The 57,671-nt window shown below is 42.3% G+C and carries 55 protein-coding genes and 1 pseudogene (2 of these 56 running past the window's edge); 15 read left to right on the top strand and 41 right to left on the bottom strand.

Annotation, left to right across the window (positions count from 1 at the left end; genetic code table 11):
* The 10 genes from BM210_RS17685 to BM210_RS34870 all read right to left on the bottom strand — a co-directional run.
* On the bottom strand, positions 1-562 hold the 5' portion of the coding sequence (locus BM210_RS17685) for a C-terminal binding protein (RefSeq protein ID WP_091170772.1). Its footprint begins 416 nt before the window's first position; the window shows 562 of its 978 coding nt (coding positions 1-562); its start codon is at positions 560-562; its stop codon lies beyond the left edge, outside the window.
* 38 nt (positions 563-600) lie between these two features.
* Positions 601-1,662 (bottom strand): DUF6786 family protein, encoded by a 1,062-nt coding sequence (locus tag BM210_RS17680; RefSeq protein ID WP_091170770.1) that lies wholly within the window; start codon positions 1,660-1,662, stop codon positions 601-603.
* Between the two features lie 24 nt (positions 1,663-1,686).
* The gene (locus tag BM210_RS17675) at positions 1,687-2,466 is read right to left on the bottom strand and encodes an MBL fold metallo-hydrolase (protein WP_177237872.1); all 780 of its coding nucleotides are present in this window, start codon (positions 2,464-2,466) and stop codon (positions 1,687-1,689) included.
* A gap of 25 nt (positions 2,467-2,491) precedes the next feature.
* Entirely contained in the window at positions 2,492-3,256 is a 765-nt protein-coding gene (locus BM210_RS17670) for an SDR family NAD(P)-dependent oxidoreductase (RefSeq protein WP_091170766.1), read from the bottom strand.
* Positions 3,257-3,361: 105 nt separating this feature from the next.
* Positions 3,362-4,051: a GntR family transcriptional regulator gene (locus BM210_RS17665; RefSeq protein WP_091170763.1), complete on the bottom strand. Its 690-nt coding sequence runs from the start codon at positions 4,049-4,051 to the stop codon at positions 3,362-3,364.
* A 125-nt stretch (positions 4,052-4,176) separates the two neighbouring features.
* Positions 4,177-8,373, bottom strand: a complete 4,197-nt coding sequence (locus tag BM210_RS17660) for a hypothetical protein (RefSeq protein ID WP_091170762.1) — start codon at positions 8,371-8,373, stop codon at positions 4,177-4,179.
* Between the two features lie 63 nt (positions 8,374-8,436).
* Entirely contained in the window at positions 8,437-9,435 is a 999-nt protein-coding gene (locus BM210_RS17655; protein WP_091170759.1) for an ABC transporter permease, read from the bottom strand.
* A 27-nt stretch (positions 9,436-9,462) separates the two neighbouring features.
* Complete coding sequence (locus BM210_RS17650; protein ID WP_177237871.1) at positions 9,463-10,998, bottom strand: sugar ABC transporter ATP-binding protein; 1,536 nt, start codon at positions 10,996-10,998, stop codon at positions 9,463-9,465.
* Positions 10,999-11,070: 72 nt separating this feature from the next.
* Entirely contained in the window at positions 11,071-12,069 is a 999-nt protein-coding gene (locus BM210_RS17645) for a sugar ABC transporter substrate-binding protein (RefSeq protein WP_091170754.1), read from the bottom strand.
* Between the two features lie 723 nt (positions 12,070-12,792).
* Positions 12,793-13,062 carry a hypothetical protein gene (locus BM210_RS34870; RefSeq protein ID WP_177237870.1) on the bottom strand — a complete coding sequence of 90 codons (270 nt, stop codon included), beginning with the start codon at positions 13,060-13,062 and terminating at the stop codon, positions 12,793-12,795.
* A 366-nt stretch (positions 13,063-13,428) separates the two neighbouring features.
* Between BM210_RS34870 and BM210_RS17635 the strand changes: the two genes are divergently transcribed.
* Positions 13,429-13,905: a DUF4362 domain-containing protein gene (locus BM210_RS17635; RefSeq protein WP_091170752.1), complete on the top strand. Its 477-nt coding sequence runs from the start codon at positions 13,429-13,431 to the stop codon at positions 13,903-13,905.
* A 58-nt stretch (positions 13,906-13,963) separates the two neighbouring features.
* Here the strand turns inward: BM210_RS17635 and BM210_RS17630 are convergent, their stop codons facing one another.
* The 4 genes from BM210_RS17630 to BM210_RS17615 all read right to left on the bottom strand — a co-directional run bounded on the left by BM210_RS17630 (position 13,964) and on the right by BM210_RS17615 (position 17,589).
* Positions 13,964-14,785 (bottom strand): ABC transporter permease, encoded by an 822-nt coding sequence (locus tag BM210_RS17630; RefSeq protein WP_091170751.1) that lies wholly within the window; start codon positions 14,783-14,785, stop codon positions 13,964-13,966.
* A gap of 4 nt (positions 14,786-14,789) precedes the next feature.
* Positions 14,790-15,602, bottom strand: a complete 813-nt coding sequence (locus tag BM210_RS17625; RefSeq protein ID WP_091170748.1) for an ABC transporter permease — start codon at positions 15,600-15,602, stop codon at positions 14,790-14,792.
* Positions 15,599-16,651: an ABC transporter ATP-binding protein gene (locus BM210_RS17620; RefSeq protein ID WP_091170745.1), complete on the bottom strand. Its 1,053-nt coding sequence runs from the start codon at positions 16,649-16,651 to the stop codon at positions 15,599-15,601. Before BM210_RS17620 ends, BM210_RS17625 begins: the two co-directional genes overlap by 4 nt.
* A gap of 89 nt (positions 16,652-16,740) precedes the next feature.
* Positions 16,741-17,589: a P-loop NTPase family protein gene (locus tag BM210_RS17615; protein ID WP_091170744.1), complete on the bottom strand. Its 849-nt coding sequence runs from the start codon at positions 17,587-17,589 to the stop codon at positions 16,741-16,743.
* Between the two features lie 152 nt (positions 17,590-17,741).
* Between BM210_RS17615 and BM210_RS17610 the strand changes: the two genes are divergently transcribed.
* Both BM210_RS17610 and BM210_RS17605 read left to right on the top strand, forming a co-directional pair.
* Positions 17,742-18,116 (top strand): BlaI/MecI/CopY family transcriptional regulator, encoded by a 375-nt coding sequence (locus BM210_RS17610; RefSeq protein ID WP_091170741.1) that lies wholly within the window; start codon positions 17,742-17,744, stop codon positions 18,114-18,116.
* 35 nt (positions 18,117-18,151) lie between these two features.
* The gene (locus tag BM210_RS17605) at positions 18,152-19,921 is read left to right on the top strand and encodes a M56 family metallopeptidase (protein WP_091170739.1); all 1,770 of its coding nucleotides are present in this window, start codon (positions 18,152-18,154) and stop codon (positions 19,919-19,921) included.
* A 186-nt stretch (positions 19,922-20,107) separates the two neighbouring features.
* On the opposite strand, the gene BM210_RS17600 is transcribed toward BM210_RS17605, so the two are convergent.
* From BM210_RS17600 to BM210_RS17580, 5 genes are all read right to left on the bottom strand, one after another.
* Positions 20,108-20,590 (bottom strand): pentapeptide repeat-containing protein, encoded by a 483-nt coding sequence (locus BM210_RS17600; protein ID WP_091170737.1) that lies wholly within the window; start codon positions 20,588-20,590, stop codon positions 20,108-20,110.
* 254 nt (positions 20,591-20,844) lie between these two features.
* Complete coding sequence (locus tag BM210_RS17595) at positions 20,845-21,318, bottom strand: NUDIX hydrolase (protein WP_091170735.1); 474 nt, start codon at positions 21,316-21,318, stop codon at positions 20,845-20,847.
* 214 nt (positions 21,319-21,532) lie between these two features.
* Positions 21,533-22,060 carry a histidine phosphatase family protein gene (locus BM210_RS17590; protein ID WP_091170732.1) on the bottom strand — a complete coding sequence of 176 codons (528 nt, stop codon included), beginning with the start codon at positions 22,058-22,060 and terminating at the stop codon, positions 21,533-21,535.
* Between the two features lie 34 nt (positions 22,061-22,094).
* Positions 22,095-22,589 (bottom strand): NUDIX hydrolase, encoded by a 495-nt coding sequence (locus tag BM210_RS17585; protein ID WP_091170730.1) that lies wholly within the window; start codon positions 22,587-22,589, stop codon positions 22,095-22,097.
* Positions 22,590-22,741: 152 nt separating this feature from the next.
* Positions 22,742-23,617 (bottom strand): DMT family transporter, encoded by an 876-nt coding sequence (locus BM210_RS17580; RefSeq protein ID WP_091170728.1) that lies wholly within the window; start codon positions 23,615-23,617, stop codon positions 22,742-22,744.
* Positions 23,618-23,908: 291 nt separating this feature from the next.
* Between BM210_RS17580 and BM210_RS17575 the strand changes: the two genes are divergently transcribed.
* From BM210_RS17575 to BM210_RS17565, 3 genes are read left to right on the top strand one after another with little or no spacing between them, the layout of a single operon-like run.
* Positions 23,909-24,934 carry a sugar phosphate isomerase/epimerase family protein gene (locus tag BM210_RS17575; RefSeq protein ID WP_177237869.1) on the top strand — a complete coding sequence of 342 codons (1,026 nt, stop codon included), beginning with the start codon at positions 23,909-23,911 and terminating at the stop codon, positions 24,932-24,934.
* A gap of 54 nt (positions 24,935-24,988) precedes the next feature.
* The gene (locus tag BM210_RS17570) at positions 24,989-25,870 is read left to right on the top strand and encodes a TolB family protein (protein ID WP_091170724.1); all 882 of its coding nucleotides are present in this window, start codon (positions 24,989-24,991) and stop codon (positions 25,868-25,870) included.
* A gap of 22 nt (positions 25,871-25,892) precedes the next feature.
* On the top strand, positions 25,893-26,675 hold the full coding sequence (locus BM210_RS17565; RefSeq protein ID WP_091170721.1) for a TIM barrel protein: 783 nt from the start codon (positions 25,893-25,895) through the stop codon (positions 26,673-26,675).
* 143 nt (positions 26,676-26,818) lie between these two features.
* On the opposite strand, the gene BM210_RS17560 is transcribed toward BM210_RS17565, so the two are convergent.
* The 14 genes from BM210_RS17560 to BM210_RS17495 form a co-directional block, all read right to left on the bottom strand.
* The gene (locus BM210_RS17560) at positions 26,819-27,427 is read right to left on the bottom strand and encodes a transglutaminase-like domain-containing protein (protein ID WP_091170719.1); all 609 of its coding nucleotides are present in this window, start codon (positions 27,425-27,427) and stop codon (positions 26,819-26,821) included.
* Positions 27,428-27,520: 93 nt separating this feature from the next.
* Positions 27,521-28,135 carry a YdcF family protein gene (locus BM210_RS17555; protein ID WP_091170717.1) on the bottom strand — a complete coding sequence of 205 codons (615 nt, stop codon included), beginning with the start codon at positions 28,133-28,135 and terminating at the stop codon, positions 27,521-27,523.
* 49 nt (positions 28,136-28,184) lie between these two features.
* Positions 28,185-29,201 carry a phosphotransferase enzyme family protein gene (locus BM210_RS17550; protein WP_091170714.1) on the bottom strand — a complete coding sequence of 339 codons (1,017 nt, stop codon included), beginning with the start codon at positions 29,199-29,201 and terminating at the stop codon, positions 28,185-28,187.
* Between the two features lie 76 nt (positions 29,202-29,277).
* The gene (locus BM210_RS17545) at positions 29,278-29,484 is read right to left on the bottom strand and encodes a hypothetical protein (protein WP_091170711.1); all 207 of its coding nucleotides are present in this window, start codon (positions 29,482-29,484) and stop codon (positions 29,278-29,280) included.
* A 15-nt stretch (positions 29,485-29,499) separates the two neighbouring features.
* Complete coding sequence (locus tag BM210_RS17540) at positions 29,500-30,393, bottom strand: amidohydrolase family protein (protein WP_091170709.1); 894 nt, start codon at positions 30,391-30,393, stop codon at positions 29,500-29,502.
* A 66-nt stretch (positions 30,394-30,459) separates the two neighbouring features.
* Positions 30,460-30,951, bottom strand: coding sequence for a GNAT family N-acetyltransferase (locus tag BM210_RS17535; protein ID WP_091170708.1), 492 nt, complete (start codon positions 30,949-30,951; stop codon positions 30,460-30,462).
* Positions 30,952-31,359: 408 nt separating this feature from the next.
* Positions 31,360-33,630 (bottom strand): helix-turn-helix domain-containing protein, encoded by a 2,271-nt coding sequence (locus BM210_RS17530; protein WP_091170705.1) that lies wholly within the window; start codon positions 33,628-33,630, stop codon positions 31,360-31,362.
* Positions 33,631-33,662: 32 nt separating this feature from the next.
* Positions 33,663-34,709 carry an oligogalacturonate lyase family protein gene (locus BM210_RS17525; protein WP_091170703.1) on the bottom strand — a complete coding sequence of 349 codons (1,047 nt, stop codon included), beginning with the start codon at positions 34,707-34,709 and terminating at the stop codon, positions 33,663-33,665.
* A 17-nt stretch (positions 34,710-34,726) separates the two neighbouring features.
* Positions 34,727-35,704, bottom strand: coding sequence for a Gfo/Idh/MocA family protein (locus tag BM210_RS17520; RefSeq protein ID WP_091170700.1), 978 nt, complete (start codon positions 35,702-35,704; stop codon positions 34,727-34,729).
* Positions 35,701-36,741 (bottom strand): Gfo/Idh/MocA family protein, encoded by a 1,041-nt coding sequence (locus BM210_RS17515; protein WP_091170699.1) that lies wholly within the window; start codon positions 36,739-36,741, stop codon positions 35,701-35,703. The genes BM210_RS17520 and BM210_RS17515 overlap by 4 nt, the downstream gene beginning before the upstream one ends.
* Before the next feature lie 32 nt (positions 36,742-36,773).
* Positions 36,774-37,850 (bottom strand): oligogalacturonate lyase family protein, encoded by a 1,077-nt coding sequence (locus BM210_RS17510; protein WP_091170697.1) that lies wholly within the window; start codon positions 37,848-37,850, stop codon positions 36,774-36,776.
* A 34-nt stretch (positions 37,851-37,884) separates the two neighbouring features.
* On the bottom strand, positions 37,885-39,426 hold the full coding sequence (locus tag BM210_RS17505) for an extracellular solute-binding protein (protein WP_091170695.1): 1,542 nt from the start codon (positions 39,424-39,426) through the stop codon (positions 37,885-37,887).
* A 20-nt stretch (positions 39,427-39,446) separates the two neighbouring features.
* A complete protein-coding gene (locus BM210_RS17500; RefSeq protein ID WP_091170693.1) occupies positions 39,447-40,322 on the bottom strand; it encodes a carbohydrate ABC transporter permease in 876 nt (291 codons plus the stop codon).
* 36 nt (positions 40,323-40,358) lie between these two features.
* Positions 40,359-41,216, bottom strand: a complete 858-nt coding sequence (locus BM210_RS17495; protein ID WP_091171064.1) for an ABC transporter permease — start codon at positions 41,214-41,216, stop codon at positions 40,359-40,361.
* Between the two features lie 315 nt (positions 41,217-41,531).
* Here BM210_RS17495 and msrA point away from each other — a divergent pair, with 315 nt between their 5' ends.
* The 4 genes from msrA (at position 41,532) to BM210_RS17475 (ending at position 45,379) form a co-directional block, all read left to right on the top strand.
* A complete protein-coding gene (msrA, locus tag BM210_RS17490) occupies positions 41,532-42,047 on the top strand; it encodes a peptide-methionine (S)-S-oxide reductase MsrA (protein ID WP_091171061.1) in 516 nt (171 codons plus the stop codon).
* Positions 42,048-42,146: 99 nt separating this feature from the next.
* The gene (locus BM210_RS17485; protein WP_371263493.1) at positions 42,147-42,767 is read left to right on the top strand and encodes a TetR/AcrR family transcriptional regulator; all 621 of its coding nucleotides are present in this window, start codon (positions 42,147-42,149) and stop codon (positions 42,765-42,767) included.
* A 104-nt stretch (positions 42,768-42,871) separates the two neighbouring features.
* A complete protein-coding gene (locus BM210_RS17480; protein WP_256223757.1) occupies positions 42,872-44,260 on the top strand; it encodes a DHA2 family efflux MFS transporter permease subunit in 1,389 nt (462 codons plus the stop codon).
* Between the two features lie 336 nt (positions 44,261-44,596).
* Complete coding sequence (locus BM210_RS17475) at positions 44,597-45,379, top strand: class I SAM-dependent methyltransferase (protein ID WP_091170688.1); 783 nt, start codon at positions 44,597-44,599, stop codon at positions 45,377-45,379.
* Between the two features lie 212 nt (positions 45,380-45,591).
* On the opposite strand, the gene BM210_RS17470 is transcribed toward BM210_RS17475, so the two are convergent.
* The 3 genes and pseudogenes from BM210_RS17470 to BM210_RS36290 form a co-directional block, all read right to left on the bottom strand.
* Positions 45,592-46,263, bottom strand: a complete 672-nt coding sequence (locus BM210_RS17470) for a tetratricopeptide repeat protein (protein ID WP_091170686.1) — start codon at positions 46,261-46,263, stop codon at positions 45,592-45,594.
* Between the two features lie 159 nt (positions 46,264-46,422).
* Positions 46,423-47,754 (bottom strand): annotated as a pseudogene (locus tag BM210_RS17465) (MFS transporter); the annotation flags it as partial.
* Positions 47,755-47,766: 12 nt separating this feature from the next.
* Positions 47,767-47,940, bottom strand: coding sequence for a hypothetical protein (locus BM210_RS36290; RefSeq protein ID WP_371263492.1), 174 nt, complete (start codon positions 47,938-47,940; stop codon positions 47,767-47,769).
* A 279-nt stretch (positions 47,941-48,219) separates the two neighbouring features.
* Here BM210_RS36290 and BM210_RS17460 point away from each other — a divergent pair, with 279 nt between their 5' ends.
* On the top strand, positions 48,220-48,690 hold the full coding sequence (locus BM210_RS17460; RefSeq protein ID WP_371263491.1) for a GlcG/HbpS family heme-binding protein: 471 nt from the start codon (positions 48,220-48,222) through the stop codon (positions 48,688-48,690).
* A 61-nt stretch (positions 48,691-48,751) separates the two neighbouring features.
* Here BM210_RS17460 and BM210_RS17455 read toward each other — a convergent pair whose 3' ends face one another.
* The 5 genes from BM210_RS17455 to BM210_RS17435 form a co-directional block, all read right to left on the bottom strand.
* On the bottom strand, positions 48,752-49,711 hold the full coding sequence (locus BM210_RS17455; protein WP_177237867.1) for a phosphotransferase family protein: 960 nt from the start codon (positions 49,709-49,711) through the stop codon (positions 48,752-48,754).
* A gap of 211 nt (positions 49,712-49,922) precedes the next feature.
* Entirely contained in the window at positions 49,923-50,693 is a 771-nt protein-coding gene (locus BM210_RS17450; RefSeq protein ID WP_091170679.1) for a P-loop NTPase family protein, read from the bottom strand.
* A gap of 151 nt (positions 50,694-50,844) precedes the next feature.
* Positions 50,845-51,552, bottom strand: a complete 708-nt coding sequence (locus BM210_RS17445) for a histidine phosphatase family protein (protein ID WP_256223709.1) — start codon at positions 51,550-51,552, stop codon at positions 50,845-50,847.
* On the bottom strand, positions 51,524-52,687 hold the full coding sequence (locus BM210_RS17440) for an iron-containing alcohol dehydrogenase (RefSeq protein WP_091170677.1): 1,164 nt from the start codon (positions 52,685-52,687) through the stop codon (positions 51,524-51,526). The genes BM210_RS17445 and BM210_RS17440 overlap by 29 nt, the downstream gene beginning before the upstream one ends.
* Positions 52,688-52,827: 140 nt before the next feature.
* The gene (locus tag BM210_RS17435) at positions 52,828-53,328 is read right to left on the bottom strand and encodes an NUDIX domain-containing protein (protein WP_091170675.1); all 501 of its coding nucleotides are present in this window, start codon (positions 53,326-53,328) and stop codon (positions 52,828-52,830) included.
* A gap of 378 nt (positions 53,329-53,706) precedes the next feature.
* Here BM210_RS17435 and rarD point away from each other — a divergent pair, with 378 nt between their 5' ends.
* From rarD to BM210_RS17410, 4 genes are all read left to right on the top strand, one after another.
* On the top strand, positions 53,707-54,600 hold the full coding sequence (gene rarD / locus BM210_RS17430; protein ID WP_091170672.1) for an EamA family transporter RarD: 894 nt from the start codon (positions 53,707-53,709) through the stop codon (positions 54,598-54,600).
* 1,002 nt (positions 54,601-55,602) lie between these two features.
* Entirely contained in the window at positions 55,603-55,923 is a 321-nt protein-coding gene (locus tag BM210_RS17420) for a hypothetical protein (protein WP_143101063.1), read from the top strand.
* Between the two features lie 130 nt (positions 55,924-56,053).
* Positions 56,054-56,707, top strand: coding sequence for a sugar O-acetyltransferase (locus BM210_RS17415; RefSeq protein WP_091170665.1), 654 nt, complete (start codon positions 56,054-56,056; stop codon positions 56,705-56,707).
* 74 nt (positions 56,708-56,781) lie between these two features.
* Positions 56,782-57,671, top strand: partial view of an MFS transporter gene (locus BM210_RS17410; RefSeq protein ID WP_256223708.1) — the 5' portion only. 313 nt of this gene lie beyond the right edge of the window; 890 of the gene's 1,203 nt are visible here — the first part of the coding sequence; it begins with the start codon at positions 56,782-56,784; its stop codon lies beyond the right edge, outside the window.

Below are 57,671 nucleotides of genomic sequence, written 5' to 3'. Positions count from 1 at the left end.
TGAATTCTGTAGACAAGTTAGGATCATAGGCTTTCATATGCACATTAAATGTTTGTAATTTTCTCGCAACCGCTTGAGCAATACGACCAAAACCGACATAACCAATCGTTTGACCAGCGATTCTTCTCATCTGTCCAAGCTCCCTGTAGGAATCCCAATGTCCCCTTCTTACCCGTTCATTGCTTAGAGAAATACGGCGCCAACAGTCAAACATCAGTGCAATCGTATGGTCAGAAACTTCCTCAATGCAATAATCGGGAACGTAAGTGACTACTATTCCTTTTTTGATGGCGGCTGAGATATCAATATTGTCAATTCCGATTCCACATCGGGCCATGATTTGACAGCGCTTCATGCTGTGAATCACACGTTCTGTCATTTTTGGTGAATATACGATCACTGCGTCTACATCTCTGCAAGCATTTATTAATTCATCTTCTTCGATCCCGTAGGGCACTTCTAAGATTTCAGCTCCTAATGCTTCTAATGTCGTTTGGTCAGCTTCCGATATTGGAAAACGATCCGCATCTGTGAGCAGGACTTGGTAACGTTGTTTCGACATGTTGTCAACTCCTTTCTCTTTAATTGGGTAATGTGTAACTACTTATTTGTCAGTAGGTCCAATAACGATTGTTGAATTCGCAGCATATCTTCAAGCTTTCCTGAGTAACACCATACTTGATTGTTATCCTGCAGTGTCTTATTTCCTGAGCTCGTGTCCAGCATAGGCGTATGATATTCCAGCTCTCCGAACTGACCTAAATCCCCACTATCGTTATAGCACTGAACACAATGTCCTTTATCGGATAAAGCATGAGCGGGAACATCCCCATATTCGGCTGAAGCATCTACGTCAAACTGGCGGATGAACAAATAATGCTTGCCATCCTTACCCTTTCTTATGTAGCCTGCTCTTCCGGTTACGTCATTCACTTTGATGGATATTTTATGCTGGGATTGCGCATCCAGCTTAAACCGTACTTCGCCCGGCAGAACAGACAGATGTGATGGACCTGTTGGCTGAAAAAAATCATGAACAACGGCTTTTCCCCTTGTAGGAACCACAATCTCACCACCAGCCGGAAGCTGAACGAGATTCCAAAGCGATAATGAAACGGACTCGTCATTCAGAATAGTTAATGTGTTTTCCATCGAATAACCTAAGTAAGCGTACGAAATAGGCGTATGAAATTTCTGAATGGATTTTAACGGATCTGGAATAAGGCAAATCCTTTTTTTCAAATCCAGCGTAAGCTGTTTCTGAGCTCGATAAGCGTCTACAACCAAATTTTGCTGTAAGGTTAAGCAACCTTTTTCTTTACTATCAAGCGTATAGTGTCCTGGATCTATGCTTGGTTGAACCCGATAGCTTTCCCAAAAGGAGGATGTATCGGCAACATTAAATTCCACCTCAGGACTGATCCAGGTTCTGTCCCCACCGATGTTCCAATCGATACCGCTTACATATTGACCATAAGCAAGGTCCGTATCGCTTAATTGAGGGTGTACCCAAATGACATTCTCTGAATGCTCCTCGCTGTAAACGCCAATGACTCTCCCGCCTCTTTCCAGTACGATCAAATGACCGCCACCATCAGCTTCAAGTATTTGGCTGGTCAAACCAAGTTGATTAAGGGACTGAATTAGCTGGGCAGATTTCATGATAAGCCTCCATGGATGGACATATTAAACAATGAGAACTTCCCCACATTGAAATAATAAAACCTGCGTATCTGGAACGGTCTGACCCACTTCTTCCATAAAAGCGGTGATATCACCTCCGGAATTTCCCGGAAGCATCCAAAAATGTGACGGTGTTACGGCCCTTGGCTGTAAAATACGTACTGCCTGTGCGGCATCAACATGATCCATATTTCCGTACTTCCCATTAATAGGAACTATTAAGAAATCAATGTCATACTGCTCCTGAAGCTTTACATATTGTGCTTCATTTAAACAAGTATCTCCTGTATGGAAAATGACCTTGTCATGAATTTTCAACATAATTCCTACCGCATCAGGTGCCAGATCACCATGATCCGCAAAGGTCCCTGTTATTGCGATAGAGCCAATTTCGTAATGCGAACCATCTGTCAAAGGGAAACAGCGTTCAGAGGGAATGCCCAGCTCAAGCAATGAAGTTATCGTCGTAGGTGTGGTATAAAAAGGAAGGGTTGTAGCTTGCAGCTTCTGAATGGTATGGGGGTCGAAGTGGTCCTCGTGGTGATGAGTCATAAGATAGCCGCTTAAGCCTAATTCATCTAATTCTTCCGAAGTTATAGGAGAAGGCATAAGTCTTTTAAAAAGGATACCCAGCTGATGCTCACAATAATCTGATAAGTAGGGGTCCACAATGAGATAAGTTGCAGGGTATATCTTCAACAGATATCCGGACTGCCCGAGCCAGGCAACAGCCATTTGTCCCTCAGCCAAAACGGTATCTCTTATCTTCGCGAATAATGGCATACATCCCGCTCCTTTTTCAACTCGCTTATAATGGTAAAAAAAACTTCGTACTTGATCCTCCATCCACCGTGATGACTTGCCCTGTAACAAAATCTGCCTGATCGGAGGCTAAAAACACAACCATGGGAGCAATATCCTCGGGTTGACCGATTCTCCCAAGAGGAATCAAACTGCCGATGTGCTCCCTGTCAAACCAAGTCTCATGATGGAATTTTTCCACTTCCGTTGCACCAGGAGCGACAGCGTTCACTGTAATCTGATGCTTTGCCAAATCCAAGGCTAGCTGCCGAGTCATGGCATTTATTCCGCCTTTTGTCGAAGCGTAGGCACTATAATGGGGCATCGTCAAGTTTCCGTGAACGGAGCTAATATTAATAATTTTGCCTTTTCCTAACTTGATCATTTCCCGGGCACAGGCTTGCGCGCAAAAAAAGCTGCCTTTCATGTTCGTATCCACAACCCGATCATAGAAATCTTCCGTCACCTTCATGAAATCCTCGGTTGGATCGATCGCAGCATTATTAACAAGGATGTCAATTCGGCCAAACGCCATTAGCGTCTGATCTACCATTCTTTGAATATCTGATAGCTGTGATATGTCTGCTTTACAGACAATGGCTTCGTTTCCCTCGCTTTGTATCTGATGAACAAGCTCATTAGCTCCTTGCTCGCTGTTTGCATAATTCACAACGACCTTTGCTCCTGCTTGTGACAATTGATGCGCAATACACTTCCCTATTCCCCTGCCTGCTCCTGTAACGATAGCCACTTTTCCCATAAGCGGTTTCATGAGTCCATCCCCTTTTGTTGTCATTATCTGAAGTTTGTTAACACTATTGGATATAAAAAAGGCAATCCCTTCTATAGATCAGTTGGAATTGCCTCTCGCGGTACGTTAAGATTGGGATTCTATTCGCTGGCTTAGTCGTTCAATGATTAAGGTTTTGGCTACCATGATGTGGTCTTGGATCTCCTCCAGGCAGCTGGGATTCCGTTGAATAATAATATCGGACAGCTCCTTATGTTTCTTATAATAATCAAAAAAGGATTGATAAGAAGTGTTCGCAATAATTAACACGGTGTACAGAACATTAGCCATATTGTTCCATGCATGGAGCATCGATTGGTTTTCCGCCATCATCATAATACTTCGATGAAATAAGATATCCATCATAGAGATCGTTTGGGTGAAATCTTCTATGGTTTTGCTATTGTTGATTTCTCTAATTTGATCAATGACATCCAACAATGGACGGTAATTCACCATAGGATTTTGCAGGATCAGCTCGAGTGCTCTGTACTCCATCATCAGACGAAAATCAAACATATCCTCCGCGTTTTTCGTCGTAAACCCCACTACAACTGTTCCGCCATTAGACAATGATTTGACGAGACCTTCTTGTTCCAAGACTTGCAGTGCGGTTCGAATTGGACCACGGCTCACCCCAAGATCCAATGACAATTGTGTCTCTACAATCCGTGTTTCAGGCGGTATGGTGCCTATGATAATATCCATTCTTAATTTATTTAGGATGTCTTTTGTAAATAGCGTTCGTTCAAATGGCCCTACTGATTTATTATGCATATTTGATCCCCCAGATTGTAAACTACCTATGTTTATTATAGATGGGGCCCTTCAATACTGTCAACATTTATTATTATATGTTAACAATATCGAGAGGTTAGAAACAATTTTACAAAATTGAATGATTAGCGTACTTGGAAGCTGTCAACAAAGACTGTTGTTCCTGTTGAATCTACATTTTTCGTTCCTGTTGCTACGATTTTTATCGTATGGCTGCCAGCTGTAGGCCAGCTTCTTTGGAACATGGGCACCTGCCACTGATCATTCCCGCGCCATCCGTACGTATCTACTCGGGTAAAGAAGACATTGTCGATATAGACGTCCGCTTCTCCACAACTCGCGCAGGTGCGTCCATTCCATACAATTTGACTTCCTGTAAAAGAGAATTGCGCAGAGTCGTTCGCTGTCGTACTGCTTTTGATATCTCCTCCGGAAGCATGGCTGTCCGTTGTAGTCGACCAAGTGCCGCTAAATGCGATTGCACTGCTGGTATTTTCAGTTCCTGTCGGGACTGCGGTAGTGACTTGGAAGCCATCAATATTCACTTTGTCATCTGATGACTTGGTGTTCTTCGAGCTCAGCTTAGTCACACGAATCGTATGATTGCCTGAGCTGGCGAAAGACTTCCTATAGATAGGTACATTAAATACATAATCAGGTGCAAACAGATCAATTGTTGTATCTATGACACCATCGATCGATACAGACGCCTTACCTTCATCAGGACCCAACATCGCATACCATGTCACTTGACTGCCGCCGGTGAATGCATATTCAGCATAGAATTGCGCGGCAGCTTGTTGATATTGGATAGTTGGATTCCACGCAGTGGAGTCATACGTATAATCACCGTTGTTATTCACTTCAAAACGAATCTTGTCTCCGGTTACCACACTTATGCCGCTTACATTGGCGTCTACCCCTACAGAATCGGTTGCTGCGATGGTTGTTCCGCCCGTACCACCCCAGATCACACTGCCATTCTTGGTGATTTTAACTTTAACACCGTTGCCGCCTCCTGTATCCGCTTTGGCGACATGGCTCGAAATATCAATTACGCCTGATTGTGGTGCTGTCCATGTACGAGCTGTATCATTGGATGGTCCCGGATGCAGATTACTTGGCCATACAAAACCACCCGTTGTATCATGCCATTCCGGTTGTCCCTGGAAGCCGCTTGCCGCATAGGCAGCTATGTTCTGCCAATTCCCGCTGACATAATCTTGATAGCTCCAACCGTTTGCACCCTGCGTATTGCTGAAACCCGTACTCGCAGTAAACGATACTTGAGCTACTTGATATTGGATGATCGGGTCCCAAGTGGTGGAGTCATTTTGCCAATCTCCATTGTTATTAATTTCAAAGCGGATCTTATCCCCAGCCGTAACGCTTAAGCTGTTTACATTTGCATCGACACCGGTCGTATCGCTGCCTGAGAGGATCGTACCGCTTGCTCCTCCCCATATTACACTGCCATTTTTCGTGATTTTAATTTTAACACCGTTGCCTGCCGAATCGGCTTTGGATGCATGGCTCGAAATGTATATGGTTCCCGTGGTAGGTGCTGTCCAAGTGCGAGCAGTATCGTTTGAGGGACCAGGGTGAATTCTTGTTGGCCACACATAGCCTCCTGCAGCATCGTGCCATTCCATCTGACCCTGATATCCGCTTGCGGTATAGGTGCCTATGTTTTGCCAGTTTCCACCTACATAGTCTTGATAACTCCATGCATTACTTCCTTGCGTGCTGCTAAACCCAAGGCAGGCCGTGTTACAAGAGCTCGCTTTAGATAGCGTACCTGCGTATGAATCCAGAATTCCTGTTTGATGGGTCCAGTTTCCTGAATAGGTAATGCCTGCAGAATTATCATCTACTACAGTATAACCAGAGCCGGAACCCGTAATCGTAGTGAGAGACGATGCATTCCCCAAACCATCCACGGCTTTTACGCTGTAAGTAGCTGTAGGTGTCGCACCCGCTTGATGATCAAAATAATAGGTTCCTTTACTTACCTTCGAAATACTAACGTTATTTCGGAATATCTCATAATAACTCACCCAGTTATTATCCGTACTCGCATTCCATTTGAGCTCCACGCCCGGGATATTCATATTCACGCCTAACTGAACGGTCAATGATCCGGGAGCTGTCGGGGCTATTGTATCCGTTCCACGTTCAGGAATATTGGGCAAATTCAGATAAATAACTTCACCCGCCGCAATCGTTGGCAATGTGATTCCATTCGTCATAAGATCAGTTCCCGTTCGCGATGCGGACCCTGAGGCTAACTGGTATCGGACATCATAGGTAGTACCGCCAGTCAAACCTTTAGGAAAAACAGTGACCGAAGAGCCATTCCCTCCTCCTTTATAGAAGAGAACTCCTTTACTGCCATCATTACTTAAACGTTCAAACCAATTCGTATCTGTATCGGTACCATGAGGATGATATTGTTTAACCCATCGCCCTGCTACTCCTTGGCTTTTCAGATAATGATATTTATCGACCAATTTGCGCATGCACTCCATTTTGTTGGGATCGGTCGTATCGCCTGTGAAGTCAGGATTAAACATGAGCAGCGTGTTATAATTATTGCTGCAATTATCAGGACTCCACTGGTCGGGTATCCCGCTTAATTTATCAACTGGAAACAGCATGGATGCCGCGTATTGTTCAGGAGCACCCCCATAATCTGTAAAAGAGAAGGAAGAAGCCATCCGCAAAAATTCATAGCCGATATCGTTCCCGCCACTGTTCACACCTTGAATAGCTGAGCCTGTTTTTTGATCCAAGAAATACTTCTGAACTCTGCGAAAGGCTTGATCTTGCGCAAGAGCTTTAGCCCCTTGACCATCACTTGTGGTGGTGATGAAGCAGGCATCGTTACGCCATTGATAATCTCCCCATTTAGTTGCGTTACCGACCAACAGGTTTTTCATCCATGATTCTGCAGCCGGTATGGATAAATCAATGATTCGATCCGAATAGGCACATGCGCCAGGAGCGCCGTTGGTAAACCAACTGGAACCAGGACTTGTCGTTACCAAACTAGAGCTTGAGCTTGCTTGGTACGGATAATAATAAATAAGCTGCCTCATTCCATACTTCGCCAAATAGTCCCCGCTGATTTTAAAATCAGGTCCGTTCCAATCGCCAGCCGTTTGCCACCAGCCATTATCCCTATGATATGTATCTGCCCCGATATAGCGCATATGATCCGAGACGCCCAATATTTTCTCAAAAGTGCCTGGTTGGTCGTAAACATTGCCGGGCCACGAGCTGCCAGCGAACCAATTACCCAGCATACGAATCGCACCAAAATAAGGATCTCGGGTATAATCCCATAAATAACGATATTGCCAATCCAAAAGACGATTCGTCATATCATCCAAATCAGTCTTATAGACACCCGTAAAGGCCTGTGGACTCGTCATTATCTCATTAGGCGCTAATAGACTGGTATAATTGTCAATGCTGAGTGATAAGCTGACTTTCCCTCCGCTTTGGGTACCCGTATGTGCATTCCAACGTCCGAAATAGTCAAATCCCATATACACGCCATCATTGTTGCTGCGATTCCAAATACTAAACCAGGGGATATAGACAGAGGAGGTTTCTGTATAGCTGTCTTGTGTACAAGAACCTACGGAATCATAAGGGCAGTCGAACTGATCTGTTGAATCAAACACCCGATTATATGTAGAAGTAAGGGCACTCGTTTTAAGCAGCCATGAATTCCCTGTAGTCCTTGCTCCATTCATATAACGAAGATCTAAATTAGAGATGTCATTCGACATGATCTGCTGCTCCAAAAAGGATGGTTTGGAGAGTGTATGACTCCCCGTATCTGTATTCGTATATTCAACTGATTCTCGAATAATGGAATCGGAAGGGTAAATCAAGTAGTGCTTGGTCACTTTGATTTGTGATCGGGTTAACGTAACATCAACTTGCAAAAAGGTTGCTCCTCCTACCGTAACCGTTGAAGATGCACCCGCGCTGCAGCTCCAGCCTCCCGATGAGCCTGTGTATGTAGAAGAATCCCACGTAAAACGAAATTCGCTGGAAGCTTGAGCGCCTTGGATGTACTCTCTTACAGGTGAAGTCAGCTTGTTCTTGAAGCTGGTTAACTGGTAGTTCCCACCAGAAAAGGTCACAACCTTTTCGATCCCATTGGTCCCCATCGTCCATGAACAAACATTTGCACCTTGAGTCGCATAAGCATCTCCACTCGTAGTGGCATGAACCGTAGAGCTTGTCAGTAATCCTGTACACACGAAGACGAGGAAGAAAATAAACATCGGCAATCTTTTTCCGGTCATAATAGCACCTCACCTCTCCATAATGGTTACGGCAAATGAAAGCGTCAATTCTCTAAAGGCGCACTAAGAGGACAATTTCTTCTTTCTATTCATCATATCTATGAGTACGGCTATAATCATAACCGCTCCTATAGCAACGGTTTGCCAATGTGTACTCAGTCCAAGGAACACGAGTCCATTATTTAATGTAACTAGAATCAATACGCCGATCAGTGTGCCCATCATCGATCCAGAACCGCCGAGCAAGCTTATACCGCCAACGGCCACAGAAGCAATAACGAGCAGTTCCCACCCCGATCCAATTGTAGGAGCACCTGTTAACAATTCGAAAGATAACAGTATCCCTGCCAAACCTGCAAATAGCGAGGAAAACACAAACGATAGAACTCTGATCTTGGTCACCCGAATACCTGCTAGCTTGGCTACTTCCTTATTATCGCCTGTAGCATATAAATTCCTGCCGTAAATCGTTTTTTTCAAAATGAAGTGAAAGAGCACGATTAATACAATAAAACTAAGAAAAGCCCAAGAAGTCCCCAATGGCGAAATCGCGCTCATGCTTTTAATAGAATCCGGCAGCGGATAAATGGGATATCCATTCGTGATGATCATCGTGAGTCCTTTGGCCATATACATCATGCCAATCGTTGTAATAAATGAAGGGAGTGAGAACTTGACAACAATAAAACCATTAATGAGGCCAACGACCGCACATATAATTAAACTGGCTACAGATCCACTCACCGGATCTAGACCGTGCGTCATGAACCAGGTCGCAATAATTGCACCCAAGCCTGCAACAGATCCAACGGAGACATCAATTTCACCAGTCAAAATGACAAGGGTTTGGCCGATTGCAACAATACCAATAAAAGCAGAGGATCGGAGGATGGAAGCTACGTTATTTATTGAAAAGAATGATGGCTCCAATAGTCCGATAAATAAAACCAGCACAACAAAAGGGATGAAAACACCCATCTCCGAATTTCTCATCACTAATTTGTTCATTCTTTTCAAGTAACCTTGTCTTATTGCAAGCTGGCTTAGCTCTTTTTCTTGCATGATTTCAGTTCACTCCTTTTTCCTACTTCAAAAGTGAGCAGATCTTGTTGCCGCTAGCATGACTCTTTCTTCCGTTGCATCCTTTTTATCAATTTCATCCATAACCTGTCCATTGGCTAGCACGATACAGCGATCTGACATCGCCAACAGCTCGGGAAGATCCGACGATACGAGGATAATCGATAATCCCTGCTCAACAAGATCATTGATGATCTGATAAATTTCATTTTTTGCTCCTACATCAATCCCTTTGGTTGGTTCATCGAGTAATAAAATACGGGGATTTCGATTCAAGGATCTGCCAATAATCACTTTTTGCTGATTGCCCCCGCTTAATGTACTGACGAGAGTTTCAATACTGGCGGCTTTTACATTCATCATTTTAAAATAAGATTGGGCTTCCCGCTTTTCAGAGCTGTCCGATATCAAAGACCATTTGGAAACACTAGCCAAATTATTAATGGTTAAATTGTTGCGAATTGGCGACAAAAATAACAAGCCATCCTTTTTACGATCCTCAGTTACAAGGGCAAATCCCAATCGCATGGCATCATTTTCATTCCGAATTTGAACCTGCGCTCCATTTAACCATATTTCACCTTTTGTATAAGCATTTCGCCCAAATAAAGTATTGAGTATTTCCGACCTGCCTGATCCCGTTAATCCGGCTATGCCAAGCACTTCTCCCTCTCTTAGCGAAAAGCTGATCTGTTCGATCGTGTTTTTATTTTTAAACTTGGGGTCGGATACCGTTAAATCCCTGACTTTGAGAATCTCCCCTTTAATCGCAGCCGCTCTCTGGGGATAAAGATTTTTGATTTCTCGGCCTGACATATCCTTGATGATCAATTCTTCATTAAAGTCTTCCTTGGGATACGTATTAATCGTCTTACCGTCTCTCAAAATCACGACACGGTCGCAAACATTCATAATTTCCTGCATCTTATGGGTCACAAAAATAATGCTTGTTCCCTTTTCTTTCAAAGTGTTTACGATTTGTACTAGATTTGTTACTTCATCTAAGGTCAAAGAAGTGGTAGGCTCATCCAGAATAAGCACTTTTGGCTTCAAAGCTAAAGCTCTGGCGATCATAAGCAGTTGTTTACTTCCAATACTTAACAATCTAACCTTCATCTCAGGTTCAAACAAAAAATTATATTGCTGCAATAACTGCGTCGCTTTCTGATTGATATCCTTGAAGCTCACGAACCATCCAAATTTGGCGTTGCTTTTCATGTTGCCCACAAAAATATTTTCTGCCACACTTAGGCTTTCGAGTACGTTCGTTTCTTGAGGAACAAACCCAATGCCTTTTATCTGGGCATCATAGGGCGAGGATAGCTTAACTGGCTCACCTTCGATATGAATTTGCCCTTCAAAAGTTGCATGTGGATATAAACCATTCAATATTTTCAGCAGGGTTGATTTCCCAGCTCCATTGCCACCTATTAAGCCTAATACTTCCCCCTTGCGAACTTGAAGGTTCACTTCGCTTAATACCGTTACGTCCATAAACTTTTTGGTGATCTGCTTGGCTTCAAGTACAATATCCTTGTCTATCATTAGGCTCTTCACCTCTAAAATGGTATGGGCTTCATACGAGCCAGCCCATACCATTGATTTGTGTTTTAAGACTTATTTTTTAAAAAATGCCTTCACTTTTGTAATAATGTCTAAATACTTATCAATACCATCCTTTGTAACAATGGGAGCTTCAAGGGGCGTAAAATAAGGAACTTTTTCGCCTCTTAATAATTTATCCAGAATCTCAACACTACGCTGTGCTTCTTCAAACAGCGGCTGCGCTACAATGGCATAAATTTTCCCGCTTTTGACAAGATCGATATTTTGCTCCGTATAGTCCATACCAATACAGATGAGGTCAGCTTTATTCGCTTGATCTTTGGCGCTTGCCCACGTTGCCGGCCCTCCGCCTGTTGTAGAGAATGCTCCTACAAGATCTTTGTTCGATTGAATAATGCCAACAGCTTTACTTATGGCAATCGCTGCATCAAAACCTTCTTCAGCAGGTGGAAGAACCTTAATATTCGGATAATTATCGGTCATGGCCTTTTTAAAGCCTTCCGCCGCTTGATTCTCAGTGGTATTGAAGCTGCCTTGTGTGATGGCAACTGTGCCCTTTTTACCTACCTTTTCAGCAATGGCTTTAGCCGCTTCTTGCCCGTATTTGAAAGGATCCGCACTTAGATTGGCATTAAGGCCAGGTGCATCGCCCTCTTTGATCGGAAAGTGAGGAACAACCGTCTTGACTTTGGCGTCGGATGCTTTCTTAATAAATGGGTAGTACGAAGGATCGAATGCCCATACGAGCATTCCTTTTACGCCTTTGGAAAGTCCCGCTTCTCCAATTTGAATGGACGATGAGGCCGCAGCGTCATCACTGGCCAAAATTTCAGCAGGATAACCTAATTCTTTGGCTTTTTCCAAAAATCCCATTTGTACAATGTTATGTACAGGGTGTCCTTTTAAGATCATGATGATGGCTAATGGATTTTTTTGAGGATCAAACTTGCCATCACTTGCTCCAGTTGTCGTTGCACTTGACCCGCATCCAATTAACGTAAGCAGTGATATGACTAGCATGACAACCAAAAGCAATTTTGTTTTTTTCATTTCGTTTCCTCCCACTATTTTTTCTTAAGACACCCTAGCCTGTAATTGCCAATACGTTAAAGCGCTTACATTATCCACGAGAAATTGCAAGCTATTTCTAACTCGATTCACCTTGCATCCTATTTGTTATATCAACCCCTTCCTCTTCCAGCATTTTCATTTGTTTGTTGATATCATCATAAAGTATTTCTCGAATTATTGTCAACAACATATTTTAAATGTTAACAATATTCAAGTTTTGAAATCATTATCAGTCATATTTGATCACCCGGCTAAGTAACTATTCCCTATATAAGGGGAACTAAACATCATGACAGCAAAGAGGCGCTGCGAAAGCAGAATCCTCTTCCAATCGCTGTTGCAGCCAGATTCTTTCGATTCTTAACCCCATAGGGGTAAGAATCCGTCTGCAAAGGCGAACACTTCGTTTCTCCAGAAGGGTCCGCTTTCTCCGCTCGGGCTGTGTATTTCTTTTGTTCATCTCATATCGAAGGATCGCATGGCTTTCTGTTTTAAGAATTGTTCATATGACTGCCAGCTAATCAAAAAAGACGAAAGCATATAAAAGGACGAATCTTTTCTTCCCTTTGTTAGCATAAAAAAACCACCCATGTCGGTGGTTATAAAAATATGGTAATAACTATAGCTGTAATGCCTTGCTCCGACGGGAGTCGGTAGAGGGCCGTCATCACAAACACTGACAATGCGAAGAATAATGATATTTTATTCCATATTTTTTAATAGATAAATCGATAGCTCATCACCTTCCTTTTCTCCCAACAATACAGCGTATCGTTTACGAAGGTTATTCCAGCACTCATTGATCGTCTCATCCATCGTTTCACCAACAGGTTCCTCTTTAGCAGGTAGCCAATTACCCACGAACAGCATACTATACATCAAACCAACATTAGAGGTGAGTATAGTGAGTAGTAAAAAGGCCACAAAGAAAAACACGCCTTTATCTTCGGTAGATAAATATAAATTTAACATGAAGGTAGTTACCTCTGATGTCTGCAGTCGATGTAAAAAATGCGAGCGTGGTCGTCGTTACTTGGAGGAGATGTCCCAGCCTGGTGCGATCGGCAAAGGAGTTCCGTGTATCTTAACAAGAGGAAGAGCCTACCTATAAATGAAGCTAGTACTTCATTAGGAGGACTTGGATTTGGGCTGGGAAGCTATTGCAGTCCCATTCCATTGAAAAAGCAGGAGGTCACTATGGTCTCCCTCCGTGTCCTCCTGCCTCTTGCTTATGTTGTTGCTTAATCGGTTCCATAAAGATTCGTATTGTTTAAGTGTTAATGACATATTGAAACATTTTTAAGGTTTCAAACGTTATGGTTATTACGAGGTGGGTCAATGAAAAAATACATGTTATTCTTAGTGTTAGCATCATTATTATTGTCTGCTTGCAATCATTCTAATGGTCAAGAAGGTCATGGTATTGAGTCCGATTTCCCAAAGGTCACCAAACCATATCGTTCTGAAAAAGCAATCCAAAATGGTGATGTAGTAAACGTCCACGGTACATATACAAATTTGGATAAGTGGCATCAATTTATTGAGAGCGTTAAAGCGAATCAAACCGGAAACATTCGGATTACTCAATACACCATTGAAGGAGATCCTATCTTCTATGAATTAACGTATAATGGAAAATTGATCAAATACACATTCGATAACTCAATGGATGCATTTGGTTCAGATTTAAGAAGACCAAGTACGACCTGCAAAGGATTAGAAAAAAAGAAGAGGGAACAAGATCTAGAAGGTTATGTGTTAACTGGATGCGACAGTAAGCAAACCGCTCAAACGTTTTGGTTTGTTGATAAATAGTAAGTATGATTAACTATATAAACAGGATAGGCTCCTCCAACTAGAGGAGCTTTTTTCCTTAACCCGCAACACTTGAATAACGTCTTAATCCCCTGGACCACAGTAGATAAGCAAGTGTCATCACTACAACGGCTGAAGCAGGCACTCCCCAAGCCGCCCACTCATATTGCTGAGAACGAAGCAGATATGCCGCAGGGAAAAAGCTGCCGAGCGCATACGGAATCACATAAGTTAATAATATCCGCAGCACTGGATGAAAGATTTCAAGTGGGTAACGCGTAAAATCATACAACCAGTTGATAGGATAAATAAGCGACCGGATCTCAAGAACCCAAAAGGTCAATACACTGATCGTCAACAATACAGCGAATTGAATAATGGCACTGCTGAACAGAGCAATAACAGTATATAGTAGCGACCATACCGTCCAATCCATCTCCAATCGGGTTGCTGAATATATCATGATAGCAAATCCCGTTAGCAGCTGTCCGACTCCGTTTAGTTCCATAGAATTTCCTATCGATTGAAAAAGTGCCCCTACAGGACGGACCATCATCACATCCATCTGCCCGCTGCGTATTACCCAGGTCAACGAAAATGGAGCATTAAACAAGGCTTGATTCAATGCTTTGGCAGTCACCGCAAGCCCGAAAATAAAAACCATCTCATAAAAGCTCCAGTCTGCCAGCTTAGGGATGCGTTGAAAAATAACCGTTAAAAATAAAAGCGTGCTTCCTTGAGCCACAATTCCCGCAATAACCGCTATAATCGTGTCAGCCCGATATTCAATCAAGGTTTTAAAATAGACCTTTAAATAATGGCCGTATAAGCCAATCAAGTACAAAAATTGCTGAATCATATTCCGTTTTGGTGCTAACACAGTTTCACCCCCCGTTAATGGTTAGTCGTTTGGCTGCTTTCATCCAAAGAAGCCTACTGATGATTATCATTACTGCGGCCCACACTAGTTGTTCCAGCAACGATTCAATCATAGTCCAACCTGACAAACGACCTGTGTAAATGGACAGCGGAATATAAGCCATAGCTTGAAAAGGCAAACATTCCAGTACAGTCCGCATCGCGGCTGGGAAGAACTCAAAGGGAATCAGGGTACCCGCAAAAATATCAACAAGAGCTCTCTTAGCTATCTGAATCCCGAATGTATTCGTCGTTAAGAACGAAATCATCATCACAATCGAGTTCAAGCTGAAGGCTACCAGAAAGCCAATAACCAAACTAACCATGAAACCAAGCAAAGCGTAAAGGTCCGGTGGTGGCGAAATGCCCAGAATACAGATCAGCAGCAGCATGGCTGGTATGTTTACCCATAACATCTCTACTGCGAAGAATCCGGCGGCTTCCATAAATCTCTGCACTTGAAAATCAACCGGACGGATCAAATCAAGCGCAATATCTCCTGATCTTACCCTCCTCGCAACCTCATAGGTAGGTGCACGTTCTGCCGGAGACCATCTGGCAAAGTTGATCGCCTGCCCGATCATTACATAAGTAATAAGCTGCTGCCATGGCAGCACAGCTTCTACTGAATATTGATAGATAGCCTTCCATAACATAAAATATAAAACACTGAACATCAACGTTGAAACCAAAGTCATAATAAAGTCGAATCTAAATTGCATGCGTTGGCGAACGGCAATCCTCGACATCCCTACTATACGCTGTACAGAATGCATCATCCAATAGCCGCCCCCTCAGCCACCAGTTCGTATTGTTTCTTGGGATTGTCGTCCAACCCTTCGCGGTAAATTCTGCTGATAAGCACATCTACGCTTTCATCTTGCATCGTCAAATCACGTGGATTGGCCTTGTCCAACAGTAGCTTTAACAGCTCGGAAGTATCAGTCAAGTTCTGATCATATGTAATCCGTACCACTAACTCGTCAACATGAACAGCAACGTCTTGCTTATTTGCAAACACCATAGCCGCAGCTGCAGCCGCATACGGTTCATGGAATACGGCTCTGATTTGACGTTCTGTCGCAAAGTTATCCTTGATATATTGAAGACTGCCGTCATAAATAAGCTTGCCTTTATCAATAATCATCGTCCTCTGACAGATTCTTTCTATATCATTCATGTCATGGGTTGTTAAAAGTAACGTGACTCCCTTCTCCTTGTTGATCTTTTCTATAAAAGCCCGAATTCGTTCCTTTGCAACCACATCCAGCCCGATAGTAGGTTCATCGAGAAACAGAATGTCAGGATCATGCAGCAGTGCAGCCAGAATTTCACAACGCATTCGTTGTCCCAATGACAGCGTTCTCACAGGACGCTCCAGTAAATGCTTGACTTCCAATATCTCGGTAAACTCATCTAAATTCCGGCGGTACCTCTCCCATGAAATACTATACATATACCTCAGCAGGTCGTAAGAGTCTTTAACAGGCAAGTCAAACAGTAGTTGGCTTCGCTGGCCAAAAACAACTCCGATTTGATAGCTGCTCATTTTGCGGTTTTTGTGCGGCTGCATACCCGCTACCAGAATACTGCCGCCGCTTGGCTCCAGAATACCTGTCAGCATCTTAATAGTAGTGGATTTCCCTGCACCATTAGGTCCCAAATAGGCAACACTCTCTCCTTTTTCAATCGAGAAGCTGATTCCTTCTACAGCAACAACCTCTCGCTTTTCAGGACTTATTAGACTGGTCAACATTCCAAACCGGCCTTTCCTCCTGACAGTCGTTTCGAATACTTTTCTTACCTGATTCACTTCAATCAATGACATGGCTCTTATCCCCTCACTGGTGCAAAATTCGTCTAATTATAGCAGATATTTATCAAATTGTGGAAAATTTATTTATTTTTTTGTAAATATTAACGGACATAATGAGACCTCATAATATGGATTAACTCAGACCTGCACCGGTCTAAGCCATATGAAGAGTTATTAATCTTTACCTTATCCAGCTCTAACAAATCGAGTATTTCATTTTCTAATTTTGCCCTTGCTTGAAGTACCTGTAATGTTCCATCTATTCCTATATAACCATGTTCTTTACCATAACCTTGGCTAGTGTAATAATTTACAAACCCGTCTGACCATTCTTTGGGTCTTTCCTTGACTGCTTTATTAAACGAAAATTCAAGATCATCTTGCTCTATATAAATTAATAGTGGATTCAGGCATGCTATGATTTTTGCTAAACTCGTTACATAATGTTTTATTTTTTCTTTCGGCGAGTCATATTTTATCATACCTACAGTTACAGGATTTTGTATAAAACAGCATTCAAAGATATAAACCTTTTGGTTATTTAGAGCACTTTCAGTAAATCTCCCCCATTTATCTACAACTAAATTCATATTTTGATTCAGAGGCAATTCATAGATATCATTTTTGTAAATTGTATTTGATAATACATCTGGTAATTTCAATCCTATTTCATTTTCAATTACTCGATATGGCAAAAAATAATCATTGCCTTGTGTAGTTACTCCAACATTTAATATATCTCTAAATTCTTCAGTTAAGGATAGCAATTCATCAAATTCACTTTTTGAAAAATATGCAACTCCGTCATAATCTGCAGGATGATTTAAATCGCCTTCCTTGAATAGTTGAGCTTCAATGTTCATTTCTGTAAGAATTTCAAGGATAAGCTGAGCTGCCGTCGATTTCCCAGATCCAGGCAATCCTTCAACAATAATAAGTTGTGTATTCATATAAAGTAATCCCCTATCCAATCTAGAAACTATGATTCTACTAATAACAAATTTCCAATTTCATTTAAGTGGGCATTGACATGCTTGACATATTTGTATTTAAATGTAATGATGAATTATCAACTACAACTGTAGTTTTAAGGAGGATAGAAATGAGCAATATCCCTCGCATTTCCGATTCAGAATGGGAAATAATGCGGATCATATGGACAAAATCCCCTTGCACCGCTAATGATGTTATTGAATTATTAAACGATAATACAAATTGGAAGCCAAACACAGTCAAAACTTTTATTAGTCGACTTGTCAAGAAAAATGTAGTTAGTTTCAAAGAGGATGGCCGATCTTATTATTACTATCCGTTAGTCAGCGAGCAAGAATGTTTAAAGGCTGAGAGCCAGTCCTTTTTGAAGAGAATCTATGGTGGGGCTTTAAAGCCAATGTTAGTTAACTTTATAAGAGAAGATGAAACGTTATCTCCTGAGGATATTGCAGAACTTAAAAGGCTTCTTAACGACAAACAATAAATATTATAAAATCTCGCAAGAAAGGAAAGGTGAATGTGACAGGAATAGCCATATTGCTACTTGTTTTTTTCAATTGGGTGTTATCTACATCCGTAATGGCTGCCGTATTTGTAGGGCTAATCATGTTGGTAAAAGTGATTTTGAAAGATAGACTAAAACCGAGATGGCATTATATGCTTTGGATTTTGCTCATCTTAAGAATTATTTTACCTTGGACGCCGGAAAGTTCTTTCAGTGTGTATAATCTTTTTACACTTAATAACAAACAGGAGTCTACCCCTGCCCCTCATAATATAAATATTATTACACCTGTTAAAGATCATACTTTGGAAGAAATGATCCCAGATAAAGGTGATACGTATCTAGACATTTATCCAACCATGGAGATGAATTCTACGGATCAGCGATTAAATAGTCATGTTTCTACAGTCACCCTATGGTTATTCTTGCTTTGGCTTGTGGGTATTGTATTTTTTAGTACTCAAACGTTTCTTATAAATCGAAGATTTGAGCTAAATATGCGGAATGAATCAGCTACCATCGATCCGAACATTTTAAGTATTTATAACAAGTGCAGAGATACACTCTCTATCAGAGTATCGATCCCAATCATTTTGTCAGACAAAGTCTCAAGTCCTACTTTATGGGGATGCTTACGCCCTCAAATCATAATCCCCAGATCTACTGGTCATATCCTTACTTCTGATGAATTACGCTACATTCTATTACACGAATTAATACATCTAAAACGAAAAGACATAGTAATCAACTGGATCATGCATGCTCTCCTCATTCTCCATTGGTTTAACCCTATTCTTTGGTTCGCTTATTTCCGAATGCGTGAAGACCAAGAGATAGCTTGTGATACGTTGGTACTTAATAGTATAGAGGCCAATGAATCTAAAGAATATGCTATGACAATTATTAAGCTAATGGAAAGTGTTGCACAACGTCTTCAATCCCCAGGCATAGCCATTATTTCAGGCAACAAAAAACAGCTTAAGCGGAGGATCAATATGATCAAACACTTTAAGAAAAGCACACACAAATGGTCCGTACTTGGACTGACAGTTCTTATATTATTTAGTGTTGCAGCCTTGACCCATGCAAAAGGACATCCCCAGCTTCCGGAAGGTTCGACATCTATCAGTCAAGAAAGTACTATACAACTGATGCATAATTCCTTGGACCCTATTACAACCGTGAGAGGGAAACTCATTGATTCAACAAGCTCAGACAAAGAAATTGTAGAGTTTCAAGTCCGTGAAGGCATCCATCCTGTAAGCTATTTAAACGTTGGAAACCATGAAACTATTTATACTAACGGTTATTTAATTCATAAAATTAATGGAGAATACAGTAAAATGACTTATATTGGACCTCCACCTCTAACTCCTAATGAGAAAAAGCTTCCAAAAGTAGAGCAGACGCCGAGACGCGACCCAGCAAATTCAGGAATCGCTGAGACCATCATAGCTCCAGAGCAAAATGCAATGGCGTATCTCGAGGATCACACCCTTTGGTCAGTCAAAGGTGAGGATTTCCTGTTAGGAAGACCTGTTATTATAATTAGTGGAGATTTGTCACATGATTTCAAAAGCAAATACGATGCAAAAAAGTTTACCATGTGGGTTGATAAGGAAACTGGGATGCTGCTAAAAAAAGAAGAATACGATAACAAAGGGAAAATGACAGCTAGTATTAACGTATTGGAAATTGAAATAAACCCAACATTGGATGAAACTTTATTTTATATCACAAGCACAGACTTTGCGGAACTATATAAGAAAAATACAAATAATTAGATCAGTTGCAGTTGCCAGAACTTACAGCTTACTATCCTATGAATGATAAAGTCGCGTAATCCTCGTTATTTGGACATAAACTTTACCAATATCGGGTGATTTGCGACTTTAGGTGGGCACTTGAGATGGAACGATCCACCTTATAGTACAACTAAAACTAATGAACCCTACGAACCAGGAAGCCCTTTATTTGTCCTTACCCACTCTTCTGATTAAATCTTCAATTAGTATTCCATTGATCTTAAGTCCATCAATATTACAATCACTTATGTCCATATTTGATAAATTGCAATTTTTTAACTGGCCGTTGCTCAAATCACTATTATGGAAGCTGATTGCCTTGTAATCTCCGTCTGGATTATAGTTACCATCACCTTCCTTAGGAAGAACAACATTACGAAATTCAGTACCAAATAGATGAACATGCTCAATTAAAGCATGACTAAAATTAGCATTTTTGATTTCCATTCCAGTTAGATTCGCATCAGAAATTCTAAACTCAGCCATGTTTACATCATTCAAAACCATTTTGCTCATGTTTGCGTTTTTAATTTGCGTCTTAGCTAAGTTAACGTTGTCAAACAGCAGCTCCTCTGCTTTAACTTTCTGAAACCGTGACCCAGAAATATCCGACATTTCCAAATCCAATTTCTCTACTTTTATTTCCATCTTCACTAGCTCCCTTATATTTTTATTATATTCATAGTTTGGATATCCCCTTGAGGTTCCTTTTTAACAACTTCAAGATTTGCAATAAGATACCTTATTATAGAACACATGTTCCTTATTGTAAATATTTAACTTTTAACTTCTTTCAGTTTATATTTTTGCATTCACGAACCCTTCATCCGTTACGCTCTTGAAAATCGATCATAGAATCGGCAAGTGCTTTCTTAAATGTCCATCCCATGAAATGGAAATACTTAATTATTGTGTAACCTAGTTAATAAGTTATAAGTGGGATTTACTTCCCATGTTTCATACGGAATAAAACACTTTGCTCTCATGGCATCGAGTGTACGAGATTTTTGCTGTGGACGGGTTATGTATTGGTCTATATTTGATTCGTTTAACTCAAGAAATTTAGCTTCCTGAATTTCTTCTGGTTGGATTTTTATTTGACCACTAACGTACTCTGCTTTAAAAACTATTGATAAAACATGTTTTGTTGCATTAAAATATACACCTGTTATCCCGAGAGGACGAATTACAATCCCGGTCTCTTCTAGATATTCCCTACAAACTGCCTCGTCCAATGGTTCCCCTACTTCAACATTTCCCCCTGGCATCTCCCATGTATCCGAACGCCAATGTGTCCTAAGAAGTAAGATCTCACCTTTGTCGTTTTTAACCAAAGCAGAAACAGCAATTAATTGTTTTGGTTGTTCATTTTCCATATCTATAACACCTCCCGATTTTGGATATATGGAAATTACTAGCAGCAGGATAGTCGTATGGCTTGCTTTAGCAATCAAGATAGTTCCACAACTTCAGATAGGCGTAGTCGAGAGGCTTGGATGCAAACTTTTCTAGCAGTAAAAAAATCTCTGGGGATTTATATTACTTACCTTTAGTTCAATACAACGTCCATGCGGCCACGGCACCTGCTCATTAAATGAAATTGTACACTTTATATTCACCGTTGTCTGAGGAGTATTTTAATATATTTCCATCTTCAGGTATGCCTTCAAAATAAGCGCCGATGCATCCGGTTGTACATCTGTGTCCCGATAATAAAATATTTACTTCCTTTACGCCATATTCAACTTCAAGTTCATGCATAAATTTAAAAACTCTATTGATGTAGCTATTGATTTCTTCAACGCCTTTATAAACACTTGAATCAGGAACTCCTCCAACCATTTTCACTTCGCCCTTTTTTAATCTGTCCGCTTCACCTAAATCAAAAACATCAAGTCTTGTATCAATGATTGCTTTTATACCCGTTGCGGTCTCTGCGGTTTGTATAGCTCTTTCTTGAGGGGAGGAATATACGTAATCAAATTTTATATTTTCAAGTTTATCTCTTAAACGCTCTGCTTGCTTTATTCCGTGTTCATTTAATGGCAGCCCCAGTCTTCCTTGAAGTCTTCCTTCCTTGTTCAAGTCGGTTTGCCCGTGCCTAATCACATAAATCATTGACGTATCCTCCCCATTATGATAAAGATTTGCTTCATAACGTGACCCAATCATCCAATCGTTGGGCTTCAAGCAATAATTGTTCCGTGTTTAACCATTCTATTGCTTGAACAACAAGCGGTGAGGAATTATCTGGAGTGATATCATTCATTGGCACCCATAATGCCCCTAAAGAATCTTGTCCTTCAAATTTTTCTGGATTGGTGGCCAGTTGCCCAGCCAAGTACTGAACCAAATAAAATACAGCTACATGATGAATATGCGAAGTCCCTCTTTTGGGTAATTCATATGGAATTAAATAATCACAAACTCCGATATTCTTTGTAATGTAAACATTGATTCCTGCCTCCTCCATACACTCCCTTTTTACTGCCTCTGTTAATGATTCATTCGCTTCAACAGTACCTCCAGGAAGATCATACCGCCCCCTATACGGACCCGTCCCTTTTTGGATAACTAATAGCTTCTCTTCGTATACGCAAATGCCGTATGCACCTAAATGCCGATGCCATTTTTCATTTTCATTCAACACCAACACCCCATTTCCATGTATTCAGCCATTAGGTAAATTCTATATGGAATACTATGTTATTTAATTGTATATATCGATAACCATTGAGGAAAAGCAGCCAAGGGATTCAATATTGTTTTACTACATCCTTAACAGATATGGCTACCCTATTATTCAGAAGTTAGTTTATTTATGTTGACATTTTTAGAAGACGACCTATTCACTAGAAAGATACCCGTGCAAACTAATACTGCGCCTACAGCCATTTCTTTGTGCAAAGGCTCGTCCAGACATAGATACCCGAACAATACGCCAAAAAACGGAGCAAGGAACAGGAACGCACTCGTTTTAGTGGAGTCACCTTTAGATAATAAGTAAAACCACAAGGCAAACTGAGCAATTGATCCAAATAATGCTAAATAGGCTAAGGAAGATATGGAAATATAATTAAAAGTAAACCTCAGATCCTCCATGAAAAGGCTTGCCAACGTGAGTAAGAAGCCGCCAAATAACATTTGATACGCAGTTACTACCCAAACACTACATGTAAGATTGAATTTTTTAATTAGTAATGTCGCGATAGCCCAACATAGTCCACCTATTAAACCAATAATGGTTCCATTATTCCACTGGGCAAATCCTAAAATGATCATACCTGAACAACCTAAGATTACGCCTAACCATTGAATCATTGTATATCTTATCCCAATAAATATTGTGCTGAGGATAACGACAAATAAGGGATTCATAAAAGTTAGAATAGAAGATTCACCCGCAGTGATTGTTTTTAGACTAACAAAGATGCATCCCATAACCCCAACAGTTTGAAACAATCCGATCAGAATAATTTTTATCCAGTCCATTAACAGATGAGGGTGACTATATTTCCTAACAAAAATAGCCATTAAAACCCCAGCCGCCAAAAATCTAAGCCCTGCTAAAAGAATAGGCGAAATGTGAGCTAAACCTATTTTGCCCACCACAAAAGATGAACCCATCAATGCTGTCGTAATAATTAGCAAAAAAGCAAAGTAAAAACGATTCAACGAATTAACCTCCAAATTCAAAATTCTAATATATGTTAAATCATACTATATGAAGTGATAAATTCAATGATTTTGTTATACTTCTCGTAGAAGTTGTATGAAGAACTGCCGCGTATCAGTAAAGAAAAACCGTAAATGTGGTCTATGCTAGATGATGAGTTGTAAAGAGAAAATATTCCTCAGTTGAATCATACTATTGAATTAGAAATCAAAAGATTGATTCAGTCTTCGTTACCAAAATGGAGTATACTAGCATTGTTATTATGGGAAAACATGGAGAGGAGCAATAACATGAGTCCGATGCAAGCCAAAGAAGATTCGTTCGCCCAAGTTTATGAACAAATTCCTACTAGCCATTATCTGGTTGACACCCGCAAAGGTTCTTATTACACAGGAGATTATGAGATCGGTCTTAACTTTTATAGCTTAAGTCATAATTTGAATTCGTGGTTGAATGACAGCACAGAAGGTGCACCTCCCATCGACACAATGAAGGCTATCCGATTCGCCAAAGAAGCTGGCTTTGATTCTGTGGATATTACTGCTTATTATATTCCAGGGTATGACAATTTCACAATGCCGACCAAATCGGACGAAGAAATTTTTGAATATGCTAGAAATATTAAAAAGCTTTGTGAAGAACTGGGGATTGCCATCAGTGGAACTGGAGTTAAAAACGATTTTGCCGACCCAAGTGAAGAAAGACGTGCTTTGGATGTAAAACGTGTCAAGTATTGGATTGATGTTGCGGTCGCCATGGGGGCACCTGTCATTCGCGTGTTTACGGGTGAAATTTCGAAAGATATTTTAAGCTCAAATTGGGAGACGATTGCTAAAGAAAGAATCGTACCCGCATTAAGAGAATGTGCCGAGTATGGCGATGTAAAAGGTGTCAAGATCGGTATGCAAAATCATGGGGATATGACTTCTACAGCAGACCAAGTAATCCGCATTCTTCAGTGGGTGGATCATCCCAATATTGGAGTGGTGAATGATACAGGCTGCTACAAAAGTTTCGGTGATCGTACCGGCATTGGCTATAGCTGGTATGATGATATCGAAGCTGTACTCCCTTATACAGTAAACTTCCAGGTTAAGAGAAAACCAACCTCCCCGGATACGAATATCCAGGTAGATCTTGAAGAGCTTTTTACCCGTATTCGATATAGCAATTACCGTGGATATATTCCACTCGAGACACTATGGGTGAATAGTGATGTTAATCATCCGAGCCAGCTCGCTGAACCGCCTTATGAACAAATCCGCAATTTTCTCGAACAAATTAGAGCTGCTTCAGAAAACACGAAAACAAAATAACATTTAATACTTTACTTAACTCACAACAATTACCAAACGAAGGGAGAAATAACGATGAATACTTTAAAAGAGCCCCGCAAGATTACAGGCAGAAATGTGGTCAGCATCTTGGAAACGGTGGATGTGCATAGCGGAGAGCGCAGCGTATTGGCCGAATTCGATTACTTGATTGAGGCACCTAACTGGACTAACGACGGGAAACGACTCATTTATAACAGCTTGGGTAACCTCTATTCTTTTGACATCACAACGAGGGAAAGTACTGTTATTGACTCCGGATACGCTATTCAATGCAACAATGACCATGTCCTGTCCCCCGACAACTCAAAAGTTGCGGTTAGCCATCACACTTATGAGGATGGTCAGTCCCGAATCTACATGTTCCCGTTGCAAGGAGGAAATCCGGTACTGATCACACCACTAGCCCCCAGTTATTTGCACGGCTGGTCGCCGGACGGAAGCACACTGGCTTATTGCGCTGAACGGAACGGCGAATATGACATCTATACTATTCCAACAAACGGTGGCAAGGAAACACAGCTGACTGATTCACCCGGACTGAATGATGGTCCCGAATATTCGCCGGACGGCAAACACATTTGGTTCAATTCCGTGCGGACGGGCCTCATGCAGGTGTGGCGTATGAACGCCGACGGCAGCGAACAGACACAGATGACGTTCGACGAGAGTAACAATTGGTTTCCCCATATATCCCCAGATGGACAATGGGCAGCCTTTATCTCCTACCAGAAGGGTGATGTTGCTCCCGGAGACCATCCCGCAAACAAAAATGTAGAAATTCGCTTAATGCCCAGCTCTGGTGGCGAATTCCGCATGCTGGTCCAGCTGTTTGGTGGACAGGGTACCATTAATGTCAATTCATGGTCACCCAACAGCAATCAACTGGCTTTTGTGAGCTATAGACTAAAGGACTAATAACTATTTAGGAGATGTTCATATGGCAGCGTTTTCGATCGGTTCGTGGTCTTTCCATGCTTTGTTCAAAGCAGAGAAAATGAATATATTCGGCTATTTAGAAAGCATCAAGTACCGCTATCGGCTCAATCATGCAGATATTTGGAGCGGTATGCTGTTATCTACGGAGGATAGTTACATTCAAAGCATCAAGGAAACCTTAGACGAAGAAGGATTGACCGTTGCGAGTCTAGCTGTAGATGGTGCCGACATTTGGCATGACGATCCCTCCATTCGTGAACAACACTATCAGAAGGCTCTCTTGTACCTTGACATTGCACGCAGGTGGGGCGTACGTACGCTTCGAATTGATATGGGCATCAATGCATTGGAGCTGACAAATGAACAATTGGATCTTTGTGTCGAACGGTATCGGGAATATGCACAATATGCTCTTGACCATGGGTTTCGAGTCGGTCCGCAAACGCATCAGCGAGCTTCCCAAGTCCCTCAAAACCTTCAGCGGCTTTATTCAGAAGTTTCATCTCCTGGATTCGGCATTGTACTCAATGTGAGCCGTTGGTTGTCAGATAAGGAAATTGGAGACGAATGGGTTGCACCTTTCACGGCTCATGTTCAGTTCGACAGAGCTTTTGTGGATTTCAAGGGGCCGGAGCTGCTGCAAAAAGTGCAGCTGTTTCGCAAAGCAGGTTACATAGGATGTTGGTCATTGGAATTCCGGGGCGGCAACAACGAATATATGGAAGCGGAACATGATTTACTAACACTTCGACGCGCCGTAAGGCTGGCACTAGACGAATCATAATAAACTGGTATAGCAAGATCGAGAGGCTGCCGTTAAAGTGCAAACGGCAGCTTTTTCTGATACAGCTCATTGAATGGATAGGCCCGCCGTCCTGATTCTTACTTATGAATGGGTCCATGGTTTTAGTTGAATTTCTTCAAAAGCTATAAGGTTGACGGTAATCCATTCAGATACATATGTATACAATCTGAATTTTGTTTGAGAACTTCAATTGTTTTAGCATTAGGCGCTTTATATATGACGGAATAATCCATTTCGTTGTAGGCTTGCCGTACTGGAAAGGCCAACTTCTCTTCAGATACAGAAAATTCCGCAGCAATCCCAACCTTATTTCCACGGGCATCAAGGCGAACCCATCTTCCTATACTTTTCATGTAAGTGGCATTTAAAGCATGGATGCAATACCCAGTATCAGGTGTATCCCCTATTGTAAGTCGTTGATAACAAAACCCTGCCGGAATCCCTTTGCTCCTTAATAAGGCACATAATAAATTAGATTTTGCATAACAAATACCTTCTTGATAAATAAGTGCTTCCGATGCTTTACAGGTTACTCGCGAGCTTTGGATATCCCATGAATGAGCTATTTCATCGCGAACATATTCATAAGCATTCTTTATAAAATCATTTTCGTTTATGGATTCAGCATATAATTCCGATGATTTCTTACTAATGGTAGAGTGACCAAAATCAATAACTTCTGTTTCCACCAAATAATCTTCTAAACAATCCGATTCACATGTCAAGTTCATTTCCTATCACCCTCGAACATTTATTTGCATTTTAATATCAATATTGCGAACAATCGGAAGGGGCCACCGCGTTGCAGACTCCCCTTCTATAGTTCAACCTTCCACATTCACTTCATCATCCACAAAATAATTCCCCTTGACTCCATTTATAACTTTACGAAGTTCAGCTTTTACTCTTTTTGCTTCTTCATCATCGTCCCACCAATTGTTAGCTTGCCCATTAACTCGATCATCTGGACACCATACATATTGATACCACGGTGGCATAAATGTTTTCAACATGAGAATGCATCTACGCATGTGTCCGGGAGAACTCACCAATAACAATCTTTTGATTTTCTCCAGGCCAATGGCTCGATCAAGAACGGTAAGTGAACACATTATATTCTCTTTGGTATGATTAGACTGTGTCTCTATAAGAATGGATTCATCTGGTACTCCAAGTCTTCTTGCCTCATCTCGAAGAACAATTGCTTCGGGTGGATTTCTTTGTCCAAACTTATCTCCTCCTGAAAATAAAATACGGGGAGCTCGACCCTTTTTAAACAATTCAACTGCTTTTACAGCTCGTGAGGTGTATGATCCTCCAAAAACAAGTATACAATCACCATGAAGAGTTCCATCATCAGCATCTTTCTGATCACCAAAGATCACCTTTGTAATTTGATCTCTTGTTAATTCTTCTGGGTTCATCTGAGAAATTAGCATTGAATTCCTCCCAAGTTTAATCCGTATAACTCCTTATACTACGGAGTGGTCAGGAACCATTTTCTTTAATCTCTATAGGATGAAAAAGAAATGGAGCATCAATTAAGTATTTTTTGATTATAGCTTGTGCATAAGGTTGTTCTTCTTTAAGACCTTCCGTTTCTCTTGGATCAGGTGCATGGTGAGCATAATTTTCGATCATGACCATCACTGTAAAGCTTTCCAATACTGACAGCCAATCACCCTCAAGTTTCCTAGTCCTTGTATAACCCTTCAGTACAACTTCCCTTTGTTTGGGATAAAGCCCCAATAGGGTATGTGCTATATCATAAAAAAAGTACCCAAACCCACATCTTCCAAAATCTATCGGACGAGGATTTTCTTTATGAAACACAATATTACCTTGGTGTAAATCGCCATGAATGAGTCCATACATTTCTTTATCCATGGTAAGCTTGCCAATCGAAGACAGTACCTTTTCAGCAGCTAACTGATACAGTTGAAATTCGTCTTCTGTCAAGAACCGATCATAATAATGTGCCAAACGACTCATAGCTCTCCTAAAGCTCTGCTCGCCCCAAACCGGACGTACAAAGTTGGCAGATATCTCAAACTCCTGCGATACTTGGTGGAGTTTTGCCAAGAGAATACCCTCATTGTAGATTTGGTCTTCCGTTAAATTTCCGGTTAGTTGTTCACCCTCTACCCAACACATCAATGAAGCATAACAAGAGTATCCATTCTCCAGATCCACTTTTACGGTTTTGGAGCCATTACGATCTTTGATCCCCTTTGGAATCATTACGTCGATCTTTTCACTCAATGCATCAAGCCAATCGATTTCGGAATTGATTTCCTCGCGACTGATACCTGTGTGAATACGGAGTAAAAAAAGACCTTCATTAGCTGTTTCTATTACAAATGTACATGTATCGGATAATTGATTGTAACGAATTTGTTTCCACTCCAAATCGTAGCTTTGGAGTGCTCTTAATGCTGCTTGCTTCGAATGTGCAATGATCTTTTTGATTTCTTCTTCGGAATCTAACTTTATTAAATGAATCATCACTTTCCTCCAAACCCAAACTTTACATTCGTAGCTATAAATCGTCTTCTTTGGCATCCAGTCCAATCAACAAACTTTATTTCTTTTCAATAAGAATTTTTCCTGCCTCCAATTTCGTTAACTTAGCCGGATTGAGTGTTTGAAACTTTCCATTATCCAGCTTACGGATAGCTTCGATTTGTGCAGTCGTAGCCGGCTGATCACGAATGATTGCGTACAAATTATCATAGGCGATCATCTTGGCAATCTTCGGATCACCAAGCTCATCAATTAAACGGTACATACCTTCGATGGCTTGTTACTCACTCTTCAATCCAAACCCCGAGTCCGTACTCAACATAAACCGGTCAGGGAAATCTTTCATAACAGGTACAAAATCTTTTAGTTTATTAGAGCTTTCGGGATTAAATGCAGTGAATCCTGCGAAGAAATCGGCATACACATTAGGGTATGTCATTATAAGCTCACGGATGTTAGACGGAGAATTAAAGGCATTGGCATGCGCGAAAATAAATGTCGTGTTCGGGTATAATTTTAATGCTTCTTTGAATTTCTCTAAGACAAGTCCGTTAGGTGGATCGATATGAAGCAAGACAGGGACTTTGTACTCAGCGCATAGTTCATATATTTGTGGCAAGACGCCATCCATCGGATTTTTCGTTTTCCATGCAACCTTGGACAACACCGGAGAATTTGTGGAAGCAGCCGCAATTTCCCCAATTCCGAAATATCCTTTTTCCAGCATCGAACGCGCGGTGTCCACTCCTGAAGCTTCAAGCAGGTTGATTCCGGAGAAAAAAGGAATGATCACGTCTGGACGATCACGGTAGGCTTCCCAAGCAATGTCATCAGTTCTTACTGCCGAAGGCTCAGAAACGTCTCCGAATAGAACAATACGACTAACGGCGGTCTTTTCCCAGATGTTTTTCATTCCCTTATATTTATAATCGCTGGCATCATGATTATGAGCATCGAATAAAGGGATATCCCCATATTCTTTAACCAAATCTTCAAAGCTTTTATTAGCAGCTCTGGGTGCAGTCTTGTCGGTTGTGACAGGTTTCTTTTCTGCTGTGGTAATCATTTCCTGCGTTGATGCAGCTTCGCTCAAAAAAAGCATTTTAACTAAGAACACAACTCCGGCAAAAGCAATACATATAATTAGCAATAAAAAAAGAGAGTTTTTTTTCAATGGACCTCATTCCTCCAATCTGTGAAAATATTAAGATATCAGATATTACCTTTTCTTTGAAAAATATTATAATCTCTTGGAATAAACGTATAAATCAACAAATTGGTTATCACATTTCTTGAATGCCTCTTTAACCAAGCCTATGCGCTCAAAGCCTAAACTTTCCCATAGTCGAATGGAAGCAGTATTCGTAGAAACTATCGAATTAAATTGAATGGCTCTATAGCCGGATTGCCTTGATACTTCAATTGAATGGCTTCCCAGCATTTTGCCGATTCCCTTTTTTCTATAATCGAATCGCACGGCATATAATGCATTTGCAATATGACTGCCTCTCCCTGGAAAGTTCTTATGCAATATATAAAAACCAATAACCTCGCCACTTTCACACTCAATGGCACAATATGTTTGATCTTGTTTCGTTACAATATCAATGATTTTGTCTCTAGAAAAATGCTCCGTCCAAAGAAAACTATCTCCTTCATCTATAACATGGTTCCAAATTAACTCTATGGCAGCTGTATCTTCTTTTTGATAGGATCTAATTTCAACACTCATTTCTAAACCTCCATGATTAGCGTAATCGGTTTTATTTTGAATGAGCAGACGCTTGTTTATCACTATCATAATTAAAAGCAGTGCCCGGTGCGCTTGACATAGGATGGTTAAGGATAAATTAAACCTGATTAGGGCTCGCTATCATCTGACTGACAATGTTGTCATTTATTTCGTAAGGCACTTTCGTTTCAGGTCAATCTTGTCCACCTTGCGTTATCAGTTATTTTTCACTGTAATAGCGGCATAATTCTATATTACTACATAAATATCCTATTTTGTTAGTATTTAAGTTTGCGATCCAGAGTATGCGAGTCTTCATAGGATCCAGCACGCAGTGATCTCCTTACCAACTACCCATACATAAGACCACAAAAAACATCGCACATTTATGCGATGTTTGTGTGAGTTTCATTTTCTCATCAGGCTCAGCTCCCTATATTGCTTCGGAGTGATCCCTTCCAGCTTGCGAAAATAACGAATAAAGTTTTGCGGGTTGTTATACCTCATTTTCTCCGAAATTTCCGTGATCGTCATATTCGTTTCGATCAAAAATTTCTTGGCCATTTGCAGCCGATGTCGGGATAAATAATCGCTAAAAACAAAACCGGTTTCCTTGCGAAATACACGACTGATATATTCCGGATGATAGTTCAGCCGGGCCGCGCAGCTCTCCAGCGACAACGGAGAGTCGTACTCCTGATCAATAATCGCGAGCATTTGATCCGATATTCTCGTATAGAGGGTTTCCCTGCTTTTGTCGATATAATTCATCAGAGGGCGAATCATCGTATGCTGCAGCCAACCCACAATTTCCTTTGTCGATTTCAAGGCAAGGATTTCGTTTACCATCTCCTTGTCCTGAAGACCCATATCATATAGAGTTCCACCCATTTCCTGAACAAGCCGCGTTATATCGACCAGCAGCCGCAGCAGGACCAACTGAAACTCCTGCTGGCTTATCGCCTTGCGGGTGATGATCGCCATGAATTCATCCAACAACCGATAGCTTCCTGCTTCGTCCATCAGCTTAATATGGTCCATCAGCTCATTGACGACTTGCTGCGGATATGTAACGGATGGGTCCGTCCCTTCAGGTTTCATATCCTCAAGGAACAGAATCGATTGCTGCCCCAGGCGCACGCTGTAAGATAGTGCTTCCTTCGCTTCTTTAAAGGCTTTGGGCGCCTCGCTCATTTCCATAAACAAGCAGCTGATGCCCATACTGATGTTTAAATGCAAATACTGTTCCACCGAATTTTGAATAGCAGCCGCCCATTCATATATTTCCGCCTTCGAAGCCTCTGGAAGCTCGGAATAATCGCCAAGCAGGGTCACTTGGAGATCGTTGATCACAACCGGATTCAGCCTAAGCTGCTCCGGGATCAGTTCCCCTGCTATATTCAGAATGGCAAATAGGAGCAGATCTCTATCACGATCGGTATAATTAGTTCCTTCCAAGGTATCGATGCGTACGCAGATAACCCTCATTCGCTTCCAGCTTTCCAGCTCGTTGGATTCAATACGGTCCGCTATTTCTTTGGCGCTTACTGCACCCTGCAGCAACTTATGTACAAAAAAATCACGAAGCTGCTGCCTATAACGCGATTCCTTCCCCATGAGTACATGCATGTTTTTTTCAATCCAGTAGAACTCATCGTTTCTCTTGGAGAATCGCGGCATGTCGGGCGATTTCAATACAAGATCGTACAGCTTGCGAACCGGTCCATACAGCCTGCGGGTTCCCTCAAACGATACAATAAAGATCAGGATACACACGAGCAAACAGATGAAAATGGTCACCCAACCGATCGCTTTCGATTCCTTCGTTATCTCATTGATATTCGTCTTCGCTACGTAAATCCATCCATTATAATTCGATTGCCTGTACGTAATCTCGTAGGTATGATTGTCGGTTTCAAATTGATCCGCTTCTCGGTTTGCCAGCTTGATGGTTTCCATGTACGCTTCATTGGATAGATCCTTACCGATCCATTCCGGATTCCTGCCTGCAATAATCTGGTGATGCTCATCCAGGACGTACATGTCGCCACTTTCGCTCCCACTGCCTTTTGGAATCATTTTATTTAATTCCTGGCTCGGTAATACGGCAATAAGAAGGCCAAGCGGGCTAAAGGAATTGATTGGGATTGTTTTAACAATTGCTGTATTCCATACCCGTAGGTTCGGTTTTTCGAAAAATGGGGATTTCAAGGCAGTCCAAAAAAATAGCTTTCCCTTATTGGCATACTCGGTAAAGGTGGAACCAAGCTTACTTTCCTGCAAAGATTCTTTGCCGGCGCTGCTTAATATCCAATTTTTATTAAAGTTCACGAGGTAGACATCGGACAGTCCAAACTCGTAAAGCTGCTGCCGATACAGCGTCTGCATTAATTTCTCATAGGCTAAATAGTCATCTTTGTCGAGAGCCTGCTCCATTGCATCAATCAGAAGCGGCGAGTTCGTAATTTGTGCCTGGGCATTATCCACCATTTTCAGCTTTTGTTCAAAACGAAGCTGCGTTTGTTCCACCATCTCCATATCGCTTCTGTGCGCCTTATCCAGCAAAAGCTGTGAGGATTTAGAATAAGAGAAATAACCAAGCGTTATCACGGGAATAAAGCCTATCAGGATGCAGAACAAAAACAATCGCTTGAAATAGCTAAAACGGCGGTTTTTCATCGTTTACCTCCAACTCACGGCAACCTTATCCATTATTCAGCAAGCTCCGCACGCATATCATCGGGAATAACTGCCAAATATACATTTGGAATCCCTCCAGCATCCGAATTATACACCACCATTTTACCGTCCGGACTAAAGGAAGGGTGGGGATGCGTCCACTGTGGGTGGCAGGATGAGCTATTGGGGTAACAAAGGACCTTGTGCTTCTTCGTCACCGTATGAATCAGATGTATGCCATGATCAGGCCAGTTCGTATCGGAGACCATCCATTCACCATCCATGCTGCAGGACCCATGCCAGTAATGCTCCCCGTTAACCAACAGCTCAGGTTCTTCATAATTCTCCGCCATTATGGCAATTCCCTGCTGCTCCTTCTCCAGATTGGACATAATCCGTTTCGTGTCTCCAAGCCACATCCAATGTCCATTCCCATAAGGAAGCTCAAGGGGGCGCAAATTACTTCCGTCCCGATCAATTAGCCAAATATTTCTGTGATGTGCATCCGGTCCATCCTGAAAAGCAATAACCTTGCCCTCCGTAGGCTCGCATTGGGTATGGGTGATATCCCGGTTCTCAAAGATAACCTCGGCTTCCTTGCCGTCTGTAGAAAATCTGGCGATCCCGCGCCGACCATTTTTTAAAGTGGCCTCAACATAGTAATTGCTGTTGTCATAAGTCATACTGGCGCATTCCGCATCCCAGGTAAGAGCATCCAGATAGCTGATAGTCTCCTCCTCATAGGTGTTCATCGACACTCTACACAGCTCGCCGTTTGTAACGTAGTACAGCCACTTTCCATCATAGGAAACGATGGCTCCTCGTACATTTGGACGATCAGTCAGCTGCACTAGCCCCATGCCGTCTGTTTGAACTTTGAATACATCGATCTGCGAATCCCGCTGGGCAGACCTGTAGGTTTTAAATACAAGTGACCGGGAATCGGGGGTAAAAGCATTAATATGAAAGTAAAGCTTACTATTAATCGTGGGGAACGCAGTCAGCTTGGTGATCTTCACGCCGGTTTTGCTATCCTCAAAAAATTGCCTTTCAGATGGATAAGCCTGGCCTCTCGCCATCAGGGAACACTCCTTCGTTAATAGGTTTGTTGTTGGTTCGCAGATTTTTTGGCTCTTATTGCCATTCTTGTGCAGTGAAGCTCATCTTCAAGTGTAACGGGCATTTCCGCTCTGCCCAGCAGTGTTTGGATGAACCGGTTCCAATAGTTTTCCTCTGGCTGAGAAATATCTACAGGTCCCCAGTCGTGATCACCTACAACCAGCCGCGTTCGGGCTCCGCCATCCACAGCTTCAATAAATCCCTTGGTGCCAAATATCCGTAAATGCTCATTGCCCCATCCACCGAAGCCCTTCGGATTTAAATAGTTGGCGACAATGCTGGCAACCCCTCCATTATCAAGCCTCATCAGCATACTCGCTGCCATATGAAGGCCCCCGTGTTCGCAGGGATTGCCAAGCTTGGTTTCCATGGCATGAATTTCTTTGATTTGCACGCAGGCCACATGCTCAACAAATCTTATTGCATGAATACCATTCTGGCCGATGAGCCCCCCGTCGATCGCTTCATCCTGTGGACGACCGTCGTGATACGGGTATGATTTTTGAGCGAATACCTGTACAACCTCGCCAATCACACCGGATAGGACCTGGTTACGTATCGCCAGGTAAGGCTGTTGAAAGCCCGTGCCCGCCATTTCACGGAAGCAGCAGCCTGTTTCGTTCACGGCCTGCAGCAGAAGGTCTAGCTCTTCCTCGTGAAGGGCACAAGGCTTTTCAGCATACACATGCCTGCCTTGCTGCATACACATAATCGCTTCATTGACTTGGTTAGACCTTCGGGGCGAGCATAAGGAAACGACCTGTACCCTTTCGTCCTTCAACAGGTCCTCTAGGGACTCATAATGCCTTATATCCGTATCGAATTGCTGCTCAGGGGCAAGCAGCTTTGTATCCATAGCAGCTGTAGCGACGATTTGTGCATAAGGATGGTTGACCAGCTCGCCATGAATTTGATGTCCTCCGTTATTCCCGAATAAACCGACGCCAATTTTCATAATACCTCCCGCACAACCTCAACTGTTCCTCGACTTTCGGATCTTTGCATAGCCTCAATAATTTTCAGCCCCTCTACCACATCATGGATATAGGCTTCTTCATTCATTTTCCGCTCGCACACAGACTCGTAAAATGCCTCCCACTGATACCGGCCTGCATCCCCTGTGACCTCGACCTCTTCTGTGATTCTTTGCTTCGTTATCGGGTCACAGGCCACAAGTAGCAGCTTGTTCGCGTCTCCCTCATTCGTTGGCATGACATCGCAATAAAACGTACCGTACTCGAAATTCAGGATCATCGGGCTTTTATACCTCTGACTGTCATCTACACAAAAGCTCCCGAATATATTGGCTATCGCTCCGTTTCGGAAAAGCAGGCTTACCTGCGAGTTGTCTACTGTAGGCCGCTCCGTGATCAGACGGGAGCTCAAAGTCGATACTTTGTGAACGGGTCCGAATATTCGTACCATGTCATTGATGATGTAGATGCCCAGCCTGAATATCGGGGCGACCGGACATCTTTCAGGGTCATCGTACCAGCCTCCATCTGCCTTCTCGCGGTAATTGACCCAAATGTCCCATCGACCCCCGATGGGTATACCCAGCTCATACTTCGCCGTCCATGCTTTGATATAGGTCAGCGTTTCATGCCATACGGGCCCAGGGGAATTCAGATGGACGACTCGCTTCATTGCAATGGCTTTTGTGAGAATGTCGAGCGCTTTTTGCGGACTCAGTTCAAAGGGCTTCGTTGTGATTACATCTCGTCCAGCGCTCATAATCTGATCAATCAGCTCCGCTCTTCCTGCCGGTGGTGTATACAGCCCAACCACCTGAATCTCTGGATCGGCAAGGAGACTTTCCATCGAATAGTAGGGCTTTGCGCCATACTTCCTTGCACTGTCATCAACCTTGGAAGGATCAAGATCGCAAACTGCGTATACATGGAAATAGGGGTTGCACTCCCCTTCCAGCAATTCCTCTATGACTGTGCTTCCGAATCGCAGTCCCACAATCGCTATATTCAGCTTTTCCATATAAACGTTCCACCTGCCACCGCATTATTTTATTAGCTTTGCAATTCGTCTCTCAAATACTCCGGTATTTTGACCAGATACATCTGGGCAATTCCAGTTTTGTCGGAATTATACACCACGTATTTGCCATCAGGGCTGAATGAAGGATGCGGGTGTGACCATTGAGGATGAGAGGAAGAGCTTTGTGAATAGCATAAAGTCTTATACTTTTTGCTATTCACATGAATAAGTTGCAGCCCGTTATCCGGCCAGCTTGTATCCGATACCATCCAGTTGCCGTCGCGACTGCTGGCTGCATGCCAAAAATGTTCGCCTGTCACAATGATTTCCGGCTTGTCATCATGCTCGCCCATCACTGCGATCCCGTTAAACTGCTTTTCAAGATTGCTCATAATTCTTTGGGTAGAGCCCAACCACATCCAATGCCCGTTGCCATAAGGTAAGTCCAAGGGTCTAGCATGGGTGCCATCCTCGTTGATCAGCCATATATTTCGATGCTCGGCATCCGGTCTATGCTGAAAAGCAACAACCTTCCCCTGTGAAGGTTCACATTGGGTATGAGTAATCGAATCCGATTCATAGATAATAGCAGCTTCTTTGCCGTCAGTTGTATATCTTAATATCGCTCTCCTGCCATTGGTCAACGTAGCATCTGTAAAATATACGCTTCCATCGCTGCTCATGCTCGCATTAATAGTGGACCCCGCAGTATTGCTGCTAAGTCCGGTAGACGGCTGTATGCCATCTATATAACCGATTTGATCCTCTTGAAAATCGACCATGGATACGCGACGAAGCTCTCCATGGCACATATAGTAAAGCCACTGTCCATCAGGCGATACAACCGGGCTGCCGGCTTCTGCGGCATCCGTAAGCTGCATCAGCCCCATTCCATCGATATTGACCTTAAAAATATCAACTTTCGAATCCCTCGTTGGCTGAGAAAATGCTTGAAACACAAGGGTTTGTGAATCCGGAGTGAACGCATTAACATGAAAATACAATTTTATATGAATACACGGGAAAGAGGTAAGCTGAATGATCTCTGCACCTGTCACCGCATCTCTAAAAAAACGTCTTTCTGACGAGTAAACCCGACCGATATTCAAAACTGAACACTCCTGTCTTTAATTCTTTTGCTATCTATTTGCTTTTGCTCTTGGCAAAGCTCTCGGCGAATTCGGACAATACTTTATCCCCGCCTGCCTTCTTCCAATCCTCCTGAACCTTTTTCCATTCGTTTTCGTCGATTTTGCCCATAATAAACTTTACAGCACCATCGGAAGCTATTTTTCTTAATTCATTGCTTTTTTGGCTCCAGGTTGGGGATTCGAAGTATAAGGGCAGCGCCGGATTGACAACAGCAATTTTCACATTATCCTTAATCAGCTGTTTGCCTTTTGTTGTTAATGGATTTTCCCCTGTTGCAACCAGTTCCTTCGAGCTATCATCAATACGCAGCTCACCGAGACCCAGCGTATCCTTATCGAACGCTTCATCCCCGCCAATTTTCTCAACTTGGCCATTGGTCAGCTTGTATTGCTTGCCCTCAAGTCCCCAGGTCAGCAAATTCACGGCATCCTGCTCCTGCAGCCTATCAAAAAACGCCAGGATTCGTTTTAATTCATCCTCTGTCTTAACGGAAGATTTCGGGAAGAGGAACACCCCCGTATAGCCTGGCTGCGCCCAGACCCTCTGGCCTTTGGTCCCGGTTATCGTATCGAGAATGGCCACCTTCGCATTGGGATTAATTTTGGCAAGCTCCATCTGCTGCTTACCCACATCATCAAACAAACCCAGATTGATTCCAGCCTTACCCTGATTGAACATCGTGTTCATTTGCTGTTCTTCCGTCACGACAAAGTCCTGGTTCAACAGCTTCTCATCATACAGCCTTCTAATGTATTTTAGCGCTTCCGTGTATTCATTCGTCATGAAATCCGGTGTGAATTGCCCGTTTTCTTCCTTCCAACCATTCGGAGCTCCAAACCATGAAGCGATGTGAGGGATCAAATAGCCTTGCCCGTCTTTAAAAGCTAGAACGCCGTAAGTATCGTCTTTCCCATTTTTGTCAGGATCATTTTTGGTGAACGCTTTCATGACGTTGTACATATCCTCGGGCGTCTTCGGTTCCTTCAAATTCAGATTATCCAGCCAATCCTTGCGGTAAGTGACACCAAAACGGGCAAGCGGTCTTGAACGGTATAAGCTATAGGTTTTTCCCTGTATTTTGGTGCTCTCAAACTGCAGCTTGCTCAATGCGCTCAAATTTTTGTAATCCTTAAGGTATGGACCGATTTCCCAGAACAAGCCTGATTTAATCGCATTTACCAAGGGTGGTGCAGATGAGTTCAAAGCGAGCATAACCTTCGGCAAATCGTTGGAGGCTATCGAAACGCTGACTTTATCGTCATAGGCCGAGCGCGGCACCCATGTCATTTCGAGTTGTGTGTCTGTGATCTCCTGCAGCTTCTTCCAAATGTCATTTTGGTTGCTAGGCGGCTGCGGTGTGTAGTAGGTAGCCATCATACTCAGCTTGAGCGGCTGTTGCTTCGTTTCTGCCGTCTTGGGTACCATCGGGGCCGGCGCTTCTCCTTGCTGTTGTCCCTTATCTTCACTGCAGCCTGCTGCCAGCACCGACAAGGTAACTAAGGTACATATTGCTGTATAAGTCCGTTTTCTCATCTCATTTCTCCCTTTCTGAATTATCCTTTAATTGAACCTAACAGCACGCCCTTGGCAAAATGTTTTTGAAGGAAAGGATAAACCATAATAATCGGCAGGGTGGCAACCACGATGACAGCCATCTTCACCGTTTGCGGCGGCACGACATAAGCGGCTTCTGCTGCGAAGCTGGCATCACCTATCCCTCCTGAAGACATGATGACAATTTGCCGCAGTAAAATTTGAATCGGCCATTTATGGGAATCGTTGATGTAGAGCAAGGCACTGAAAAATGTGTTCCAATGCGATACCGAATAGAACAGTGAAAATGTAGCCATCGCTGGCAGTGAGAGTGGAATGACTATTTTCCACAAAAGTAGAGGATCGTTGCAGCCGTCCATTTTTGCAGATTCCTCAAATTCAACAGGCAGCTGTTTAAAAAAATTGATCAGAATAATCATATAAAACGAATTGATAGCGCCGGGCAGCCATAAGGAGCCGTATGTATTCAGCAGCCCCAACGATTTGACGACCAGGAAGCTTGGTATGATTCCCCCGCTGAATAAAAGTGTGAACACCACAAGCAGCATAATCGTCCGCTTTCCCTTCACATTGCGGGACAAGGGATAGGCCATCAACAGCGTCATCGCCATATTGATCATGGTCCCGACAACGGTTATAAAAATGGTAATCAGCAGACTGCGAAGCAACGTATTTTCAGAAAAAATAAAGCGGTACGCCTCAAGTGAAAATTCCTTGGGAAACAAAATGAATGGACTTGCCAATACTTCCTTCGCTGAAGCGAGTGAGCCAGCCAATATATGAAGAAACGGAAATAAGGTTAATACAGCAATCAAAGCAAGAACTGTAAAGTTGCCAATATCAAAAACTGTGCCTGTTAAAGAACGTTTGTGCAAACTAGGGCACCCCTTTCTCTAAAGAATTCCATACTTCTAATATACACCTTCCTCCCCCAATTTCCTGGCGATTTGATTCGCTGCGACAACCAAAATCAAACCTACGACCGATTTAAACAAACCAACAGTTGTTGAATAGCTGAATTGCCCCTGTGTAATCCCGTTCGTATAGACGTAAGTATCAAAAACCTCGCCTACCTCCCGATTAAGAGCGTTGATCATAAGCAGGATTTGCTCGAAGCCGGTATCCAGAAAATTACCCAAACGAAGAATGAGGAGTATGACAATGGTGCTTTTGATTGCAGGCATCGTAATGTACCAAAGCTGGTGCCAGCGGCTCGCTCCATCGATCTTGGATGCTTCATATAAGGTCGGGTCCACCCCTGCGAGCGCTGCCAAAAAAATAATTGTGCCATAGCCCGTTTCTTTCCATATCACCTGCAGCGTCACCATAGGCCGAAACCATTCGGGACCCGTTAGAAAATTAATCTTATCGGCTCCCAGTGACGCCAAGCCCTCATTCACGATGCCACCTTCAGTCGTAAACATCACATAGGTGATCCCGACGACAACGACGATCGAGAAAAAGTGGGGAATATAAATGAACGTCTGGACCGTTCGTTTGAACCATTGAATCCGCAGTTCATTCAGCATCAGGGCCACAATGATCGGCAACGGGAAAAATAACACGATGTTGTATACCGCCAATATTGCTGTATTCCAAAATAGCTGCCAAAAAATCGGCTCCGAAAAAAAACGTTCGAAATGCGCCATGCCTACCCATCTGCTGCCCCAAAAACCAAGCGCCGGCTGGTAATCTTTGAATGCAATTAACAGATCCCACATTGGCAAATATTTAAACAACAAAAAATAGATCAATCCAGGCAGCATCATCCCATACAGCCATATATCCTTTCGAAATGCTTTTCTGAAGCCCACGGCCACATCTTTAACGGGTTTCGCCTTTAAACTGCGTTCGATAGCTTTCACCCCCTCTCCTTCGTTGTATACTAGGAATCATAGTTCCCTGCATGTTGTTCAGTCTATAATCATCACCCGACCATGTATCATAATTGGCAAACAAAACTACAATAACCCTTATAATCATTTCATGAGCTTTTGCTCATTTGATGATATTAAGGGGGACATCAGGTTGTTCGTGCAGGAAAAAGTCATACCAGTTTCAAAAAGAAATGGGGAGAGCAATTGATTCAAAAAGCAACGTTTGCCGGAGGCTGCTTCTGGTGCATGGTTAGTCCGTTTGAAGATCAGCCAGGCATCCTCCGTATACAATCCGGCTATTCAGGCGGAGTGACAGAAAATCCCACTTATGAACAAGTGAAAACAGGAACAACGGAACATCTGGAAGTGGTTGAAATCACATTTGATCCGGACATCTTTTCATATGAAAAGCTGCTCGAGCTGTACTGGCCTCAAATTGATCCTACCGATGCGGATGGGCAATACCATGATCGTGGGAACCAGTACCGGGCCGCTATTTTTTATCATAACGAAGAGCAGCTGAAGCTTGCTATAAAGTCTAAGGAGGAGCTTGAACAAAGCAGGCGCTTCGATAAACCCATTGTTACCGAAATTCGGCCAGCGGCTGTTTTCTATCCAGCAGAGGATTATCATCAGAATTACCACCGTAAAAATCCGAATCACTATAAGCAAGACCGAGAAGCCTCCGGGCGTGACGCATTTGGTGAAAAATACTGGAAGTAATCAAGTCAAAATCCCCAGTCTTGCAGGCTGGGGGTTTAAATACACGCGCTGACCTTTCGATGAAAGGTTTTTTTGCTGTTTGACAAAAACATCTTTAGCATGATTATATTATATAGACCGATCACTATAATCAAGGAGGAGAATGAAATATCCGTTAAACCAAATTCCCGTGAAGCTATATTAAAAACGGCTGCGCAGCTATTTTTTACACAAGGCTATCATGCAACCGGCTTAAACCAGATCATCCAAGATAGTAAATGCCCAAAGGGCTCGTTATACTATTATTTTCCCAGCGGCAAAGAAGAGCTTGCGTTGGAATGTATTAATTCCATCAAGAAAATAGTTTTGGACAAATGGAAAGAGCATTTTGGCTATAAGCAGAACGCAGCGGATGCCATCCAGAGCTTTATCGAAGCGTTGGCAGATGATGCTGTACGATCGGACTTCGAAGGATTCATGCCGTTCAATTTTTGGATGGCGGCCGAGACGTCACCGATTAGCGACAAGCTGAGAAAGACATGCCAGACGGTTTTTGCGGAGTGGCAGTCCATTATTGCGGATCATTTGGTGCTAGGAGGCATCCCTGCCGATAAAGCTAAGGAAAAGGCGGTCGTTATCGTCTCTTTATTGGAGGGGGCGCTGATTCTTACTTTAACGAATAAGGACAAAGAAACCCTTTTAACTGTATCGAGCTATATCCCTTGTATTGTTAACAACTGATCAGGGTATGACTAAAAGAATGAATCAGGAGGATGGAAGTTTTGCAGGCAGCTATTGGAGAGACACAAGAACATACAAATAATAATTTTAAAGTACTGCCGATTATGATTTCATTATTAATTGGAGGTTTTATCGGATTGTTCAGCGAAACGGCGCTGAATGTTGCTCTCAGTGATCTGATGCACATCCTGAATGTAGGTCCAGCAACCGTGCAATGGCTAACTACAGGTTATTTGCTGACCTTGGGTATCCTCGTCCCTATTTCCGGTTTCTTACTGCAATGGTTTAGTACGAGGCAGCTATTTATTGCAGCACTCAGCTTCTCTATCGCTGGGACCCTTGTTGCCGCTTTGGCTTCGAGTTTTGAAATTTTGATGGTTGCCCGTGTTATTCAGGCAGTGGGTACCGGACTATTGCTTCCGCTGCTGTTTAACACAGTATTAGTTATTTTCCCACCTGCCAAAAGAGGTCAAGCGATGGGAATGATCGGACTTGTTATTATGTTCGCACCAGCTATTGGTCCCACTATGGCGGGTCTTCTTATAGAGAAACTCAGTTGGAATTGGATTTTTTGGTTATCCCTGCCTTTCTTGGTCATCGCTCTTATCTTCGGAATTTTATATATGCAAAATGTCTCTAAATTATCGAAGCCGCGAATAGATCTCATGTCGATTCTTTTATCTACAATTGGATTCGGCAGTGTTGTGTTCGGCTTCAGCAGTGCTGGCGAAGGCGAAGGCGGTTGGAGCAGTACTCGAGTGGTTGTTTTTCTGATTATTGGTGTAGTAGCGCTCTTCATATTTGCTCTGCGTCAATTCAGAATGAAGGAACCTATGATGAATCTGCGTGTTTTTAAATACCCGATGTTTACAGTCGGTGTACTGCTTGTGCTGGCCTGCTTTATGGTCATCTTGTCTTCGATGCTGGTTTTGCCTATGTATTTGCAAAGCGGGCTGGGCTTAACGGCACTTGCTGCCGGCTTAATTCTGCTGCCCGGAGGTGTTCTGAACGGAGTCATGTCACCACTCATGGGTGGGTTATTTGATAAATATGGTCCCAAATGGCTGGTGATTCCAGGTCTTGTATCCGTAGCTGCTGCACTTTGGTTTTATTCGGGTATTACTACAGCCTCATCCATTACCTTTATCATTGTTCTCCATTCCTGGCTTATGATTGGCGTAGCGATGATTATGATGCCTGCCCAAACCAATGCTATGAATCAGCTTCCCAGAGAGCTTTATCCACATGGAACAGCCATAATGAACACTCTGCAGCAAATATCGGGTGCTGTTGGTACTGCGGTTGCTGTAAGTATCATGTCTTCGGGTCAAATCAAGTTTCTTAAAAATGCTGCTAATCCCGCCGATCCTGCAAACTTGCCATTGGCTTTGACTGCGGGGATTCAAGGTGCTTTTGCATTCGGAATGATTGTTGCTCTCATCGGTTTGATCATCGCTCTCTTTATTAAAAGGGTAATCGTACAGAAACACTAATTTACAAAAAGAGAGACTAACTCTTTTCTAATTGGAGCACTGCCTGGGTGATGTCATTCACTTGATTTAGGGCTTGCTGAACTAAGCATATAACAGCAGCGAAACTCGATTTCCAAATTTGCCTTCAATCATATTTTGATTGGGGGCATTTTGCTTTGTGATTTTATTATTCTACTTATACTACCGTTATTTCCAGCTACAGCTGGCAGTCCCCCTATTTACAGCTAAAAGTTTATATGGTAAATTTAATTTAGTTTCATATTATGATATGTAGTTTCATTAAGTGAAACTATCATGTAAGGATTCTCTGATCTGAAAATAAGGAGGAACGCTATCATGGAAAATTCGATTAAAAGCCAAGTGCAGCAGCAATTCGCTAAACATGCAGGAAAATATGTCACAAGCATTCGTCATGCCAAAGGCGAAGATTTGTCGTTACTCGTCTCATTATCCAAAGCCGATGCGAATATGGAGGTACTTGATATTGCAACTGGTGGTGGACACGTGGCGAACGCTCTTGCCCCATTGGTTCGTCGTGTGACAGCCTATGATTTGACAGCAGAAATGTTAACGACCGCAGCCGAATTTATTCGTGGGAATGGTCATTCAAACGTTGAATTCGTTGAGGGTGATGCGGAACAGCTTCCCTTTCACGACACTTCTTTCGATCTCGTTACTTGCAGGATTGCCGCACATCATTTTCCAAATATCCCCGCTTTCGCTGCAGAAGCATTCCGGGTCGTCAAGCCTGGCGGCAAGCTGCTGCTAATTGACAATGTGGCTCCCGAAGACGATAGATTCGATGAATTCTACAATCAGATAGAAAAGCAAAGAGATCCGAGCCATGTTCGTGCATGGAAAAAATCAGAATGGATCCATCTCTTAGAAAGTGCAGGCTTTCGCATTGAGATGGTCGTTTGTTCGCCTAAACCGTTCCAGTTCCATGACTGGTGTGAGCGGTCAGGGCTCCCAGAAGAGAAAATAACTTTGTTAGAAACTAAAATGCTTCAAGTTTCCGAGGAGCTGCAAAACTTCTTCTCAATACAAACGGATGAATCAGGCGGACTATCCAGCTTTACAGGTGAATCCGTTTATTTTCAAGCAATCCGTCCAGCTTAACGTAATTTCAGGGTTCACATAAATACATGCTTCCGTCCGAGGTAAATGGAACATATGCCTGATCCAGTCCGTTTTTTTGCTCAAGTGCAGCGTCTTAGATATGGACTCAAAAAAAATGTCAACCCTCGGTTGCTTCTGAGGGTTGACTGTTATCTAAGAATCATGCGAATGAGATTACTTCGCTATAGCCTTTTCTGCAGGATCGTCCGTTGTTAAGCAAGTCCTTTAATCCTTGCCAGCACAACCCAACGGCGTTCGAAGCGGCGTTTATACCGAGGAAGACCACGGTAAAGCTCAACTGTTGCTCGGTATGCCTCGCGGGCTTCAGCCTTGCTACCCAGACGGTGGTACAGCTGGCCAAGTCTATAATAGGCCTCGCATGAGGAAGAATTGACGATCTGGAACTGTTTTAAATAGGCTATTGATGTATGTGGGTCTTGATCCGCCCAAGCTTCGGCCAAACGCAAATAAGGTTCTCCATACTTGACGCGCGGATTCAACTCCAATGCTTGCAGTAAGCTTTGCTCACCCTGCTGTAAATGCCCAAGCTTTAATTCGCAGATGCCGAGTTCTGCCTGAACCTCTGCTGAATCCTTCATCACCTCAGAGATCTGGAGCAGATATTCATGCGCTTGTGTATATTTCCGCTGCTCCATCCATAACCGTGCCATTTCGAGTTTGGCGGTAGTTTGATGAGGGCTTAGCCGCAGCTCCTGACGAAGCTTTGATAGCTTTCGTACCCGTTTTAAAGGTTTGACAACACTTGGCGACAAGCCGATAAAACGCCGCTCCAATACATAAAATATAACGATCAATACAATAATAGCTATAATCGGGCTCCCCGTCAGCCATGTCAATGCAACAAACAACAGCAGCTTGCTCACGTTATATCATCCTCCCTACTCCTCATTACCTCTCATGTTCCTTTACATTGTTTGTTTCTTAAGTCATTCCTGTTTCAAACGATTTTGAATCGCATTGGATTCATGATCTTATCTTCTGATACAATGTCACACATATAGCGACAAGCTCGTTATCCGGATTCACCGTTGGTGTATCTTTGGCTTCGGCAAAAGCAAAGTACCTATCATGGTAACTATAGCAAGAGCAAACACACCCCAATATACGCTATGAATCGCAATTGTCAACCCGGTTTGTACAATATGCATTTCCTGAACCGACATTTGCTTAAGCCCGGAGGCGCTCAACAGTTGATCGATTGAATTTAATGTAACTACATTTCCCAATGGATTGTTTTCACTTGATAGAAAGGCGCTGAATTTCATGTTCAGTATCCCCCCGAGCAATGCCGCTCCTACTGAGCTTCCGAGCAGGCGCATAAACATATTGGATGCCGTAGCAGCTCCACGCATTTGCCAATCTACACTATTTTGAATCGAGGTCATGAACGTAACACTGGTCAGTCCCATTCCGATGCCTGTTATAAATGAACCTGTACCAGCCCATAAAGGTCCTTTTGCTGGGTCTAGAGTAAGGAAAAACAACGATCCGATAAAGGCGGCGACTCCTCCTATTGCTGCTGTTCGCCGCACTCCGATTTTAATAATCAAATGCCCGGCTGCCAGTGCAGCAAGCGGCCATCCCACCGTCATCACCGTCAAAGTAAAGCCTGCAACAATAGCGGAGTGCCCCATCACCCCTTGTATATAAGTCGGAAGAAAGCTCGACAACCCGATAACTAGAGCTCCTGACGTAAAGGTTGCCACATTGGCTATGGCGATAAAACGATTTTTCCATAAATGCAGCGGCATCATCGGTTCCGGCGCTTTCCGCTCCCACAGCAAAAACGAAACGGCCCCGATTACAAACACCATCAATAACATCATAATTTGAGGTGACGTCCAGCTCCACCCCACACCGCCCTGGATCAATACAACCATTAAGGACGTTATCGAAATGAAAAACAGACCGGAACCAGCATAGTCAATGGAACGTTTTTGTTTTTCTATACCCTCATGCAAAAAGAGGATCATGCCGATAATCGATAAAATCCCGAGCGGGATATTCATCCAAAAGATCCACGACCAGTGCGTATATTGCACGATCAAACCGCCGACCAACGGTCCTAATACTGAGGATATCCCAAATACACTGGAGAAAAATCCTTGAATTTTGGCGCGTTCTTCCATTGTATACATATCTCCAACGATCGTCATCCCGATAGGCTGAACAGCACCTGCGCCGAGTCCCTGAATCAATCGAAAAATGACGAGCGTAATCATGGATGTCGCCAGTCCGCACAACACAGACCCAATCAAAAAAATAACAATTCCGATTATAAAAATCGGTTTACGTCCAAATAAATCGGATAATTTTCCATAGATCGGGGTTGTCACAGCCTGCATTAACAAAAACGCTGAAAAAACTCAGCTGTACAACGAAAATCCGCCGAGCTCGCCGACAATACTGGGCATAGCCGTTGAAATTATGGTCATTTCAATGGCTGCCATGAACATGGATATAACGATGGCAGCGAGAACGAGTGGACGCACCGTCTTTTTCACGTTTGGTCTGGATTGAGCCATCGTGATTAGGTTCATCTTCTTGCCTCCTAACTTTATTCTATATGTAACTGGTTACGTCCAATTCGATCTGTCCCAGCGATTAAATGAACGCTCTCTACCAAATCATGTAAACCATATAATCGATTTTATTTTAATAAGCACTTAATGTCTATTCCTTCCTAAAGAAATAAACCCAAGCAACCAATTTTACTCATTCTCCATGTGGCGCCTATCGCTAGAGGAGAAATTAGGTAACACCAAACCGGGCAACTGACCATATCTTAATAAAAACTCATATTAGGGTAGGCGATGGTCATGAAAATAACGTTAGACATAGCCAAAGTATTATTGGAAGCAGCCGAAAGGAAAGCAAAGGAGCTTGGATTGGCGGATGATATAGCTATCGTTGATGATGGCGCAAATCTTATCGCTTTTCACCGTATGGACACTGCTAGAATAGCCGGAATCGATATTGCTCAGAACAAGGCTTGGACAAGCGTAGCAATGAAAATGCCAACATCCAATTTAGCACAAGCCGCCCTTCCAGGTAATCCATTGTTTGGAGTGAATACGACCAATCATGGGAAAATTGTTATTCTTGGCGGAGGAATTCCACTTATAATGGATGGGCGGATAATCGGTGGAATAGGTGTAAGCGGCGGCACAAGTGTTCAAGATATTGAAGTAGCTAATGCCGCTATACATGCGTTTGAAAACTTGCGGGACAGACGAGACTCAGAGAACATCTCATATCGTATTGGATCCAATCAAAGGGTTCTTTATTAAACTATCGTTATCATTCATGTAGCAAAGGGCTGCCCAACGGCAACCCTTTTACTGTTATTTATTATAATTTTTTCGTTAAAATATCCATTTCAATTTTTATGGTTTTAATTAAATGTTCATGATACCTACCCCAAGTTCTCTTGTAGATGATTCCCAGTCTTCTAACACCAACCCATAATGCCCAAAAATCAATTTCCAATTGGTCATTTTTAGAGAGTTCTCTAACTTCGTTATATCCCTTTACTAAAGAATTAAAACCAAGATAACGCTGACTCTGGCTCTGACCATCATGCAACTTGAAATGCCCTAAATCATATAGAGGACTGTTCCCTTGAATTTCACCAAAATCGATGATGCCTGTGAATTTTCCGTTATGAAAGAAAATATGGGAATAGTCAAAATCCCCATGAATTAAAAAGGATTCATGTCGTGACATTAATGAAGAACCTGAATGAAAGATGTCAGTGATTAGGGATATGTCACGCTTACTGAAGAGATTCTCTGATAATAAAAATAAATCTTCGTCCATAAACTCATAAATATAATCATGTACGAAGTGTTTTTCGCCTTCCAATGTGGTTCCCGTTTCTTCTGTACCTCTTTTAATCCATCCAAAACCATCAACTTTTATTTGGTTTATAACCGCAAGTTGTTTTCCTGCTTCAATAACGATGTCTTCGTATTCGTTTATTGACGAACAATCATTAATTTGGGAACCCACAATTTCTTTAACAAGCATAATGGACATCCCTAGGGTATCATTATGATGCTCAAAGTAAATAACTTCAGGAACATGAACTCCTTTTTGTCTTAGTAATGAATGTACATGTACTTCCACTCCAAAGCTCTTATCTTGTTCTGGAAGAATCCGAAGATAATAGGTATTCTCATCTAACTGAACACGATATACATAAGTAGATACACCCGTTAATACTCTATCAATTTTTAACGCTGCAGATTTAAGGTACTCCCTTAGTACTTGTGTCACTAAATCCATTTTAGGAGCATCATTTTTTATCAATAGCATATTCCTCTCTAATGTCAATTCATAATGAATGAAACGAAGTATTTCCGTTGAATGCAGGCTAGAGCATCTAAACAGGAATTGGAATTTGATTTTGACCTTTCTACAAGATTACTTAATTTCCCGCTTTATAAGCATCAACTCAGCTCTATTCTTCTGAACATCGTTCCCGTAGATGTCCATCGTTCACATAGTTGCTCACCACCCATTATGATGGTCTCCCCATTATCCTTAAATCGAATGCATACCGGAATATCATGAAGAATAAACTCAGTTTCTGATTTTGGCAGCCATCGTTTTTGCCACCATTTGGTGTCAGACAGTAATCATTAAAGATTTCGATATACTGATTTAGTTCTATATTGTAGTATCTTCCCGTCGGGTATTCCTTCTCAGCAAGATCCACATATGATAAGTTAACAAATTTAAGAAGAAGCTCGACGTATTCCCCCCATTTCCCATCTGTAATCTCCAAACATAATTTAGGTATTGGAGCTGCATCAAAAAGGAGTTTGGCATACTTTCCATAATCTCTTAAAAACATTCTGTAACCTTCTGCTCCTACTGGACGATCATTATAATACGGCTTATTTTTATCTCTATCCCATATACGTTCCAGGAAGTGTAAACCTCTATTCTTTTCAAGGTATTCTATAGTATCATCCGTGTTTTCTCTATATAGATAAACCAAAGATGGGTTAAGAGGAGAAATGATCTCAAACAGTGTTTCCACAAAAGCCTTGAGTTGAGCAAAAGAAGCACCCGCTAAAATTAAACTGTATATTTGAAATTGAAAGATGCTGCTATCTAGAATTACAATTTCATTAAATTGATTCTGTTTATGTACGAAATCCTCCCATTTTTCTAGCGTCACCTTCATATAACGTTCCATCGTAAAATTCCATACATCATATTGTTTCAATTCATTAAATGTGTAATCTCCAAGCACTTCGAAATAATTCCATTCTAATTCAAGCAAGTCGATTCCAACACCATTCTTCCGTCAATTAGTTACTTGATATCGACCGATGACAAGAACCTGATTACATCACTAAAAAAATCCGTGATTAACACGGCTTCTAATGTACTAATGATTATGACGTAGACAAAAGCGGCATAAGTCTCGTAGATTAATAAGTTTTCTTCAAATGAGTAATATCAGCTAATTGAATCAAATGATATCGCCCCTTGATATACTCTATCCGCGTAATTGAACATTCTGGAACGAGGTCGCTTTGTACCTCAATAAACCGAGGGTGCCACTGCATTAATTCATGTGGTGGAATCACGTTGATTAAGAAATCAGTGATCAACCCTCCGTGGGCAACCGCAACAATCTCGCTAATTGCGTTAGCTTCACTGATCTCTACGGCAAATGACTCTAGCCGTTCACCTGCTTGTTGAGAGGAATTTCCAACGGGAGGCACATATTGGCGATCTTTCGAACATCTTTCCCACATGTCAACAAACTCTTGAAACGTCTGTCCAGCAAGATCTCCCCAATTCGCTCTCTCCCGTAGTCTATTATCTATCAGAACTGGGAGTCCGAGGCGAGATCCAATAAATTCAGCTGTTTCCTTAGCTCGTCTCAAGGGACTTGCATATACATGCTTTATCAATTTACTTTCAAGATACGCTGCTGTCATCTGAGCTTGCTCTATTCCGTATTCAGATAATGGAACATCTCCTATAGCTTTTTCCTTTATTCCATGTCGAACGAGATAAAATGTGGTCATTTTCATTACCACCCCTAATTTGGGTTTTAGTAAAGCCAGCTTCATCATATATTGCTTATGCTTACTCTCACCTTTATAAATTTCCTTGATAAGCGTTTTCAATGATTGCTTTGATATCCGCGGGAGTCGTAAGTCGAGGATTAATGAGTACGTTGCCGCTTCTCATGGAGTCCTCTACCATTTTTGGCAGCAATTCCAGTGATACCCCTAGCTGTTGAATTGTTCTCGGAATATGTAGCGCTTCGTTCATGCTGCACACGAGTTGCAGCGCCTTGTCCCCTGCTTCCCGAAAAGTGAGACCGGTTGTATCCGCACCAAGAGCGGACGCGATATCCCTCATTTTGTCTGGGCACGCTGGAAGATTGAATTTCATTACATAAGGTAGAAGCACTGCATTAGCGATCCCGTGAGCTATGTTGAAAATGCCACCTAACGTGTGGGATATGGCATGGACATTACCAAGCCGTGACTGGGAGAAAGCCGCTCCTGCAAGCATGGAAGCAACCAGCATGTTCTCCCTGCTCTCAATATCGTCTCCGACGTAGTAGGCTTTGGGGAGATTGCGGCCGATCAATTCGATCGCTTGGATAGCAAAAGCTCGGCTTATAGGAGTCGCCGTTTTAGACGTGTAAGACTCTATGGCGTGCGTTAACGAATCCATGCCAGTAGCCGCGGTGATGTCAGCAGGCAGTTTGAGAGTAAGTTCGGCGTCGAGCAGTGCCAACTTGGGGAACAAGTATGGGCTGATGACTGCGGTCTTAAATCGGGTCAGTGAGTTGGTCACAATCGTCGAGGCGGTCACTTCGCTTCCGGTCCCTGCTGTTGTTGGAATAACAATGAGTGGATATCCAGGGTTCGGTATCTTACCGACTCCCTCATAATCAAGAATATGTCCGGTGTTGCACGCCATAATGGCGATCCCTTTGGCTGTATCAATACTGCTCCCGCCGCCTACCGCGACCACATGATCGGTACCAACTGTCTTCAGCCTTTCCAATCCCTTCATGATGCTCTCAGCACTCGGGTTTGGCTCGGTCTCGTCAAACACATCATATGAAATTTCGTGCTCAGTAAGAGATTGTTCAATTGTTCGGAGTAGACCTGCCTTGCGAATACCTTGGTCAGTGACAATCAATGCTTTTTGAGCTTGATTGGACTTGAGAATTTCTCCGATTTTACGGGAGATGCCACGATCGCATTCCACTGCGGTAGGTATATAAAATTTGAAGCTGCTCATACAATACATCTCCTCTTGAATGAATTCGCTTACAATCACTTTCAAATAGACGTTTAAAGAAATTATACCTACAATGTTCTTATTAAAGCAACAAATCATTGAGGGTGAATTCATATGAGGAAAAAGCTTTTTTTCAGTTGCTAGAAAGAAATCGTTTCTTTAATGGTTGCCCATTGTATTTGTGGTTTTTCTTCATTATGAACCCTCACTGTCCCAACAAAGATATCATCTAGAACTGGATTCTCTAAATAATGCTCAATAGTAAATGTAATGATCTTTGATGTATGTAAACTTAATAATTCACTCTGATGTATCCAAAATAATTCCCCTTCATCAGAAGAGATAAAATTCCTGTGCTTGGTTTCTCCAAAATATACGTATTGCTGTCGAATTTCTCCAGTGTTTTTTTCTATCAGTATGTATTTCATTCTAAAGTTCTCAATATCACTTTTAATAAATCCAGTTTCTTCTTCAATTTCTCTATAGCTAGCCTTCATTGGAAAATTAAGCTCTTCATTTTCAAGATGTCCTCCGATGCCACCCCAAAACTCAAAATTAAAAATCTTACTTCTTGCTTTTTTCATCATTAATACATGGTCTTGGTTAAATAAGAATGCAGTTGCCATTTGTCTTATCTCCATGAATACCTTCCTCTACTTTTACTTCATATCCTTGTCGTACATTTGGTCTTATCACAACGATTGCTTGATATACATAGGCTTGTGAGTCATTCTTATGAAACTTATAGCAATTTACATCAAGATTTTCCATTATATCAGTACATGTAAATAATGTAAATAATATAGAAGCTCACAAAGCCTATATAAGACTTGGCATAGTTTGTACCATTGAGCTGCTCGCTATTTTCCGACTAACGGATACCGATGCATGACCTTCACTCTAGTATTCAACGTCAATCGTACCTGCTGTTTATAGAGTCAACTTGCGCGATAAAGGGTTACTTTCTGCCGGGAAGTTTGATACACTAGTATTTACTTTAATTAAGGAGTCTTGTGTTCATGAAAAAAGGAGTTATCTATGGTATATTAGCTTATTTATCGTGGGGGTTTTTGCCGTTGTACTGGCGTCTCTTCGAATCGATGCCAGCTTGGGAAATTCTAGCACATCGAATTGTATGGTCGTTGGTTTTTGTAGCCATATTAGTGACTGGAGCAAAGCGATGGAAGCAGCTTAAATCTGTTGTTCCCAATTTTAAAAGCAAATTAGCTGTATTTCTTTGCTCCATCTTCATAAGCTGCAACTGGTTTCTATTCATTTGGGCAGTGAATAATGGACATGTAATCCAGACGAGCTTAGGCTATTATATGAATCCACTTATTAGCGTAGTTTTTGCTGTCATTTTTTTGAAGGAACGACTATCGGTCGGCCAATGGTTGGCCATCCTGCTTGCGGGTCTGGGTGTTTTAATTATGGCCCTTCAATATGGAACGATTCCTTGGGTTGCGATCTCTTTAGCCGTCTCTTTTGCGCTGTATGGTCTTGCCAAAAAAATGGCAGGGTTGGATGTATTGCTCGGGCTCACCTGGGAAACTATCATTGTTTTTCCTGCTGCCTTGGTTTATTTGTTTTACATTCAAGCTGCTGGTTCTAGCACAATATCCGCTTTATCCGGATATTCGCTAGTGCTTCTTCTCTTGTCGGGTGCGGCTACTGCCTTACCACTGTTCTGGTTTGCTCAAGCAGCCAAACTGCTCCCTCTTTCAATGGTTGGTTTTATACAGTATATCGCTCCGACAACAAGCTTGCTGATAGCTATATTTGTATTTCACGAACCGTTTGCTGGCGCTCAATTGATAAGCTTTTCCTTTATATGGCTTGCCTTAGTCGTGTATTCCTTCGTATCATTCAGGAAGTCTAGAGCAAGTAAAACGATTGCTAATGCTGCTGCGTAGTGTGTAGCCACAAGAAAAGAGGATGTCCCAAAAGCCATGAAAATGGTTGTGGGACATCCTCTTTTCAATTTTTTCAAGAGACTATCAACTAAAGTTTGTGGGAATCGATTTGGAAAATGACCGGATTTATCCATCAACATTATGAGGAGAAAATTACGCATGATGATATAGCGGCTGCAGGTTCTGTATACAGAAGCCGATGCTGCGAGTTGTTCAATACGTACATTGGCCAAACGTCTATTTAATCAGGTATCGCCTGTAGATAGTCTGTGTCATGTTACAGGAAACGGATCAAACCATATTTGAAATTACTGCTTCCTGTGGCTTTCAGAGTTCAAATTATTTTTCGTATCTTTTCCGCAAGGAAATGAGGTTAGTCCCCTGGAATATCGAAAACAATTTGCTGTTTGTATGGAAAAGCAAGAAGCGCGCCCAACCATATAAAAGAATGACATTCCTAAAGCCAGCCAGTCGGGTACTCGGGATGGAGTTCATTATGTCCTGATGGATTGGATTTATGTATGAATACGGAGGCACCCCCTCCCCACCTTTTAGGGTGCTTGCCATAAAACAATTTGAATGGGTAAAGTGATCATCCAATGGCCAATATTCAGATATTGACTCTCATACAGACATGAGATATATTTATGTCGTATCTTATTAAATTAATTAAAATAACTAATAAATTAATGACAGAGAATTATGATGACATCACTTGGCTTTCAGGATTAGACCTTTTCTAACGATTTCAGCTGATGTACGAAATACCTTTTTCGAACTTCGTAAGATGGGATATCACGATGTGCAAGTTGCTGTGGATTAACCGCGCCATTTCGTTGGAAGATACAGCAGAAACCTAGCATGAAAGCGGACTTCAATGTATGGCAACGCAAGAATGACTTTGTAGATGTGCGAGACGATTTAGTCTACTTTGTCAAGATGAACCGGCTTTGGGGTAGCAAACACTTCACGATTAGTACCCTCCACCGTAAGTTGATGACGATGGAAAGGATAAAGCCCTTTTACTCCGAGATGCACCAAATGGCTCAGGTGCTGGGCGAGTATGGGATTTCCCTTGCCGTCCATCCGCTCTGGTTTAATTATGAGTGCGTGGACGGCATGCGTGCCGTGGATACGGTGACGAATCGGCTACCGGAATTAGGGTTAACCGTATGTTTCCACCACGTTACAAAAGCGGAGGAAATTCGGTGGCTTTATTGGAGCAGTATCGCGGCCAGACAAACACTTGTTACTTTAAAGAATTTACGATTGCAAGCCCGTTCCCGTTGGCCAAGGCCGGATAGACTGGTTGCCTATATTTGAGGCTTGTCATCGGACGGGAGTCAAGTGGGAATAAGCAGAAAAACGCATTCGATTGCACACAAGAAAACCTGCAGTATCTTGTGAATTCGGGCATCACTACTGAAGAGTAGGATAAAAAAGGAGTAGAACGATGAGCGAAGAAAAACGTATTTTTAAAGGTATTTTATTTAGCCCAGCCAATCCAAAACTTCGGGCCATTAAATTGCAAGCACATAATTTGAGCAGTTTGTATAGTCGTACCCTCGAAAATGAAACCGAAACAAGAGAAAGGATTTTAAACCAGATTCTTGGCAGTAAAGGTGAAAATTGTTTTATTCAAGGGCCTGTTTTTTTTCATTATGGTACCCACACCGAAATAGGCGATCACTTTTTTGCAAACTATAATTTTACGGTTCAAGACGATGCAAAAGTAATAATCGGCAATCATGTCAACTTCGGGCCAAACGTCACGATTGTTACACCCGTCCATCCACTCGTTGCATCCGAACGCAGACAGATGCTGGATCAACATGGAAATGCGCAATTGCTTTGTTATGCCAAGCCGGTCACGATTGGTAATGATGTATGGCTTTCAACCAATGTGACCGTTTGTGGCGGCGTAACCATTGGCGATCGTAGCGTCATCGGGGCAGGCAGCGTTGTGACGCACGATATCCCGCCCGATTCGTTCGCCGCAGGTGTACCCTGTAAAGTCATCCGTAAAATTACCGAAGCAGACAGCATGATCTACAAACCGGATATTTTAGCGGATTGCCAAATCATGAAAGACGGGCAATTTGAATAAAAATGCGGCCTACCAGGTCCTCGCGGCAAATATCCGGAGGACCACAAAATAATTTAACACAATGGAGAATGGACATGATTTTTCTTATCTTAATTTATCTGGCATTTATCAGCCTTGGATTGCCCGACTCCCTGCTTGGTTCCTCCTGGCCCATCATGAATACTGATTTGGGTGTCCCCATCGGAAACGCAGGAATTGTATCCATTATTATTTCCATTGGCACCATCATTTCCAGCTTGCTCTCATACAAGTTGATTCGGGTCATTGGCACTGGCAAGGTAACGATTATCAGTGTCGCCATGACTGCCGCTGCACTACTTGGTTTTTCGCTTTCGCCTTCCTTCATTTGGTTATTGGTTTGTGCGATTCCGCTTGGCCTTGGGGGCGGAGCCGTTGATGCCGGACTGAATAGGTTTGTGGCCGAGCATTATGAAGCCAAGCATATGAACTGGCTACACGGTTTTTGGGGTGTTGGAGCCATGTTGGGTCCCATTTTGATGTCTACGCTCGTATTGTGGGGAAACACATGGAGAAGCGGTTATTTTACTATATCGATGGTACAGTTATCATTGGTTATCTTACTGCTGTTTTCACTTCCAATGTGGAGGAAATTTGAAGGCCCGTCAACGAAGCCGACTGAAGAAGATCTGCAATCCAAAGATAAGCCAGGACTGCTCTCTTCGCTGAAAACAAGAGGTGCTATCTTTGGGATGTTTTCGTTCTTCCTAGTTTCTGCAACGGAAGCTTCCATGATGCTATGGGGATCAAGTTATTTAGTGAAAAGCGAAAGCATTTCGCCCGAAAGTGCTGCCGGGTTGGTATCCTTATTTTTCTTGGGAATCACTGGCGGACGGATGTTAAGCGGCTTTATCTCCATTAAGCTGAGCAATGAGGCGCTGATTCGTCTTGGAGTTATTCTTATGATTTTCGGTTTTTTTATCATGCTGTTGCCACTTCCGACGAT

This window comes from Paenibacillus sp. 1_12 (assembly GCF_900114475.1).
In the GTDB taxonomy this organism is placed as follows: Bacteria; Bacillota; Bacilli; order Paenibacillales; family NBRC-103111; genus Paenibacillus_S.
The sequence above is the reverse complement of the archived record's forward strand: the minus strand, read 5'-3'. Positions and strand labels throughout refer to the sequence as shown.

Bases quoted from the DNA above. Each gene is read 5' to 3' on its own strand.
- BM210_RS17460 (WP_371263491.1), top strand. From the start codon at position 48,220: ATGAAAATAACGTTAGACATAGCCAAAGTATTATTGGAAGCAGCCGAA.
- BM210_RS17635 (WP_091170752.1), top strand. From the start codon at position 13,429: ATGAAAAAATACATGTTATTCTTAGTGTTAGCATCATTATTATTGTCT.
- BM210_RS17675 (WP_177237872.1), bottom strand. From the start codon at position 2,466: ATGCCATTATTCGCGAAGATAAGAGATACCGTTTTGGCTGAGGGACAA.
- BM210_RS17610 (WP_091170741.1), top strand. From the start codon at position 17,742: ATGAGCAATATCCCTCGCATTTCCGATTCAGAATGGGAAATAATGCGG.
- rarD (WP_091170672.1), top strand. From the start codon at position 53,707: ATGAAAAAAGGAGTTATCTATGGTATATTAGCTTATTTATCGTGGGGG.
- BM210_RS17650 (WP_177237871.1), bottom strand. From the start codon at position 10,998: ATGATAGACAAGGATATTGTACTTGAAGCCAAGCAGATCACCAAAAAG.
- BM210_RS17615 (WP_091170744.1), bottom strand. From the start codon at position 17,589: ATGAATACACAACTTATTATTGTTGAAGGATTGCCTGGATCTGGGAAA.
- BM210_RS17530 (WP_091170705.1), bottom strand. From the start codon at position 33,630: ATGAAAAACCGCCGTTTTAGCTATTTCAAGCGATTGTTTTTGTTCTGC.
- BM210_RS17495 (WP_091171064.1), bottom strand. From the start codon at position 41,216: ATGATGCTGCCTGGATTGATCTATTTTTTGTTGTTTAAATATTTGCCA.
- BM210_RS17575 (WP_177237869.1), top strand. From the start codon at position 23,909: ATGAGTCCGATGCAAGCCAAAGAAGATTCGTTCGCCCAAGTTTATGAA.
- BM210_RS17595 (WP_091170735.1), bottom strand. From the start codon at position 21,318: ATGGAAAATGAACAACCAAAACAATTAATTGCTGTTTCTGCTTTGGTT.
- BM210_RS17485 (WP_371263493.1), top strand. From the start codon at position 42,147: ATGATTATATTATATAGACCGATCACTATAATCAAGGAGGAGAATGAA.
- BM210_RS36290 (WP_371263492.1), bottom strand. From the start codon at position 47,940: ATGAACCTAATCACGATGGCTCAATCCAGACCAAACGTGAAAAAGACG.
- BM210_RS17645 (WP_091170754.1), bottom strand. From the start codon at position 12,069: ATGAAAAAAACAAAATTGCTTTTGGTTGTCATGCTAGTCATATCACTG.
- BM210_RS17480 (WP_256223757.1), top strand. From the start codon at position 42,872: ATGATTTCATTATTAATTGGAGGTTTTATCGGATTGTTCAGCGAAACG.
- BM210_RS17625 (WP_091170748.1), bottom strand. From the start codon at position 15,602: ATGATGCATTCTGTACAGCGTATAGTAGGGATGTCGAGGATTGCCGTT.
- BM210_RS17600 (WP_091170737.1), bottom strand. From the start codon at position 20,590: ATGGAAATAAAAGTAGAGAAATTGGATTTGGAAATGTCGGATATTTCT.
- BM210_RS17570 (WP_091170724.1), top strand. From the start codon at position 24,989: ATGAATACTTTAAAAGAGCCCCGCAAGATTACAGGCAGAAATGTGGTC.
- BM210_RS17535 (WP_091170708.1), bottom strand. From the start codon at position 30,951: ATGAGTGTTGAAATTAGATCCTATCAAAAAGAAGATACAGCTGCCATA.
- BM210_RS17680 (WP_091170770.1), bottom strand. From the start codon at position 1,662: ATGAAATCTGCCCAGCTAATTCAGTCCCTTAATCAACTTGGTTTGACC.
- BM210_RS34870 (WP_177237870.1), bottom strand. From the start codon at position 13,062: ATGTTAAATTTATATTTATCTACCGAAGATAAAGGCGTGTTTTTCTTT.
- BM210_RS17620 (WP_091170745.1), bottom strand. From the start codon at position 16,651: ATGTCATTGATTGAAGTGAATCAGGTAAGAAAAGTATTCGAAACGACT.
- BM210_RS17415 (WP_091170665.1), top strand. From the start codon at position 56,054: ATGAGCGAAGAAAAACGTATTTTTAAAGGTATTTTATTTAGCCCAGCC.
- BM210_RS17435 (WP_091170675.1), bottom strand. From the start codon at position 53,328: ATGGAGATAAGACAAATGGCAACTGCATTCTTATTTAACCAAGACCAT.
- BM210_RS17555 (WP_091170717.1), bottom strand. From the start codon at position 28,135: ATGCTAATTTCTCAGATGAACCCAGAAGAATTAACAAGAGATCAAATT.
- BM210_RS17420 (WP_143101063.1), top strand. From the start codon at position 55,603: ATGGAAAGGATAAAGCCCTTTTACTCCGAGATGCACCAAATGGCTCAG.
- BM210_RS17515 (WP_091170699.1), bottom strand. From the start codon at position 36,741: ATGGAAAAGCTGAATATAGCGATTGTGGGACTGCGATTCGGAAGCACA.
- BM210_RS17660 (WP_091170762.1), bottom strand. From the start codon at position 8,373: ATGACCGGAAAAAGATTGCCGATGTTTATTTTCTTCCTCGTCTTCGTG.
- BM210_RS17440 (WP_091170677.1), bottom strand. From the start codon at position 52,687: ATGAGCAGCTTCAAATTTTATATACCTACCGCAGTGGAATGCGATCGT.
- BM210_RS17525 (WP_091170703.1), bottom strand. From the start codon at position 34,709: ATGGCGAGAGGCCAGGCTTATCCATCTGAAAGGCAATTTTTTGAGGAT.
- BM210_RS17665 (WP_091170763.1), bottom strand. From the start codon at position 4,051: ATGCATAATAAATCAGTAGGGCCATTTGAACGAACGCTATTTACAAAA.
- BM210_RS17520 (WP_091170700.1), bottom strand. From the start codon at position 35,704: ATGAAAATTGGCGTCGGTTTATTCGGGAATAACGGAGGACATCAAATT.
- BM210_RS17590 (WP_091170732.1), bottom strand. From the start codon at position 22,060: ATGATTTATGTGATTAGGCACGGGCAAACCGACTTGAACAAGGAAGGA.
- BM210_RS17545 (WP_091170711.1), bottom strand. From the start codon at position 29,484: ATGTACCGTTTAATTGATGAGCTTGGTGATCCGAAGATTGCCAAGATG.
- BM210_RS17505 (WP_091170695.1), bottom strand. From the start codon at position 39,426: ATGAGAAAACGGACTTATACAGCAATATGTACCTTAGTTACCTTGTCG.
- BM210_RS17550 (WP_091170714.1), bottom strand. From the start codon at position 29,201: ATGATTCATTTAATAAAGTTAGATTCCGAAGAAGAAATCAAAAAGATC.
- BM210_RS17565 (WP_091170721.1), top strand. From the start codon at position 25,893: ATGGCAGCGTTTTCGATCGGTTCGTGGTCTTTCCATGCTTTGTTCAAA.
- BM210_RS17670 (WP_091170766.1), bottom strand. From the start codon at position 3,256: ATGAAACCGCTTATGGGAAAAGTGGCTATCGTTACAGGAGCAGGCAGG.
- BM210_RS17475 (WP_091170688.1), top strand. From the start codon at position 44,597: ATGGAAAATTCGATTAAAAGCCAAGTGCAGCAGCAATTCGCTAAACAT.
- BM210_RS17560 (WP_091170719.1), bottom strand. From the start codon at position 27,427: ATGAACTTGACATGTGAATCGGATTGTTTAGAAGATTATTTGGTGGAA.
- BM210_RS17655 (WP_091170759.1), bottom strand. From the start codon at position 9,435: ATGCAAGAAAAAGAGCTAAGCCAGCTTGCAATAAGACAAGGTTACTTG.